Source organism: Providencia sp. Je.9.19 (assembly GCF_051129765.1).
Lineage (GTDB): Bacteria > Pseudomonadota > Gammaproteobacteria > Enterobacterales > Enterobacteriaceae > Providencia.
The window spans coordinates 1-57,671 of the sequence record NZ_JBCPSS010000001.1 but is presented as its reverse complement, the minus strand read 5'-3'; the positions used below and the strand labels follow the sequence as shown (position 1 = coordinate 57,671).

The window sequence follows — 57,671 nt, the reverse complement described above, 5'->3', positions numbered from 1 at the left end:
AACGACATCACTTTATTTTTGCATTTACTGTCATTAATGTGAAAAATGATCTTTATTTGCTATCTTATTAGCCAAATCCTCTTATACTCAATATTGCTCGTTGTAAGCACTTTGCTCTTAGTCAGTTATAGATATTAATTATTTATCACGCCGTTTGATTAGGAGGTTTTCATGAATAGAAAAGATGATGTGATCCAAACCCACCCCGTTGTTGGCTGGGACATCAGTACTGTTGATGCATACGATGCAATGATGTTACGTCTGCATTATCTCCCAGAAAAAAATGAAAATATTGAGAGTGCCATTGTTGATAAAACAATGTGGTTAACAACAGATATCGCTAAACAACTTATTAATATTCTTCAAGCAGGTATTGATAAAATTGAATCTGGCGAATATATACAGCTTAATATCAAAAAACACTAGTTGCCTAAATAGGTATTTGGCTAAAATCAAATACCTAATTCCAATCAATACAACCAAAATATTCACCATAAAAATAGTAACATGAGATATTTACTATTATTATTAATATTTAAAAATAATTAGCTAAGAATTAATTTAAAATAAAGACACTATTGATTATTTTTATTATTACTTAGTTGACTTCCATATCATTTTCAATTTATTGTAACACTCTTTCTGAACAAGGATGTTCCCTATGCGAATATTAGTTATTGATGAGTGTTATTACACCCGACTTGGTATTACTGAATATTTATCTTCTAATGAAAAATTAGAGTTTATTAGTACAGGGTGCATTGATGAAGCGATTACATTTATAAATGATATACCTCCAAGTATTGTGCTAGTTAATTTAACCTATTACTGTCATTATTCTAATTATTGTCCAACGTTAAAAAGATTATTAAATAATTCAGCAAATATTCGTTTCTATATCTATATAAATGCCACCTACCCATCAACCGATAGGCCATTGTTATTAAAAGATAATTTTTTCATTATGTCTAAAAATATTATTATTCAAACGCTCGATAAAGTCGTCAAAGATCCAGAACAAATAGAGCAAATAACCAAGCTTGCAAATAATATTGACTCATCTATATTCACAGCGAAAGAACAAAATATTATTAACAACTGGATGAATGAAACGCCCAATCATATTATCTCTCGAAAATTAGGCATTAGTAATAGTACGGTTTATTCACAAAAAAGACATATCACTTCTAAAGTTTTTGTTAAAAATAGAATTGAACTTTTTTTTATATACAATGTTTTTAAATATTTGTATTAAAAAAGCCCTTATAATAAGGGCTAAAATATAGATAAACTAAATCATTTATTATTATTTAATAAGCCATCGGATAAACGGTGGCGTGATTTATTAAAGATTTGGTTACTAACCTCACGTCCTGCACGACGAGCACGTTGTTGTTCTTCAGGCAACTTCATTTCTTCAGTGCAAGAAACACTACAACACCCTTCATATTTTTCAGCACAGCTTGGGCATTGAATAAACAATAAATGGCAACCATCATTGCTACAGTTCGTATGAGAGTCACATGGTTCACCGCATTGATGGCACTGTGCTAACATATCTTCTGTTATGCGTTCGCCCATACGGTTATCAAAAACAAAGTTTTTACCTTTGAATTTCAAGGGTAAACCTTGTTCTTTCGCTTTACGTGCGTACTCAATAATACCACCTTCAACGTGGTAAACATTTTTAAAACCATTATGTAGCATATAAGCACTGGCTTTCTCACAACGAATGCCGCCAGTACAATACATCACCACATTCTTGTCTTTTTGCTGCTGTAACATTTCAACAGCCATTGGAAGCTGTTCTCTGAAAGTATCTGATGGCACTTCAAGTGCATTTTCAAAATGGCCAACTTCATATTCGTAATGATTGCGCATATCAACGAAGACCGTGTTCGGATCATCAATCATGTCGTTGACTTGATGCGCTTTCAAATACTGCCCTGTATTGGATGGATCAAACGTCTCATCATCAATACCATCAGCAACAACACGGTCACGCACCTTCATGCGTAATACCCAAAATGATTTTCCATCATCATCAATTGCAATATTTAACCGTAAATTGTTTAAGACAGGGTCTGTACCATAAATCACTTCACGCAATGCATTCACATTGGATTCAGGTACACTGATTTGCGCATTAATCCCCTCTTTCGCAATATATACACGACCAAAAACATTCAAACCTTTAAATTGCTGATACCAATTATTACGAAATGCAGCAGGATCTTGAATATTAAAATACTTATAAAAAGAGATAGTTGTACGTGGCTCACTTTCAGCCAACATGCGTTCTTTAAGAATTTTGTTTGAGACTTGATTATGTAACACTGGCATGGTGTTCTCATTTCCTTTATAACTTGATAATATTTAACGATTTAATATCAATGCGCCCATAAATTGTCCACATTTGATCATTCCTAATATTATCGCTGTAATTATGTTAATAAAAAACCTTTTTTTTGAAAGGTTATTGTTAGCAGAAATCATCATAGATTAATTATAGGCGTGACTTATGAATCATGCCCTATCGCTGAACATGAACAAAAACTGTTTGTCATTTAATAGTGATATTTTTATACACTGATATATTTATTGCTCATCACTGTTATGTTATAACATGCTATCCCATGTGCAATTAACTAATGATAATGATTAAATTAACTTTTTTCCTTTTAATGCTTTTTTGTTTAACGTCGACAAAAACTATTGCTCATCCGCATAGTTTTATTGATATGAGAATAGCGATTGATACTCAGCAAGATAATTATTCAGGGATAACTTATATCTGGAAAATGGATCCGATGACTTCAGCCGATATTGCTTATGAACTCAAAGGGATAAAAAATGATGATCCGCGCTGGAAAAAACAAGAAGCCATCATTATGGCTAATATTTTGGTACAAAATTATTTCACGGATTTTTATTATCAAAATAAAAAAATAAAATTTAAAACAATCCCAAATAGCTATCATTTACAAAAAGATGGTTTTCAGCTGGTATTCACATTCAGTACCTCATTAGCACAACCTTTACCTATCGCTAATTCACTGGTTGAAATATTAACTTATGATCCAACGTTCTATGTCAGTATGACTTATCAAAACAAACAACAAATCGACGTTCCTTTAGAAATCGCAGCTCATTGTAATGTCATATTGAAAGAAGCAGAAATTACCGATGCTATGCGTAGTTACGCATTTTCTTTAGATACCGACCAATCTCCAGATGAAGATCTTGCGCTTGGTAAACAATTTGCTCAAAGGGTTAATATTCAATGTCCTTAACTTCTTCACAAGCAAAAAAATCAACTAAGTCTATCTATATCTATTTGATAATAATTGTTTTAATAGGTTGCAGTGCTTGGGAAATTTATCAGTATTGGGGAGTTTGGTTGCAACAAAGTGTGATTTGGCAAAAAGAACTCAATCAAGGGTTAGCAACCTTATTACAAGCCACTTCAACCGACCCTCTATACGCAGGTAGCACACTCGTTGCCGTCAGTTTTTTATATGGTTTGCTACATGCACTGGGGCCAGGTCATGGGAAATTAATCATCACCACCTATATTGCAACGCAATCCACCTACTTGAAACAAAGCGTCATTATCAGTTTGCTCGCTTCACTACTACAAGGTTTTGTTGCTATTTTGCTGGTTTCATTTGTGCTAATTATATTTCAACTTTCAACACAACATTTAAATCTTGCCAGCCGATATGCAGAGCAACTTAGCTATGCTTTTGTCATTATTTTAGGTCTTATTCTGTGTTTGACTGCGATACGTCAATGGTGGCGTGAAAGTAGAACAAAAACATACCGTTTTCATCATTTACAACCTATACCCTCTTCAAACAAGCCTATCTCACTAATCAACAGTCAAGTTTTATCAGTAAATTCAGTACAATGTGATTGTGGCCATAAACATGTTGTGCAAGAGGAAGATTTACAACAGAACCTAAAAGCAAAAATATTCATTATATTATCTATGGGACTGCGCCCCTGCTCTGGCGCCTTATTAGTCTTGCTGTTTTCTTATGTGATTGATGCTTATATCTGGGGAATTATTGCCGCTTTAGCTATGGCTGTAGGGACCGCGATCACTATTTGTGCCATTGCTATATTTGTTCATTTTATGCGCTACAGCGCCTTACGAGTTTCTCAGTCAAAAGGCATCTATTTGCATCCCTATTGGCGTATTGCACTCAGGCTAGTCGCAGGTATTATTTTTGTACTAATTGGTGTATTGATGTACCAAAGTTTGATGATGAGTGAAGTGGTTTCGCCTTTCCTTTCGCCACGAACTTTCTGATAGTAGCGAAAAAAGGGAGGGCTCCCCCTCCCCGGCACTTGCCGAATTTACGATGCGGTAGCCACATCGTATTTGCGCAATGTCAACTGCTTAAAATAAGGGCTGCAACCGTCTATGGCTATGCAGGGCAATATAGGTAACAACCCTTTACTACTTCATTACTACTAACTAATAAGCTCAATACGTGCTGGCAAACCTTGTCTAACTGAAGCACCCGATACCCAATCTAACCAAGTATTGGCGACTTCACGTGTTGGATCCGCGAAACCTAAATCATTTAAGTTGATACCAGAGCCATTTGCCTTATTCATTGGCATTGGATTACCATCTAAATAGTGCTGCTTAGCGCCCATTTCGGTATGTCCATAACCATGTTCAATTGCTAGCACACCAGGCATCACTCCATCTAATACACTGATTTGAGCTTCTCCATGACCACCTGGCGTCGTGATACGAACCCAATCACCGTGTTTAACCCCCATTTTAGCAGCATCATCTGGATGAATAGCCACTAAGTTTGTTGGTTTCACATGTCGTAAGCGCTCAATCATCGTCGTTGAGCTACTCATCACATGCGATTTAAATGACATCATTTTTAATGGCCACTCTTGCGGTGGGAACACTTTATTGACATCGTCACCGTTTGCCATACGTGGTGGGTAGTAGGTTGGACAGCCGCTGTAGCGTTCGCCAGTAATAGCATGACGGTTAATCGCGACAGTTGGATTCCAAATTTGTAGTCCTTTTTTCCATTGTGGGCCTGTTGCATCACCATCCCACGATTTCTCGTATGGTGCAAAACGACCACCACGGGTATAAATATAAGCAACGCGACGCACCTCTTCAGGTTTTAATGTACGCGTCATTTCAGGTAGAATTCGAGCTACACCACTAATTTGAATATCTTCTGTCGCCGCCTCTGGCGCAGGTTTTTCACCTAACCATGCCATATTTGCAGCAACACGCAGGTAATAGTCTTCTGCACTGTTTAATGGATATTTATTACCGTCCATGTCTTCAATTACGTCATCACCAAAACCGGGCAAATTCAGCGCTTTTGCGACTGCAATACAGAAAGTTTCCATCGAAACCGGCTGACCATCAGCAGTTTTAGCTGTGCGTGATTCAACAATTGGCCAACGTGCAGTACTGGCTTTAACCTGAACACCTGCCCAAGGTGCACTAAATCCCCAACTTTCAAAGTTATGAGTATCCGGCACAATGTAGTCCGCCAGTGCCGTCGTTTCATTCATGAAAGCATCAATACCAATAATCAATGGTAGATGTTTTGGATCTTTCAGTTTTTCTTCCATTACCTGACGAATACCTGCAATACCATATACAGGATTAGTCATATTAGTAATCCACGCTTTGAGAGAATACGGATATCCCATCAATGCTGAAGCCAATTGCTCAGTAAGCTGACCTTTAGCAAACGGATACCAAGGTGCTTTCGCCGGATATGGCTGTTCACCTGCGGCAATGCGTGCTTTAAATTCATCTGATTTTTCATAGACTTCATTACTGCGCGATAATACGACACCTTTAGGTTTCACTTTACCTTGATAGCTGGCCATTTTGTAACGAGGACCATCATTTTCCCCGTTAAATTTGCCACCACCCACTGAAACGCCACCTTTAAGGTTTAAATTGCCAATTAATGCATTGAGCATAATAACTGACCATGCTGTGTAGAAGCCGTTGCCGCCCATCATTCCACCATGTGAAATAACGGCCGCTTTTCTATCATAAGAAGTAAGTGCTTTACCCAGTGATTCAATCGTTTTCACTGGAACTTGGCAGCGTTCGCTATATTCTTCAAGAGTCATGCGATTTGCTGCTTCTTTAAGGCACTGGAAGCTGGATTTTACTGTTACTTCACTACCATCGTGTAACGTTACAGAACGCGTCACAAACAGGTCTGCATTCGTCACATCATCAGCAAGTTTTAGTTCACCTGATGCGTCTTGGACTAAAAAGGCTTTCTCATCTTCACCTTCTCCAGTCATATATGATGAAATTAATAACTTACCTGCTAATGGATGCGCGTCATCGGTAATCACTAAGTGAGTTGAGTTAGTCCAACTTTTCTCACCTGCCGCTTCCATAGTTTTTTCACTTGGTACACTCAGATATTGCGCATTGTAACGTTCATTCTCGATAATCCAACGGATCATCCCCATCACTAACGCCGCATCGGTTCCCGGTTGAACAGGCACCCAGTGCCCATGATCATTTGCCAGCGTTGTCGTTAAAGGCAATGCTGGTGCGACAACCACATAATTAAATGAATCACGCAAACGTGCAGTCGCGAGTTGGCGGCCTTGACGCTTAAACGGGTTTCCTGACTGTGCTGGCGAAGTGCCAATAAATAAGGCAAAACGGACATGATCCCAATCTGGTTTAACGTGAGCATTTTTATCCAGATCATCCATTAATGCGCCTGAGCCCGCACGATATGCAAGACCACAATAGGCACCATGAGCACCAAAATTTTTACTACCAAAACCATTTTGAGCGAAGCGACGAATAAAGCCATCGCGCCCATCGTCACCAGCATTGGTGACTAATAATTGATTCGCTTTTGGACCCAATTTAGGCTGCGTTGGATCTAATGGCGTTTCAAGGTCACGGATAGCTCTTAGTCCATCCACATGACCTTCACCAAATAGATTTCCGCCCTCAACCACTTCTTTAATCAACTGCTCAAAGCTGATACGTTCCCATTTACCTTCTCCGCGTTTACCTACGCGTTTCATCGGCTCGAGGATACGTAGTGGGCTAGTTAAACCCTCCATTAAAGTGGCGCCGCGAGCACAGGCTGTCGAACGATGTTCGAGTCCACTCTCTCCGCTCATTTTTGTAAATGCAGTTTTCAGCGGCATTCCATAAGGAAAATGTTTTTCATGGGAAAGTGGATGATAAGGATTACCCGCTATCCGCAGCACTTCGTTTTTAGCGGTATCGACACGGGCACGAATACCACATTGAGTCCAACAACCAAAGCATTGAGTCATCGCGATGACTTGTTCAGGATTTTCCTGCCAGCCATTAGCTGTCTGTCCTTCCGGGCGTAAAGAGTTACCGTTGATCCTATCAAGTGTGACTTTACCTGAAGTACCGTTAACTAAGCCATCCACTGCACGTTTGGCAACATCGCGGTAGCTCGCACCAAATAACGCGATACCACCGACAACTAAACCACCTTTAAGCCATTGACGTCTTGAGAATTTAGCCATGTTGTACTCTCCTTGCAAACCAACGAACACCTTCACGAACAATAATGATTAACGCTATCCACAAACCGAATGTCCCAATGATTGCCATCAATCCATCAGAGCCAAGCGGGAAATGATATGGGTTTGCAATAATGTTATATTTTGGTACCGCTTGAACTTCCATCAGGAAAATCCAACGTAATACCCAAGCCAATGCCATCGAAACTAGTGCAAGTACAGTAATGTAAGGTACTGAGCGAGTGGCTTTAACATTACAAACCGACATAACAAATGCCGCTGCCCATAATGCGCAAACGCCGATTAACATCCACCAGCCTGGGCTTGCAAGTGTTAATTGCTGACGTACCGCCATGCCGGAAATGGTATCGCCTGACAGCCACAACGCAAAACACACCACGAACAGAAGTAATGTAATCACTTGGAAACGCGCTAAGCGATTTTGATATTGAGGCTCACGACGTGCACCAAGGCTCACTAACGCAGGTAGCACTTGCAGCGCGCTAAGGAACATGAGAACGGGTATCCACCAGCTAAACCAAATTGGTCGTGCATTCAATACTGATGCTTCGCGTCCGGTATATAACAATAGTCCAATCGCAGAAAGTGCCGCTAATAACGCAATCCAACGGGTCGCCTTAAACTCTTTTTTCCAAACCAGTTTCACAATTAACGCGACAAAATATAATCCCATAAATGTGGTGAATAATGGCAGCAATACAGAGCCCCACCACATCCAAGACCAAAAGGTAGGATGCGCATAGAAATGCCAAACCCTGGCGGTTTGATGCAAATCTGCGGTTAATGCCAATGGTGCAGTGATCCCCATGGTGATAGCGATAAAAGCAGAAATCATTTCTAAACGGCCATTTTCACTTTTATTTTGCCAATGGAGATAACAAGCATAAAGCACCGCGCAAGACGCAATACCAATGAAGAAGAAATATTGTACTGCCCAAGGTAGCCAAAAGAATTCTTGTGGCTGAGCCATTATTTCTGAAATATAAGTCACTTGGCCATTCATCAGAACACCTCCTGCCATAATGCGGGTTGACCTTTATCTTCTAATGGCTGAACAAATGCGTCATCCAGACCGATATAAAAGACTTGTGGTAAGGTGCCACTTTCTGGTTTCAGCACTTTAATTTCAGCTTCATGCTCAGTGAGCATTTTACGGATAGTGCTATTAGGGTCTTTAAGATCACCGATAATACGTGCACCGCCCACACAAGATTCAACGCAAGCAGGCAATAATCCGACCTCTAAGCGATGGGCGCAAAATGTGCATTTATCTGCAGTTTGTGTTGAATGGTTGATAAAACGGGCATCGTAAGGGCAGGCTTGTACGCAATAGGCACAACCCACACAGCGTTCGTTATCAACGACAACAATGCCATCTTCACGCTGAAAGGTTGCTTGTACTGGGCAAACCGGTACACAAGGTGGATTATCACAATGATTACAAAGGCGCGGTAGCAGAACGTTAGTCAACCCTTCTTCGCCTTTCACTGCAACTTGATACTGGTTAACTGTCGTTCTAAATTGTCCTTGAGGTGTCTGGTTTTCAACTGAACAGCTCACGGTACAAGATTGGCAGCCAATGCAACGACGTAAGTCGATGAGCATTCCATAACGTTTATCTGGATTACCTTCTCGACGCGTTGGGGAAAGGCTAAAACCAGCTTCTGCAATCGGAATTAACGATGCACCAGCGGTTACGGCCCCTATTTGTTGTAGAAATTTTCGTTTACTCAGATCCATAATCGGCTCCAGTATTGACATTGCTAATGCAAAAATAAAAGTTAATTATCAATATGTTATTGGTTTTAAAAGTTTTATTGGCTATTGATGTAGCCTATTTTAGATAACCGTCGAAATTCTTATTTCTCTTTAAAGTCGGTGTGCTATCTTTGTTTCTCATAAACCCCAAATTATTCAAGATGCTTACTACCTGTGCAGCTTGAAGTATGATGGGAATGGCTTCATTGTAGGGAGAGACGAACGCCCCCCCTATTGTGGTTTACCACATACCTATCGCTAAATTGATCTAACGCAACGAATAACCTAAATATGTTAAAAAAATCATCTATGCCGTTGTATCACATACTAATAATAGTGCTGCTAATGTGGTCAATACCGACTATGGCTGCTCAATGGACAATTGGCGTGCTCGCCTTGCGTGGCCCAAGTTCAACCCAATTACATTGGCAGTCATTAATTGATACGCTGAATGAATCCATTCCTGGTGAACGCTTCACGTTGCAACCGCTCAATCTTGATGAAATGAAAGACGCTATTTCTCATCAAAAAATTGATTTTTTACTGACGAATCCCGCACAATTTATTCAATTAGATAGTCGATATCATCTGCGTTGGTTACTTTCGTTGCGTTCAGATGTCGAGCCGAATAGCACTACTCGCAATGTGATTGGTAGCCTGATATTAGTGCGAGCAGATAGCGATATTAAAGATGTGAACCACTTGATAGGAAAAAAGGTCGGTGCAATTTCACCAGATGCTTTTGGTGGTTACTTGTTAGGTTACAAGGTATTACGCGATATGGGATATGATGCTGAGAAAGATTTCCGAATGCAATTTCTCGGTTTTCCTGCGGATGCTTTACTGTATGCGTTACGCGATAATTCACTGTCAGCCGCCATCGTTCCTGTTTGTTTGTTGGAGAACATGGATAGCGAAGGATTGATTGATAAACAGCAATTTCGCCCATTAATTCAACATTCAAGTTCACTCTCTTGCCTCACCAGCACAGAGTTATATCCTAATTGGTCCTTTGCGGCATTAAGTGGAGTCCCTGATAATCTGGTCGATAAGGTGACGAAAACGTTACTTTCCACAGATAATACGACAATGCGTTGGGGAGCTCCTGCTTCAGTGACTCAAGTCGAAACCTTATTGCGTGATGTTAATCAACATCCACAGCAACGCCAAGTTTGGCAAGATATTGTCAGTTGGACGATACAACACCAAATCACTATTAGTATTATTGCGTTATTTTTTATTTTGTTAGGGATCAATCATGTCTGGATTGCTTTTCTAGTCAGGCGTCGCAGTCGCCAACTCGAAGTTGCCCACAACCGCCTGCGTCAGCAGGAAGCTAATTTACAAAAAGCTCAGCGTTTGAATATCTTAGGTGAAATGGCATCCGGCTTTGCCCATGAACTAAATCAGCCATTATCTGCCATTCGAAATTACGCTCAGGGCTGTATTTTACGTCTGAAAAAAGAATCTGATGACCACCCGCTTATTGGCGCGCTCACTAAAATTGATCATCAGGCGCAGCGTGGTGCGGATATTATTCGTAACTTACGCCTTTGGGCAGGAAAGCCAAGTCATGATTCAAGCCAACAACTCAATCAGCAGTCAGTCAAACAAACCATCAACCATATTTGGCAACTATTGCAAGTTGAACAATATGGCTCAGGTACACAATTATTATTGCCTGATACTGATGATGTTATGCTTAAATTACCCGAGACATTGCTCGACCAGTTACTTTCCAATTTAATTAGCAATAGCCTACAAGCTGGTGCTAACACCTTAAGTTTTGAGTTCCATTTTGCTCAAGACCGCTTTTTATTAGTATTGCAAGATGATGCTGGTGGGATGCAATCTGAGCAATTAGAACAAGGCATTACCCCTTTTGCGACAACAAAAAAGGAAGGTTTAGGACTTGGGCTAGTTATTTGCCAGAGACTTATCCAAAGTCAAGGCGGTGACATTCGGATTGAAAATAATATCACTGATGACTGCCTTAATGGCTTAAGGGTGACGTTAATTTTCAGCTATCCTTAATTTTTCCGTCAATAGCGCATGTTTTGCCACACAATTGATAACATTCACCTTGGTGATGTGTGACAATCATAAGCTGAATATTTTCAATAATATGTGAAACCACACAATAATCGATAACATGACTCTGTGAGGTAATAATCAATGCCCGTTATTCATCTGGTGGATGACGACACCGATGTCACCGATGCCTGCCAATTTTTACTCGAAACACTTGGTTATTCGGTTACTGTTTGGAATGATAGCGAACAATTTATTCAGCAAGCATCACTTCATCAAGAAGGTATTGTCTTACTTGATATGAGAATGCCTAAACTTGATGGACGGCAAATTCATCATCTACTTAAAGAGCAACAAAGTACGCTTGCAGTTATTTTTCTTTCCGGTCATGGGGATATTCCTATGGCTGTCGAACAAGTCAAACTCGGGGCGATTGATTTTCTGCAAAAACCTATTGATAGCCAACAACTGGCTAAAACACTTGAACATGCACATTTGCAGACTGCCAAAGCCACCGAGCGTTACCTAATTAAACAGCGCTATGAAACCCTGACGCCAAGAGAAAAAGATATCTGTAAATATGTTCTGCAAGGCTTAATCAATCGTGAAATTGCAGATGTCGCTTGTGTCTCTGTTCGTACCGTTGAAGTACATCGTTCACGAGTTATGGACAAAATGGCAGTACGAAATTTAGCTGAATTAATGATCACCTTACAAACTGCTCATATTTTAAATGAATAATTTGTTATAATTACCACATTATCGATAACCTGCTATTGCTTTGATAGCAAACAACTCTATATCGGAATCTAATGATACAGGCACCAACGTTTAAACTCAGTTTTCTACACCCTCGTTACTGGCTCACTTGGTTTGGTACAGGTGTACTTTATGTCCTCGTGTTACTGCCTTACCCAGTTATTTACTGGATAGGGACACGTTTAGGTCGCCTATCCAAACATTTTCTAAAAAAACGTGCCTTAATTGCTAACCGTAATTTGCAGTTGTGTTTTCCAGACATGAGCGAAGAAGAACGTCGCCAAATGGTCGATAAAAATTTTGAATCTGTCGGTATGGGTGTATTTGAAACGGGCATGGCTTGGTTTTGGCCTGACTGGCGTGCACGCCGCTGGTGCAAAATAGACGGCCTACAGAATATGAAGGAAGCGCAAAAAACCGGGCGCGGCATTATCGTTGTAGGCATCCATTTCTTGACCCTCGAACTTGGTGGGCGAATGTTTGGTATGCATAACCCGGGAAATGGCGTTTACCGCCCGAATGATAATCCCGTCTACGACTGGCTTCAAACCAGAGGCCGCAGGCGTTCTAACGATGTCATGATTGACCGCAAAGATCCTAAAAGTATGGTGCGCATTTTACGACAAGGTAAAATTCTATGGTATGCCCCTGACCATGATTATGGACCGCGTAACAGTGTTTTTGTACCGTTTTTTGCCGTCAAAGATACTGCCACAACAACCGGTACATCAATATTAGTCCGAATGGCTAACCCGTTAATGATCCCTTTTACACTGCGTCGTATGCCTGCTGGTAAAGGTTATGAACTACTTATCCAGCCTGCTGTTGATGGTTTTCCTAAAGATGATGAAGTCACAACCGCAGCCATGATGAATAAGCTCATTGAAAAAGAAATTTTAAGAGCACCTGAACAATATATGTGGCTACATCGTCGCTTCAAAACACGACCGGAAGGAGAGCCCTCCTTATATGGTGATTTGCATCATTAAATCGATGAAGCGGCCGTTAGTCATATAACCGCCGTTTCGTTCTTAAGGAATAAGTTAGGAGTCTATGCTTAACAGGAATACTTACTGGAAACGTAATTTGTATGTCGTATGGTTCGGTTGTTTTTTAACTGGCGCGGCATTTAGCCTGATCATGCCTTTTCTCCCCTTATATATTGAAGAACTCGGCGTAACTAACCACGCCTCATTAAGCCTATGGACTGGTGCAGTTTTTAGTATCACGTTTCTATTCTCTGCAATTGCAGCCCCATTTTGGGGGCGATTATCTGACCGAAAAGGTCGAAAACTCATGTTATTGCGCTCAGCCCTTGGTATGGCTATCGTCATGGTGCTCATCGGTTTTGCGCAAAATATCTGGCAACTACTCATCCTCAGAGCCATTTTAGGTCTTCTAGGGGGCTTTGTTCCCAATGCCAATGCGTTGATAGCAACTCAAATACCGATTAAAAAAAGCGGCTGGGCAATGGGCGTACTTGCCACAGGTGCAGTGAGTGGCGCATTGATAGGTCCATTGATTGGTGGCTTACTCGCTGACCAATATGGTCTGCGCCCGGTATTTTTCATCACCGCCAGCGTATTATTCATTTGCTTTTTTGTGACATTATTTTATGTTCGCGAACGTTTTACACCCGTTTCTCGTAAAGATGCCTTAACTGGCAAACAGGTTTTTGCTTCTTTACGTAATAAAAACTTAGTCATTAGTTTATTTTTTACCACCATGATTATTCAAGCAGCAATGGGATCAGTAAATCCGGTAGTCACCCTCTATGTTCGAGAACTCTCTGATTCCATCGAAAACTTGGCGTTTATCAGTGGTATGATAGCTTCCATTCCTGGTGTTGCAGCACTGATAGCAGCCCCTATGCTAGGTAAGCTTAGCGATAGAATAGGACCTGAAAAGGTCTTGTTGGCAGTATTAGGCGCATCAATATTTGTCCTTTTCCCGATGGGACTCGTCAGTAATTATTGGGAACTTGGTGCTTTACGCTTTTTACTCGGTGCTTTAAATGCTGCACTGTTACCCGCGGTACAAACTTTAATTTTGTACAATATTTCCCATCAAGTTACTGGACGGATATTTAGCTATAACCAAGCACTACGAGACGTCGGTAATGTTACCGGACCGTTAATGGGATCTTTGGTCGCCGCGACTTATGGGTTTAGAGCTGTATTCTTTTTTAGTGCAATATTGGTACTCATTAATCTCATTTACTCATGGTCGGTTATCAGAAAACAATCTGATGGCCTTCGTGCTGAGCCCAGTGAATAATCGTTAATTGAACAATAAATGAACTGATATTCTTTGCGTAAAACCCTAGCTATTTATAGGTATTACAGCATTTTATGCATAAGTCTATCTTTTATCTCTCTAGTGCATTGTTTTTATTATACTTAATCGATTCAAAATTCTTACTTTTATTGTCAACTAAAATCCTGTATTGTCCCCTACCTTATAGTGAGAAATGAGAGTTACATCGAACTTTCACCTTAAAACTACATATATTGCAATAAATTTATTCTGCTTATAGATGATTCTATAATAATGTATGTTAAAAATATGTTTACACTCTGAAAGTTAACATATCTATATATTGACACCTAAGCACTTAGCTTGGTGTTTTTTATCAGACACACATCTCAAGAGATAATTTATCGGAGTTCTCAGATGAATAATTCTGCGACTAAAACAAAAACATTTTTCGGGCATCCGTACCCACTAAGTTCACTTTTCCTCACTGAAATGTGGGAAAGATTTTCTTTCTATGGCGTTCGTCCACTACTCATTCTGTTTATGAGTGCCGCATTACTTCAAGGCGGTATGGAACTGCCTATTGAACAAGCCTCAGCGATTGTGGGTATCTTTGCAGGTGGCGTCTACATTACGTCATTACCGGGCGGCTGGTTAGCCGATAACTGGTTAGGTCAACGTAGAGCCGTTTGGTACGGTTCTCTCATCATTGCACTTGGTCACTTGTCTATTGCCATGTCTGCAATTTTAACCAACACCTTCTTCTTTGTGGGCCTTTTACTGATTGTGTTAGGTACAGGACTGTTTAAAACCTGTATCACCGTAATGGTTGGTACTTTGTATAAAAAAGAAGATACTCGCCGTGACGGTGGTTTCTCACTATTTTATATGGGTATTAATATGGGGTCATTTATTGCCCCCCTCATTATTGGCCCTTTGCATGAAAAATATGGCTGGCACATTGGCTTTGGTCTTGGTGGCCTAGGCATGTTAATTGCGCTGTTAGTCTTCCGTTTTTATGCAATCCCACAAATGCGCCGTTATGACAAAGAAGTTGGATTAGATTCAACGTGGAACCGCCCTACTGTACAACGTAAAAATGTCGGTAAATGGGTCTCTTTGGTGATGGTACTGCTCGCTGCATTAGTTATTTTAATCGACAATGGTACGATCCCATTTAATGCCTCAATGATAGCGAAGAGTTCGGCTTACATTATCTCAACATGTGTCGGTATCTATTTCTTATTTATGTTCTTCTTTGCAGGTTTAAATAGCAGTGAGCGCTCGCGTTTATTGGCCTGTTTAATTCTGTTAGTTGCCGCAGCATTCTTCTGGTCAGCATTCGAACAAAAACCGACTTCATTTAATATTTTTGCTCGCGATTATACTGATAGGCAGATGGGTGATTTCGAAATCCCAACGATCTGGTTCCAAGCGATTAATGCGCTGTTCATTATTATATTAGCTCCACTGTTCAGTTGGTTCTGGCCATCATTGGCTAAACGCAACATGAACCCGAGCAGTATGTCAAAATTTGTAGTCGGTATTTTATTTGCGGCGGGTGGCTTTGCGGTGATGATGGTGGCAGCAAACCACGTTCTCGCAACACAAACGGGCGTATCGCCATTTTGGTTAGTGGGTAGTATTTTATTACTGACTCTTGGTGAGTTGTGCCTTAGCCCGATTGGTTTGGCTACAATGACCTTATTAGCGCCACATAAAATGCGTGGACAAGTTATGGGGTTATGGTTCTGTGCCAGTGCGTTAGGTAATCTAGCGGCGGGGATCATGGGTGGAAATATCCGTAAAGATCAACTGGATTCAATGCCTGAGCTGTTCTCCCATGTCTCAATCGCATTAGTCATCTGTGCGATTGTTTTGGCTATATTGATAATACCAGTTAGAAATATGCTTAAAAATGCGGATAAAAACGAAGCGAAAGCGAGCTAATCCACGTTAATATTCACTGCTCGATAACCTGTACTGGGCTATTGAGCAGTGTAATTCTATATTTATCATTTATATCTACGCTATAATCTTCCAATACATCAATGATGCCCAACCTCAAAGGATAGATTGTATGAGCGTATTTTCGCTTCCTGTTTACTATGTTGACGCCTTCACTGATACCCTATTTCAAGGTAATCCAGCAGCCGTTGTTTTACTCGAAAAGTGGCTACCTGATGAACAACTTATTTCTATTGCGGCTGAAATCAACTTATCTGAAACCGCATTTTTAGTGGGCGTTCACATACGTTGGTTCACGCCAATTATGGAGGTCAAACTTTGTGGTCACGCTACTTTAGCTGCATCTTTTGTACTCACTAAGATTATGCACCATCCTGATAATCCAATTATTTTTCAATCAATTTCAGGTGAATTAACCGTCTCGGAAACTGAAAATACCTTTACTCTCGATTTTCCTATTCTTGAGTGTAAACTTGCAGATAATGCGCAATACCCTCAATTAACTAAAATTTTAGGTGTCGAAATTGAACAATTATGGTTGGCTAAAGACCGCTATATTTGTTTTTTATCTACCGTAGAACACGTTAAAAACTGCCAACCTGACATGCTGAAACTGTCACAACTTCCTTTACCAGGCTTAACAATTACCGCAAAAAATGACAATAACAAAGTCGATTTTGTTTCGCGTTATTTTGCACCTGCAAAAGGCGTTAATGAAGATCCTGTCACAGGAACTTCCCATTGTGCAATTGCCCCACTTTGGGCTAAAAGGTTAAATAAAAACAGCTTAGTTGGCCATCAAATATCTGCTCGTGGTGGATTAGTCAAATGTGATATCGAAAATGAACGCGTAAAGCTAACAGGCAAAGCGACTTTATTTTTAAGTGGAACGATTCATATTTGATTAATTGCTGAATTTATTTGTGATGAGTATTACACTGACTCATCAATGTGAATAATCTATATAATACATAAAATAATTTTAAGGTTTAAACATGTCTCCAGATGTTGAAGATACAATCGCACAAAAAATTGAACAATCTATCACCTGCGTATCGAAAGTTATTTTTCCAACGACAACCAATCATCATAGTACCCTCTTTGGAGGCACAGCTTTAGCTTGGATGGATGAAGTTTCTTTTATCACTGCCACTCGTTTTTCTCGCAAGCGCCTAGTGACCGTTTCTACAGAAAAAATTAATTTTACCCATCCAATTCCTTCTGGCACCATCGTGGAATTGATCGGCAAAGTCAGCCGAGTGGGTAGAACCAGCCTTGCAGTCAATGTCTCCATTTTTCTAGAAGATATGTATTCTGAGGGGCGCGAAGAGGTGATCCATGGCCAATTTAACTTTGTAGCGGTTGATGATAATGGTAAACCAACACCATTGTTTGAATGATATATAAAAATGCAAAAAGTGTGTGCTAAATTAACTTGCACACACTTTTTTTGTTTTACGCTATCACGATAAATTCTCTTACATCATCAACGGTTAAGCGAAGGCCAAGAATGGTGAGATACATAATAAAATCCCAGTAAAAATAATTAGATATAAAGAGGCGCCTTTATACTTATGCAACATTGGGACTTTATAAACTAAATACGCTGGAATTAAACAACCGACCATCCCAAAAATTGGGCTACAGATTGAAGTAAAGCTCAGTACCGGTGCATTAAGAATAATCGCTCCCCATGCAAGTAGCACTGCAAATACCATAATACCATTTTTAACCCACTCATCTTTAATGCGTTCAACTGGCATCATTCGTTGTAAAATATTCATCACAATACCTTGGGTCGCCTCACGGAATCCGAGATAAACACCAAAGAATGCGGTCATTACAGCGAAAATATTCAGCATGACACTCACAACGGTGACCCACCCACCCGGAAAGAATTTAGCGGCAATGGCTAAAGCAGAAATATTTTGTTCGTAAGCTTTAACTGCCTCTTCATGCCCCATAGCTAAAGTAAAAGAAACCGCGTAGAAAAATACCGTGCAAAACAGGATACCAAATGCAATATTCATCGCACGCAGCGCTTTATAGCGCGCCACTTCTCTATTCGTATTTTGGCTGCGAAATGAAATAACCATTGGACTCAATGTTTGAATAAACAATATTGAAGTCAGTGTAAACGGTAACGTAATAACCGCTTCTTTTAATAAACGCCCTACTGGTGGTAAAGAACCAGCATTATATAGATGCCACATTCCTATCATTGAAACACCCAAGGCGGCGACAACAAATAATTTAGTCAATACCATAAAACTTGATAGCTTAAAGAGTAACTTTTCACCTCGAGATGAAATCGCCACTAAAATGCAGATTAGAACCAAACCATACCACGATGTTTCTGATAATAATCCTTCGGTCACACCAAAAGTCTGTAAATATGACGCACTGTCATTTGTAATCGCCGTAGAATAAACAAACATCCAAATAACGAGCATCACAAAATAAAGTGCGCCTAAAAGCATTCCCCAGTTTTTACCTAAATAACCACTAATCACACTTGGATAATCTTTACACTCAGGTGACTCAGCGAGTGTGTTAATAAATAAACGTTGAAACAAATACATTGCAGGATAGCCGACAACAGATGAAAGCAAAAACACCCATAACCCCATTAATCCGACTTGCACAGGTAGAAATACGATCCCTGCCCCAATTGCCATACCAATACTCATGATGACCCAACCTGCGTCAGTACCATCAAATTTAATCGCTTTGCGCCATTGTTCTTGAGTCATACCTGCTCGAGATGCCGCTGTAGAGCCATTTTTTCTTTCATTGTTATCTATCGTTGGGATCGTTGCCATAATTTTTCACTCAATATTTAAGTTTGTGATGAAAAGCTTTTTTTGATTTTAAAATACGGTTTAATAGTTATTTATATTAATAACCTTAGTTATTCGCAGGCTTTTATCATGTTCAAATCATAAAGGATATGTAGGAGAAAAAACGACTCTTTATTAGCCTGCAAAATGGGCTATTTATAGAAAATTTTTCTCTATTAAGTGAATTAAGACAAAAATATCTCTATCTAGAAGAGGAAATAAAACTTGTTCACCAAACCGTAACCCAACAAAAACTAACTTATTGTTTTTAAACATTTAATTGATATTAACTGGAGTTTTCACTTATTAACAATTTCAACAATCATAAATTTAATACGTGCTAAATATCACAGTATTATATGATAACTAATATTAAGTATCGCAATAACTCTGTACTTTGTAACAATTATGTGATTTTTTAGAATAAATCACTATATGGGTATTTTACATATAATTTATACTTTAATTGTTCCTATATGAATGCGCTAAAGCTTTTTTTCATTGTGACTAAGTTAATTTACTACTCATTTTTGAATTATTTTAGAAATTGACTTCAATAATTAATTCAGCATTGTAGCTCAGCTCATTTAAAAACTCTCATAATGTGTATCTATTATTACATATTGATATTTATCAAATATCGTCGTAAAGTATTGGATAATAAATTGATCGCCGTAACTTGCTATTAACCTCCCTAAATTATTAAAATGGGCGTTTAATTCAATAAGATATCCATCATCTAATCTTATTAATTTTTATTCGCATTTTAAACTAAGGCTGATTAATAAAAAGCAGTAAACAATACGTTAAAAATCAATTAACAATTAGATTTTAACGGTCATTGCTTATTAAAAACACTTATCACCAACAGAAGACATTAAAAATATCATGTTCAGAATTTTTTCATTAATTTTACTGTTTATTTTCTCTATTAATCTTAGTTTTGCTGCGGTTCCTAAAGAAACATTAAAACTAATAGAACAAGAAGCTCAAAAAGGTGATGTTAAAGCACAAGTGATGCTTGGAATTGGCTATTATTTAGGAACAGAAATCAAACAAGATTATCCTAAAGCAAAAAAATGGCTAACCATGGCCTCTAACAAGGGAAACTCAGACGCACAACTTTTCCTTGGCGATATGTATTTAAATGGTAATGGTGTTGAAGTTAGCCTTGAAACAGCGATGGGATGGTTTGAAAAATCCGCAAATAAAGGTAATGCCGAAGCGCTAAACTATATGGGTCAGTTTTACTACCAAGGTATTGGAGTCAAACAAAATTATATTACGGCATTTGAATGGTTTAAAAAGTCGGCCGATAAAAAATTTCCACCTGCACAATACCAAGTTGGGAAAATGCTTCAAGATGGTGAAGGAACCGAAATTAACGAAAAATCAGCATCAGAATATTTAGCATTAGCCTGTAAAGCGGGTCTCAAAGAGGCATGCACTAAGCCGTAACACAAAATAAATAATCCAATTGATACTAACAATATAAACTATTTTTCATCTTTATAGGCAATACGCTTACCCATGCGTTTTGCCTACTCAAAAATAAATACTTCAAATTTCACACTAAAATAGTAAATAACATACACTTGATCACACCTTTCATTCTAAAATTTATTATTATTAATTTATTAACAATTATTATCATAATTCATGATATTGTTCTAAACTTATAATATAAAAGAAAAAAGGAGAAATTATGTACAATACTATTTTAGTTCCGATTGATGTTACCGAAGATTCGCTCACTAATATGCTCATTCCCCATGTAAATTCATTGCAAAAGCTGAATAATTCGACAGTTCATTTCCTTGCAGTAACCGCTCCTATCTCAAATTATTTACGCTATGGCGGAACTATTTTACCCGGCGATTTTCCAGATGATGCAAAGCAAGTAGAAATTATTCTCAAAGAATTAAATGAAAAAGTTAAGCTGTTTTCTATTCCTGAAGATAAAGTGCAAGTAAAAGCAACAATTGGCTCAGTTAAAGATGAAATTTTAGCAACAGCAGAAGATATTAATGCCGATATCATTCTACTCGGCTCCCGTAGACCAAGCATGTCGACCTATTTATTGGGTTCGAATGCCGCCTCAGTAGTTCGTTATGCTAAGATTAGTGTTCTTGTCGTTCGATAAGATGAATTAAATCAAATAAAACGCTTTAAGGTCTTAAAAAACACAGGTCATGTAAGTTCTTAATAATTGTTACACAAAACAATAAACCCATACAATAAATATGACTATTATATGTTTATTTAGGGTAAATTAAAGACTCATAAACATTTTCGTGATTTTCACGCCCTGCTCATTTTGCAGGGTTTTTTCTTGGTTAAAATTATCGATTTGTTAATCGATAGCGCTTAAATGGAATACCATCAAAATCCACCAATGCCTCTTCTACAAAACCATAGCTAAGTATTGGCGCAAGTTTATTACGTGATAATGGCAAATGAATGGTCACAGAGAGGATCCCTAAAGTATCAAATGCATTCTGTATCATTTTCTTGATAATTAGTGGTCCATAGCCCCAAAATGTTGGATGTAGTACTAAGGCTAAATCAGCATCATCAGCCTCATTTTGCAAACCTCCCCACCCAGCAAAATCACCATCAATAACAATAGCCCACACGCCATAACCATATTGTTGCCAATGCTGCTCTTTACCTGCAATCCATCCACAGCAATATTCATCATCAAATAGAGTATCGCCAAGAGGCATGTGTTTTAGAACTAAAGGATGTGTATTTAATGCAATAATCTTTTCACTACTGATTTGCGATAAACGTTCAAATTGAATAGTCATTATTTATTATATAACCACATTGATTAAACTTATGACGATAGCATGTAAAAAACTAACCTACTTGTCAAAAAAATAGCCACCCCTAATGACTAAGGCTAGCTATTATTATATGAGGTAATCAATAAATATTAATTACTGTTGTAATGCTGATTTCATGACTTTTTGGAAATCATCCCAAGAACAGTAACCGCTTTTATCAATTGGGCAATCTTTGAGTTCTAATGTGACATGTTTAGGGGGTGTTTTTAACGATAAATAAGCGTTATCTCTAAGTTGGTCTGAGGTTTGATATACATACTCAACTTTCATAAAATCCTTTTTAGCTTGCTTATCGTGCCAACGTTGAAATACCAACTTACCGCCAATCGGCGTATGTTCATATTGTTGTGGTAATTGATAAGGCTTAAAATCCATCGCTGACATCACTGAAGCAATATTAGAGTCATGTCCGACTAAAAAAATAAATTTAGCAGTTTCTCCTTTATCTACAGAAACAAAACCATTGTTGATATAATTCAGTATTGGATGAGCCACATTTTTAGCGATCAATTTAGGTGAAAATAATGTTTCCTGATAACCATTTTTCAGGGTATTCAGTTTAACCCACTTTTCATCTGAATTAACCAATCCCCAAGCGACATCTTTTAATGGGAAACCTTCATAATATTGTAAATCTATCGCATCCGCAGCCGAATTAGCTATTTTTAATGGGCCACTAACACCTGGCTCTTTATCCGCCTCTGCAATAAAGGTATTCTTTTGCGTCGCTAAATCACAAAATTTATCCGTCTTACATTTTTGAGAATCTTTTATATTAAGCAGGTTATTTAATTCATCATAACCCGGTTTAAGATTAAGACCTTTTAAATGTTCTTCCATTGCTAATATCGCTTTTTGTTTAAATTCAGGTGTCGCATTGGTAATAATAGGATTGAATACAGGGTCCATTGTACCAATTTCAGGCTGGTGATGAATATTCACTTTACAGCCGGGGAAAGCACCAGTCGCGAAAAATTGCGCCGTGGCAATGGTTCTTTGTAAACTATTGGTATAAATATAAACATCTTCACTACTTGTCGGGCAAAGTTCATCGGCCAACAATTTATTTTGATCTATCCATTCCCTAAAATAGTGCCCCATATAAACCTCAAGAGCACCGCCTTTCGTGGTTAAATAGCCACTTTTCGCATCCCATTCTGGCCATTTTTTATCTGTAATTTCTGTCAGAATACCCGTATTAACAATTGGCGTTCGTAAATTATGGCGGCTAAGAACTAAAACTTGGTCGAGCACCATATCACTTGCGTTATCGGTATTTGCTAAAACAGGGGCGATAGGGGTGAATAAAGCAGCAGATAAACACAATGTTAGCAGTTTATATTTCATCTAAATACTCCTACAATTTTATCAAAATATGAAAATGCAAAAAATACATAACGTTGTAATTATGTTAGAAAATAAAAAATTAACCTGTCCATTTAAATATATTCCAATAATGAAGGATTTACCTTTTTTTTCTGAGACTAACCTCCCAAAACTACCGCTTAACTTAAATTAAACGGTTATTTATCAGCGTGTTTATTTTTAATAAAATAATTAATGAATTATTAAAAAACAGATATTAATCAGCTTTATTCTGACTAATTTATTGACACAATTTTTAGTCTGTTTAAGATTGGCATCTTAAATATTAGGAATATAGAAATGATAATTAAACCTGCTATTGCTAGTAATTACGACGAGATTATTCAGGTATGGGAATCATCCGTTAGGGCAACACATGACTTCATAACCGAGCAAAACATCCAAGATTTAAAAATCGCTATTAAAGAGCAATATTTGCCTAACTTAGCCGTTTTTGTCGCTGTTGATGAAACTCAAAAAATTATTGGTTTTATTGGAACCGACGAAAATCGCCTTGAAATGCTATTCATTGCTCCCAATAATCGGGGCAAAGGAACCGGAAAAAAACTCCTTCAATATGACATAGATCAACTAGGCATTACTGAAGTCGATGTCAACGAACAAAATCCACAAGCGGTTGGGTTTTATCAACATATGGGATTTATACAATATGCTCGTTCGGAAATAGATGGGGAAGGCAACCCATTCCCTATTTTACACATGAAACTCAGTACGATTGAATGATAAATAAATACGTTTTTCGGCAGGTTTGCTAGCTTAAATAATCCAATAAAATATAAAGATAATGATTCCCTAGACACTATTGACGTGGTTACGGCTAGCTCCATAACCATTTGTTCAGTAAATTTTTATTCTGGAAGAAAGGGTAGCGCGTGTTCTTCTCCCCATGTTTTCAACATGAGCAATATTGATTGCAACGACTCCCCCCGTTCCGTTAGGCTGTATTCTACTTTTGGAGGAACTTCAGCAAATACCTTTCTCGCAACTAATCCACAGGACTCTAACTCACGTAATTGTTTAGTTAACATCCGCGGCGTAATAAATCGCAATAATCGCTTTAGCTCATTAAATCGTAGCGTACCATTGGTCATCAGATGGTAAAGGATCATGCCTTTCCCTTTCCCCCCAATAAGCTCTAAAGTTGCCTCAACGGGACAAGCTTCATAAATATACGTTTCATAACGCGGTTTTTTAACAGTATCCATTATGTACCTATGTATCAAAAATGTACGTACTTGTTTAATTAATAGTATATACGTTATCATAAATTTAAATAGTAACGAGTTTATTTTAAAGGGAAGATTTATGACTATTACAGATATTGCAATGAAACGTTATTCAACTAAATTATTTAATCCAACTAAAAAAATCAGCGCTGAAATATTTGATAAATTAACAACGCTATTACGTTACAGCCCATCAAGCGTCAATATTCAACCGTGGCACTTTATTATTGCCGAAAGTGAAAATGCAAAATCGCGTATAGCAAAATCAACACAAGGCGATTATCACTTCAATACAGTCAAAATTACTGATGCATCACATGTCGTCGTCTTTTGTGCAAAAATTGACGTCAATGACCAGTACCTATCGGATATTCTGCAACAAGAAGATACCGATGGCCGCTTTGCGCTTCCAGAACATAAAGAGATGATGGCAGGGGCAAGAAACTATTTTCTTAATATTCATAAAAACGATCTGCACGATTTGCCTCACTGGCTCGAAAAACAGGTTTTTATCAATTTAGGTGGTTTTTTACTCGGTGCAGCCGCATTGGGCGTTGATTCAGTACCGATGGAAGGTATTGATTTTGATATCCTTGATAACGAATTTAACCTCAGTGCACAAGGCCTCAAACCTATCGCTGTCGTTGCACTAGGTTACCGCGCTGAAGACGATTTCAATGCTAAACTGACTAAATCTCGCTTAACTGAAGACAAAATTATCACGCTAATTTAATTTGATAATAAAATTGCGATTTAATAAATCAAACTGTCATTTTTAATAAAAAAGCCACTGTAATCAGTACGTTTGTACTTACAGTGGCTTGATTATTTTTAACTCGATATGAGTTTATTTATGCTTTTCTTCGGTTTTAGCTTCTGCTTTCGCTTCTTCAGCTTCCACTTCACGATACCAACGTGGGTGATGCTTTCTAGCCCAGCGGCGGCTAACTTTACCTTCAACCATCCCACCAATCGAGCCTTTCACCCAAAATGCCATATACATATGGATCAAAATAGCATGGATAAGCACAATGGCTGCAACCGCATGAATAAGCAGGCTCCAACGGATCATCCACATAGGGAATAAGTCCGCAAAGTAAGGACGCCAGATGATAATTCCGGTGATCAAGAGCACAAAAATCAAACTCATGATGCTCCAGAACATCATTTTCTGGCCTGCATTATATTTCCCTACATCAGCAACATTGTGTTCGTTACCTTTAAGTACCTCGATAATATTTTTAAACCAAGGTAGATCTTGTCTGTCTGGAATATTATGTTTAACAAAACGGAAAAACATAAACATCAGTACGACAAAGATTAATACACCAAAGAATGGGTGAAGAATACGCCCCATTTGTGGTGTACCAAAAGTTTCCGTCAACCATTTTAACGTTGGGAAAAATAGTGCGATACCAGACAAAGCAACCAAGAAAAAGCTGATGACAACAGTCCAGTGACATGCGCGGTCAACAAATTTTGTCCGAACAATCATTTTGCTCTTTTTACTCATGGTCATCTTTCTCCTCTTCATCATCCACTTCTTTATTCGGCCCAATTCCCACATAGTGGAAAATCAGTCCGGCAAAGGTGGCTATAAAGCCCACAACAGACAGTGGTTTCAAGACGCCCTGCCACAGATTGATTGGTGTATCAATTTGCGGGTCTTTCGGTAGTCCATGATACAACTGCGGTTTATCTGCATGATGAAGTACATACACGACGTGTGTACCGCCTACGCCCTCAGGATCGTAAATCCCAGCCTCTGCAAAACCGCGTTTTTGCAATTTAGCAACACGCTCAGCGCCATATTCCAACATTTCTTTTTTCGTACCAAAACGAATAGCACCGGTTGGACACGTTTTCACACAAGCTGGTTCCTGACCTACGCTGACTCTATCAACACATAAAGTACATTTGTACACACGATTATCTTTTGGATTTAATCGTGGAATGTTGAAAGGACAACCCGCGATACAGTAGCCACAACCAATACACTGCTCTGATTGGAAATCCACAATACCATTAGCGTACTGAATAATTGCACCCGCTGATGGACAGGCTTTTAAGCAGCCAGGGTCAGTACAATGCATACAGCCATCTTTTCGGATCAACCACTCTAACTTGCCGCTTTCGCTAGTTTCGCTAAAACGCATTACCGTCCAAGATTTTGCACTTAAATCGGTTGGGTTATCATATACCCCAACACAATGACCAACTTCGTCACGGATATCATTCCACTCAGAACAGGCCACCTGACAGGCTTTACAGCCTATACAGGAGGTCACATCAATTAACTTACAGACTTCAAACTTATCGTCGCGCGCGTGGGGTGGAGGCGTAATACTATTGGTCGCGGAACGTTTAATGATGTCTTGAGATTGCATGGACATAGTTCCCTCCCTTACGCCTTCTCAATGTTAACTAAAAATGCTTTATACTCAGGTGTCTGAGAGTTAGCATCGCCCACGGATGGCGTTAACGTGTTAGAAATAAAGCCTTTTTGCGTTACACCTTCAAAGCCCCAGTGAATTGGTATCCCAACAGTTTCAATCGGTTTTCCATCAACCATCAACGTTTGCAGTCGCGGTGTTACTACAGCAACAGCCTTAATAAAACCACGCTTACTGCTGACTTTGACTTGATCGCCTAACGCAATACCTTTGGCTTTCGCTAACGTTTCACTAATTTCAACAAACTGTTCAGGCTGAGCAATTGCGTTTAAACGTGCATGCTTAGTCCAAGTATGGAAATGCTCAGTTAAACGATAAGTGGTTCCCACATAAGGGAATTCTTTATGGTCGCCAAGTCGTTTCTTATCTTCGTCAAAAATTCGAGCCGCAGGATTAGAAATAACATTTGGATGTAATGGGTTAGTTCCTAATGGCGTTTCAAATGGTTCATAATGCTCAGGGAAAGGTCCTTCTGCCATTTTATCAATCGCAAATAAACGACCTAAACCTTCAGGCTGCATAATAAAAGGGCCCGTGCCCACTTCAGGTGCTGAACCATTAAAATCAGGCACGTCATTACCGACCCATTTTTTGCCATCCCATTCAATAAGCACACAATCTTTATTCCATGGCTTACCTTTGGTATCACAAGATGCACGGTTATAAATAACACGTCGGTTAAGCGGCCATGCCCAAGCCCAACCTAATGTATTACCGATTCCAGATGGGTCACTGTTATCACGGTTCGCCATTTGATTACCTTTTTGCGTCCAGCTACCCGTATAAATCCAACAAGATGATGCTGTTGAACCATCACTACGTAGCAGTGCAAAAGAGCTTAGTAATTCACCTTTTTTCGCTTGCAAGTTACCGTCAGCATCATAGAGATCAACTAATGCAACACCATTGTTCTCTTTTGCCACTTCTTCTGACTCAGGATGGAATTGACGTTTATAATCCCAACGCATTTGCATCAGAGGATCAACACCATTACCACCCTCTTGTGCATACAACTCACGGATTTTATATAAAATACCGGTCAGAATTTGCCCGTCATTACGTGCTTCACCTGGGGCGTCTGCTGCTTTCCAGTGCCATTGTAACCAGCGGCCTGAGTTAGCAATTGAACCATCTTCTTCAGCAAAACAAGTTGAAGGTAAACGGAATACCTCCGTTTGAATCGACGCGGAATCGACATCATTCATTTCACCGTGGTTTTGCCAGAAATTCGCGGTTTCGGTCACAAGAGGGTCAACAATAATTAAGTATTTAAGTTTACTTAAGCAGCTAACAACTTTGTTTTTATCTGGGAACGAGGCAACAGGGTTAAAGCCTTGGCAAATGTAACCTGTCACTTGATCTTTGCTCATCATGTCAAAATATTTCATAACATCATAAGCTTGGTCCCATTTCGGCAGCCAATCAAAGCCCCATTGGTTCTCTTGTTGCGCTGCATCACCATAGAAAGACTTCATTAAACTGACGAAAAATTTCGGGTAATTACTCCAATAATTCACCTGGTTAGGTAAGGTGGCTTTTGGTGTATTCGCCGTCAAATAATTTTCAACTGTCAGATGTTTTTCAGATGGTAATGTGAGATAACCCGGCAAACTGGTTGATAACAGACCTAAGTCTGTCAGGCCTTGGATATTTGAGTGACCACGTAAAGCGTTGACTCCACCACCCGCCATACCCATATTACCAAGTAGCAATTGGATCATTGCCATTGTACGAATATTTTGAGCACCAACAGTATGTTGAGTCCAACCCAATGCATAAAGGAATGTACCGGCTTTATCCGCAGCACTCGTCGTTGCCAAAATTTCACAAACTTTTAAGAAGTCAGCTTTTGGCGTACCACAAATATTTTCAACAACATCTGGCGTATAACGAGAGACGTGTTGACGAAGTTGATTCCAGACGCAACGTGGGTCTTGTAACGAGTCATCGCGTAATGCATGACCATTTTCGTCAAATTTATAGTTCCAGCTTGTCTTGTCATAACTGCGTTTTTCTGCGTCATAACCGCTAAATAAGCCATCGTTAAATTCAAAATCATCCCTAACAAGTAAAGCCGCATTAGTATAATTTTGAACGTATTCAGCATTAATTTTGTTATTTTCAATCAGGTAAAGTAAAACACCTGATAAAAATGTAATATCCGTACCTGAGCGAATAGGCACATAGTGATCTGCCACTGATGCGGTACGCGTAAAACGCGGATCGACAACAATCAGTGTTGCATCATTATTATTTTTCGCTTCCATTGCCCAGCGGAACCCGACAGGATGCGCTTCCGCAGCATTGCCGCCCATGACAACAATAACGTTGGCATTTTTGATATCAACCCAGTGGTTGGTCATCGCACCGCGACCAAATGTTGGAGCAAGACTTGCTACCGTTGGTCCGTGTCAGACACGCGCTTGGTTATCGACCGCGAGCATACCGAGCGATCGTGCAAATTTTTGGGTTAGCATTCCAGTTTCGTTACTTGCCGCCGATGCACACAGCATTCCAGTTGATAACCAACGATTTACTGTTGTGCCTGCCGCATTTTTCTCAACAAAATTGGCATCGCGGTCATCTTTCATCAAACGCGCAATACGCGTGAATGCATCATCCCAACTAATGCGCTCCCATTTATCTGAGCCTGGCGCTCGATATTCAGGGTAACGTAAACGATTTTCGCTGTGAATATAATCCAGTAGTCCTGCCCCTTTCGGACAAAGTGCACCACGGTTTACAGGGTGGTCAGAATCACCCTCAACATGAAATATAGCGGATTTAGCATTCATGGCGCCATCGCCCATGCTATACATTAATAACCCACAACCGACAGAACAGTAGGTACAAGTATTACGAGTCTCTTTCGACCGAAGTAATTTATTTTCACGTACATTAGCTATTGCCATTCCAGGCATAAAACCTAACGCAGCTACAGTTGTACCTGCCATCCCGCCAGCGCAGATTTTAAAAAACTTTCTGCGACTAACGTTCATTACTAACCTCTTTATCTTTTTTGTATAAAACGATGAGAGAATAGCAGCCTAATATGATGAGTTATTGCCTAAAATCAATTAATGTGAAAATAAATGTTTAATTAATATTAACTGAGTAGTTAACCAACAATTAAATTTACTACTAATAGAGTATTTTTTGTTAAATTGATTTGGATCAAGTGTTACATTTTGAAAAATAGTTAAACATTAGCATACTAAAATAGTGAAATTTTAGATAAGTTTAATTTCGGGTATTTAAAACATGAGATAAAACTAAAATAAAATAAAATAAAATATCGTTTAATTATTTATAAAAGCTCATATATTAATTAATCATCTCACAGAAAACTTAATTAATAATTTAAAGCGCAAAATAAAAATCCTGCGCCGATATATTTAAACAAACTATTTCCAGCCACTAATAATAATACCAGCTCCCAATAGTACCACTAAAGCGCCAACCCAATCAGTAGCAGTAAGAGAGACTCCATCGACCACACGCAACCATATCAATGCCGTGACAATGTAAATTCCCCCATAAGTTGCATAAATTCTACCACTCGCCTCAGGGTGTAAGGTTAATAACCATACAAACAACACTAAACTTAAAGCGGCTGGTAGTAACAACCATGGGCCACCTTGCTTTTTCATCCACAAATAGGGAAAGTAACACCCCGCAATTTCAGCAAGCGCAGTGATAAAGAATAAAACTATCATTTTAAATGGCATAAAATCTCTTTTAATATATTGATTATAAATATTTTATTTATTCATATTACACTACCCTAGACAAAAATTTAAATACTATTTGAGTCATCAATTAATTCATCAACAGGTAAAAGCTTAATTATTAAATTAAATAATTAAGCTAATGCAAAAACTAGTGCCATCCATGGTTAAATAGATGGCATAAAATTTATGTTGATTTAACTAACAATAGAGAGAATCGCCTTGCTATTGGCAGTACAAATAACACAGTAGGAAAAGCAATCATCCACGATAGCCCCCAAGAAGTTACCCAAGGTGATAAGATTTCAGAGGTAAAGCCTAGTGCTCTGATGACACTAATAAGCGAAACAATGCCGCTCATTACTAATGATAAGAAAAAAGGTACGAGGAAAATCATTGCTCTAGCTGGAAGTTTAGGAAAACCTAAAACATAATTTTTGTCTTGAAATGACATAAAGACTCCAAATTAAACGGTACACAACAGCACATAACTGTTAGTACAACAAAGTTATATGCGTTGATTTACGTAAACGCTTACGAGTCTTTAAGACCAATAACGTACATTCTATAATTTGTATTAATTTTGTCAATCTAAGCTAAACAATATATTCCATCGCGTTAATCTTAATATACATTAGTATTCAAAACCCCTAAATCCAATCGAGTAAGAACAAAAATTTTACCTCTTGAAATTCATCATCTTTCATTTATTATACGCCGTATAATTATTAATATTATAGGCTGAAAATGATCACAGGACATGTATTTATAGCAACAAGCGTAGATGGTTTTATTGCTCGTGAGAATGGAAATATTGATTGGTTACATGAAATAGATACCAAAAATGAAGATCATGGCTATGTGCAATTTATGCAAAATATTGATGCCATCATTATGGGACGAGGAACGTTTGAAACACTCAGTGCTATTAAGCCTTGGGTTTATGATATACCTGTGCTTGTGCTTTCTAAAACACTGGCAGACCAATCAACTCCTACTGATCTTATCGGTAAAGTGCGTTTTGTGAATAAAACACCAAAAGAAGCAATGGCTTTACTCGAAAACGAAGGATGTCGGCGTGTTTATGTCGACGGAGGGCGTGTCGTTCAATCTTTCATTTATGATGCCCTAATCACTGACCTGATCATTACTCAAATTCCTCTTTTACTTGGCAATGGTCGTCGATTATTTGGCGATATTCCTAATGATATATTTCTGCAACATCAAAAAACAAAAACATTCCCATCAGGATTTGTGCAATCAAAATATATTATAAAACGATAAATACACTAAAAATAAACATAACAAAACAAGAATTGAGATATCAATATGACTCAACGCAGCCGCGGTAGACCTAAAGCAAGTGAACCACAAATTTCTCCAGAGGATATTATTACTCATGCATTATTGATTATCGACCGTGATGGCTTTGATAACTTAACCATGCGTGCGCTTGCGAAGGAAATGAATATCAATCCAATGACGATTTATCATCATTTTCAAGACCGTAGTGGCTTAATAAAAGCTATCGCAAACTCTCTATACGCTAATATTATTCCTACTTTAAAAGGGACGAATAGTGAACAAATTGAGGCTATTTTATTGGCCTATAGAACACAAGTTACACGTTACCCTGCACTCACTCTGGCGATATTTAATCTCCCCAATGCATTTCCTGAACAAGCTAAAAAAATAACAGAGAAACTAGTTTTCTTATTAGAACAACGAGGACTCCATTCTACAGAAGCATTGCAATGGACACATATATTAGTGGATTATACCCATGGAGAATCTCTTTCAGTCACTAAACAACCAACGATAAGCACGCCTAATTCAATCGAAGATAACCCTGAATTAACTCGTTACCGTAGTGCTATAAATATGCTTATTAATAACCTTAAGCATGGATTATAATCATTATTCATGCCGCTAAAACTTATTGCTCTAGCGGCATTTTTAAATCAAGGTACCTTTTGATTAAATTTATTATTATTTGCGTAAGGGATTTTTCCGTCGCATTGCTCAAAACTAAAACTTTCTCGGTCAACAAAACCCACAATATTATCTGAATCAAATAACTTTAATGCAAATTCAGCTAATTCATCACTCGTATGATAAGTGCCAAAAGATGCATCATAATCATAATGTTCAATTCGATTAGCAACTTGGCCAAACTCTGTTTTTGTCGCTGCGGGTGCTAATACCTTAGCACTCAATTTAGCATCGGAAGCGAGTAGTTCCTTCGCTAATCCTTCGGTAAATACATTAACAAAAAATTTGGATGCGCAATAAGTAATAGCTGTTGGCACAATAGTATACCCACCAGCCGAACTAATATTAATTAATTGGCTATTATCAATATGATGGTAATCTCTCACGAATAATGAGGAGAGGATCGTTAAAGAATTTATATTTAAATTTAACAAGTGATTAAGCTCATCAATAGGTTGTTCTGATACCTCCCCATAATAACCAATGCCTGCGTTGTTTATCCAAACTTGAATATCAATTTCTGCCAGTGAGTTATAAAGTAAAATGGCATTTTCAGGTACAGATAGATCAGCTGATTTTATAATAACGTCAATTTTTGAATTTACCTCCACAATTTCATCTTTTAGTTGCTGTAATAAACTCACTCGCCTAGCAACAACCACAACATTAAATCCTCTACCCGCGAATGCTTTTGCCATTGAGCGCCCAATACCCGAACTTGCACCTGTAATAACAACATATTTCTTATTTTTCATAACGCCTCCTTTGACAACATGGACTAAAGGGTAAAAGATAGAGCTAACTCTAAGTCAAGGCATTTAGGAAAATAGATGAATTACTCAATTAGTGAATTTGCAAATTTAACGGGATTTAGCACCTATACGCTGCGCTATTATGAAAAGGAACAGATACTAAAGCCTGCGAGACAAAACAATAATCACCGTTTTTATTCAGATAGAGATGTTGAGTGGATTAAATTTATTGCTCGTTTAAAAGAAACTGGCATGCCATTAAAAAATATAAAAAAATATGCCCAGCTCAGAGAAGAAGGCAACACTACGGTACAACAGAGAATGACACTGCTCATTGAACATAATGATAATCTAGAGGCACAGCTAACCGTACTTAGTGAACATTTAGTCAGCTTAAAACAAAAAATTAATCATTATGAACAATTAATAAAATAATAAAAATCATCCCACTTGGTACTCAGGAGTCTGTATGACAACCTATATTCAACTCACCATCAAAAACGATCTCAGCGTTCTAACGTATCAATCAGATGACATAACACTGCCTATTGGACTGACAAATATAAATGGATATCGTTTGCAACACTCGCCAATAACGCCTTATGAAGCTGAAATGGCTATTGAGCATATTGAAAACACTATTATTCCTGCTAGAAAACTATTTCCTACCGGAAAAATTAGCCTTTCGTGCACCAATGAAGAATTAAAACAAATACCTATAGATACTATTGACCTAAAGCAATTGATATCGACCTCACAAATAGAAAGAGCATTTAATGAATTAGTGAATGTCATTAATGGTGGCCCATCAAACTCAACAACCTTGCCATTAGATAAGTCATTTAGTGCATTTTTACTGATCATCAGAGAAATAACACATCATTGGGGACTAGAAGGCATTACGATTACAAAGTAATAGATACGCTTGCAGTACCTAAATTTCAATTTATATCAATAATTCAATACCTGTTTAACTTTCACATCTAGTTTAAGTTAATCAGGTTTTCTCTAGCTCTTTCAATAAACTCATACTGTTACAACACAAAGTAAAACACAAAAAATAGGCAATAGATTAAATTAATTTTTGTTTAGTCTTTTTCTTATTAATTTAAAATCTAATTTAATTTTATTAAATATACTTTTATTTTTACTAAAATGACCATTTAATAACTAAAGCACTAGCTTATGAGTACATAAAATTATTTATTATAGTTCCTAAAAACATTATAAATAATATGAAAAAAAGCCTTAATTAATATATTAATAATAAATTAATATATATTTATCAATAGATTAATTCATGGTGTGATCTTGGTCTCATTATCATATAAACAACTATTGATAAAACACCCTTTATACCCACAAAAAGCAATGGAAATAGATCAATACACCAAAAAAACAACACTATAAATAAAATTTAATTCCAATTTAATGCAACATAACCAGCATATTATTTTATGAGTTAGAGTAATGATCTAGATCAATTCAATCAGTGTAAGTGAATATGTTAAAGTGTATCCAAGTTAAAGAAACAGATTTTATAAATTTATAAATATTGATTTAGATTAAAGAGAGCACTCCATGAAAAACATTAATTTAATTACTGCATTAGTATTAACCGTAATTTCTACAGGTGTTATAGCCGCAGATGGTAAAATTACTTTTAAAGGTGAAGTTGTCACACAAAGCTGCGTTGTTGAAGCGGCAGATCAAAGTAAAACAGTTACGTTACCAAAAATAAGTTCTGTATCATTAACACACCCGGGCGACACTACAGGTACAACACCATTTTCCATTGGATTAACTCATTGCGATTCATCCGATACAATTAAAGATGTTGGATTAAGCTTTGTTGGTCCAAATATTGACTTAGAGACAAATACGCTAAAAACAGACGGTGTTGGTGCAACAACAGCTAAAAACATTAATATTGCACTATATAATCAAGATGACTCTAAAATTATGCTAGGTGGCGATACAACAACTCAAAATACTAGCTATACTAAAATCAGTAATGATAAAGCACAGTTAAATTACTTTGCTAAATATTACTCTACAGGAATAGTCGAACCAGGCTTAGTAGAAACAACTGTTGATTTCGAAATTATTTATAAATAACTCTCTATTAAAAAACTAATTGGAAATAAGTTGATTAGTTTGCTCTAATCAACTTATTCCTATTTGTATTCCTTACTAAAGAGCATCTAAATTTACTATGATCAAAAAAACGCTCCTAATCCTCCTGTCTTTAATAACCATTCCCGCTTATTCAAGTATTGTGGTTACAGGCACTCGATTTGTATACTCCTCAGATGAAAAAGAGATATCAGTTAATATTGAAAATACAGGCAATAAAGTAGCATTAAGCCAAGTTTGGCTTACTAATGGATTTTCAGAGAAAAGAACAGATAAGCAAACGACTAAAGCTGATATTGATGATGCACCTTTTGTTATTTTACCGCCTTTATTTAAACTTAAACCAAATAATGCACAAACTGTCCGTATCCTTTATACCGGAGAGCCATTAGCAACGGATAGAGAAACTATTTTTACATTGAATGTTTTAGATATTCCGCCTAAAAATAAAGAAATTGCAAATAGTCTTCAGATTTCTGTTCTATCAAAATTCAAGTTATTCTATCGACCAGTACAAATAGCCAGTGAATATGATTCATCTATCGATAATCTAGAATGGAAAATAATCAAGCAAGCAGATGGTATTTACCTCACAGCCAATAATAGTAGTGGCTTTTATATTACCCTTAATAAAGCAAAGGTTATTATTAATAAAACCGAGTATGAAACTCAATCTGACTTCAATATGATGGCACCATTTGGTGGAACAACAAAAACAAAAATAAATAAACTATCCTCGCTTCCTAATCAGCCTATAGAAATAAAATTCAGCTATATCAATGACTCAGGTGGAAGCTCAGATTTAACAAAAATAATTAATTAACCTTATTTGGTTTAGTCTATGAGAAGCTATATATCACAGCCATTATTATTACTGGTATTATTTTCTATGTCTATCATCAGCGTCCATGCTGCAGTTGATGATGATGATATGGAATTTAACCCTGCATTTATTAAAAACTATGCCGTAAGTAGTGACGCCTCTCTCGACAACTTCATCAGTAACAATGATGATACTCCGGGCCTATATAGCTTAGATATTGATGTAAACGAGCAATTTGTAGATAGATTACTCGTTAAGCTTGAAAAATCAGATGATATATTACAAATTTGCTTAACTGAAAAACTTATAAATTCCCTTGGCATCATCGATTTACTAATGGAAAGTTATAATAAAAAAATCGAAAGTAATGGTAATGACACCTGTGTATTTCTTTCGGCATTGATTCCTGAATCTTCTTTTAATTTTAACTTTAGCAAACAACAACTTTCAATTACTATTCCACAAAGAGATTTGATAAAAAATATCGCTCCTGAAAATAATCCTGCTAATTGGAATGAAGGTAATGCTGTAATCTTTAGTAATTATTCTTTCAACCGCTATACTACCCGAGCAGAAGGCTACTCCAAAACAACTAATTCACTCAGTTTAAACTCAGGTATTAACCTTTTTAAATGGCGATTACGTCATGACAGTCAAATTTATGATGATCAGTACACCGCTATAAATACTTACCTAGAAAGAGATGTAGACCTAATTAAAAGTAAACTTACCTTTGGTGATTTTTATTCAGGTTCTATTTTTTCCAATGGGAGCTCATTACGAGGCGTTCGCTTGCGTAATGATAATAGTATGTTATCAAATAGGGAAACTGGCTTCGCGCCCTCTATTCAGGGTATAGCAAAATCGCAAGCACAAATTAAAGTTTACTTACCGAACTCAAATACAGAAATTTATAGTACCGTAGTTCCTGCTGGACCATTTGAAATTAATGATTTATTACCCATTTACTACTCTGGTGACTTACTTGTTGAAATCATAGAATCTAATGGGGAAATTCAAAAAATGTTAATCCCTATCCAAAGTGGCTTATCTTTTACACGACCAGGTAAAATAGATTTTGATATAGGCGCCGGTAAATTACGTTATAAAGATAGTGTCTTTGGTGACCCCATTTTTGATGCATCAATGCGTTACGGTGTGAATAACTATCTTTCAACTTCTCTAGGGACAATTGCTAGCCAAGATTATTTATCTAATGCATTAGGTGTTACTGTTAATACCAATCTGGGTGCTTTCAATGCTGAAATGCTCCATTCAAAAGCTAAACTAAAAAATAGTAATAAAAATTTAGAAGGTAATGCCTATAAACTAAGCTACAGTAAATCTTTTGCTGAAACTAAAACCTATATTAATTTATCTTCAATTCAGTACGATTCGAAAAACTATACTAATGCCTATACTGCAATGCAGATGAACCAAAATGATTCCGACTATAATAATCAACAACAAAACAATAGATATAAATTAAAAACACAGTATACCTTATCAATGAGCCAACGCCTTCCTTATCAGTTAGGTAATTTGAACCTCAGCGGATCGCTTGCCGACTATTGGAATGGTAGCAGTCAAAATAAACAATACACTGTATCTTATAATACAAATATTCGTGATATTGGACTCACTACCTCTTTACAGAAAATTAATAATCAATTTAATAATGATACTTTATTTTCTATGTCAGTCAGTATTCCACTCTACTCTAATGAGAATACGATGAACCTAACTAGCAGCTATTTATCCGCGAATAAAACTCAAAATCTTGGTATCGGTGTGAATGGTGCAATAGGAGAATCTGTTGATTATTTCGTAAACGTCGGACAAGATAAATATGATAACGAACAAAGTCATTATGGTTCAGCCAGCGTAAATTATAAATCTTCATTTGCTAATTTATCAACAGACTATAGTCAATATCAAGATGCAAAAACGCTTAATCTAAGTACAAATGGCGCAATCGTCGGGCACTCCGGCGGAGTTTTATTTTCGAACACACTAGGTAACTCCTTTGCTATTATCAAAGCTGAAGGAGTAGAAAATGCCCATGTATTAGGTGCTGATACAACAACAAATCGTTGGGGATATGCCATACAGCCGAACTTAGTTCCTTATCGTAAAAATTTAGTTGGTATTGATACTAAAGACTTAAGCCAACAATACACCATTGAAGAATCTAAACAAATGGTTATTCCACGCTCGGGTAGCGCAGTATTCGTTGATTTAAAAACAAAAATTGGCGCGCCTATTGTCTTAAGAATTACCGATAAAAATAATAACCCATTACCATTAGGGGCTACAGTTTATGATGATCAAGACCAATCGCTAACTTTTGTAGGACAAGGCGGAAAAATATTTTTAAATTTAAACGCACAGTTACATCATATTTATATCCATACTAATGCAGGCGAACAAGATATTTGCAAGGTTGATCTAGAGGATATCATTGCAAAGAACCTTCATAATGAAAAAATCACAACCCTTAATTTGACTTGTACAAAAGAGCAATAATGAAAATACCACTGATAGCCAAAATCATATTACTAATTAGTACATTTATGGTCAGTACAACAGGGCTTACCTACAGCATAATTGATGATACTTCAGGACATGTCCCACCGAGATGGCGAGGCTCCAATATTAAAGCTACTTTGGGTACGGTATTATCTGGCACCTATAATTTTGGTGACATTATTATAGATATTAAAAATAAGCCTATCGAATTATTGTATGTGACTCACTTTCATATGTCATATGCAAAGCCTAGATTTAACTGTAATAAAGGTCAATATTATCGAGCAGCTATTACCGCCGATAGTATAGGTGTTGTTCTTGGAGAAAAGGATGGCTATGCCATTCTTCAATCAAATATACCAGGTATAGGTTATCGATTAGATATTGGTGGTGCAATTTCAGGAACTTATATAGATCCAGTAGTTTCCCGCTACAGCAAAGTCAGTGCAACAGGCGCTAATGATATTGAAATGTATTGCCAATCTACCGCTCAATTTGCAATGGCTATCAAGGTAACTTTAGTTCGCACTAATGAGTTACTCAATGATAACGCTTCTAAAGTATTTATCCCTGTTAATGTTACTCCGTTGTATCCAAGAACAGTCCAACTATTTGATAGTTCGGGTAATCTAGTTCTTAGTGGCACATGGACAATTCCTTTAAAAAATGCCAGTAATGCTTCAATTAACTATATTAAAGAATCATGTCGCTACCAATTCTCAAATAGTGAACAAATATTAAATTTAGGCAAAGTCAGTAGCCAGCAATTTACAGGTCCTGGCAGTACGGCTTATGGTGAAAATGGCCAACAAAAAATTGATATATTAGTTAATTGTTCAGGGACAAACTCAATTCGTCATATTCGTGCTTCTATTTTTGAAGGAATTTCAGGAAATGAAGCGGATCAAGCTTTGCGTCGTCAGGGTGTATTGCTAAATAATCTAACTGGTCCCAATGCAGCAAAAGGTATTGGCGTTCAATTATTAATTAATAATGATATCAAGCCATTAGGATCTGACACACAAGATTATGTTAATGATGGCACTCAGTGGGATGTCATCGCTGGAAATCAAGCTCTTACTGGTGTATATAATTTTGCGCTTAGTGGTCGTTATTTCCAAATTGATCCTAAAATTCATGAAGGAAAGTTACAAACAACGGCAGGTTTCACCTTAATTTATCGCTGACCTTTAATAGGGTTTGATTAAAGTAACTAACATAATTTATTTATTACATTGTAATACTGAACATTTATCTGATACATAATAAGGCCACAATAAATAGTCATGTGGCCTTATTTGATACCTAATGGCTACGGGTATCTGTAATAGGTTGACGTACTAAAAAAATATAAGCAAATGCGCCTAACAACGTTACACAACTACAAATAATTAACGCTAAATTGAATGAATTAGTTTTATCTAAAATAAACCCTGTCACTATCGGAGCAAAAGATGCACAGATAAAACTCGCAAAATTCTGAATACTGCCAACAGAAGCAGTCATCCTTGAAGCTACTGAAACATGAATAAGCCCCCATGCAGAAGTACCCGCAAAGTGAATACAAAATAGCGCCATACCAATCAGTAAAACTGCAGACATTGATGTCGTAGCCTGTGGCACAATAAAAGTAAATATTGCAGAACAAACCATACCAACAACAATGCTTATTTTACGACTTTTTAAAGGAGCCATCCCTTTTTTTACCAACCAATCTGTCGCATATCCATTTAGTAACATTCCTGCTGCGCCAAATAAAAATGGAATTGCAGCCATCATCCCTGTGCTTTTTAAATCCAAATTATATGCAGTCTGCAAATAGCCTGGTAACCAAGCTAAATAGAGCCAAGCCGTATAATTGATACCGCTAAAGCCCAACATCATTCCCCACATTGTACGGTTACGAAATAAGCCTCTCCATTCAGAAAAACTTAATGGATCGCGTTTAACATTAACACTTCCCGCATTTAAATAGTCTTGTTCATCACTATTTAAGACAACTTCCTCTCTATTGCGATATAACATATACCAGCCTATAGCGAGAAACATTCCCAGTACACCAATGGTGATAAACATACCCCGCCAACCAATAACTAGCATCATTGCAGCTAGTAATGGTGGGCTTATTGCCATCGCAATAGTTGACGCTGCATTAAAATATCCCATTGGGCGACCGCGCTCTTTAATATTGAACCAGTCATTAATTACTTTTACTCCACATGGGTTCATCGGAGCTTCCCCAATTCCCATTCCGATCCGAGCTAATACAAATTGGGTAAATGAATGCACTAGCCCTGACAGGGCTTGAAATAATGACCAAAAAAACATACCAATACCAAGCATTAACCGCGGCCCTTTTCTATCTAGTAGTGGGCCACAGGGTAATTGTGCAATACCATAAGCTAATGAAAAAACTGATAACAATATGCCAATTTCAGTTGCACTTAAACCTAACTCTTCACGAATAGTTAAATTCGCGACAGAGAGCGAACTTCTATCAAGATAATTTATAATGGCAGCTAAGAATAAAAGGATCATTGCTGTCATTTGTATCCGCTTCAAACGTTTACTTTTTTCAGGTATTGGAATTGTAATATTCAAATCTTTAGTTTTCTTATCATCACTTAAATTATTTTGATGATTGATAATGCTATCTGTTTTATCCACATTAACTCCCTATCTTCCCAGAATTATATTCAGATTAGTTAACTAAAATCCTAATTAATTGATTGTTATTTATTTTTTACTTTACTTTAGATCTAAACGTCATTTTCATATTTTTGTTCAACCTGAGAATATGTGGGAAGACATATTTATAACTTATAATTTCATCAATTCGTGCGCTTGATAGTAATTTACTGCTTTTTATCGGTACTTAATTATTAAATTAAATTATTTCCCTGCTTTTTATTAATTAAAAACATATTTAATACTGTTTTGTGCGTATTACATCACAAATCAAATGGGTATTATTATTATTTTCTCCTTTTTAGCTGAAATTAGCAGGAATACAAAATAAGGAGAGCATTATGTCAATAATAAATACATTAGTTTGCCAAGAACCTAAAAAATTAATTTGGGAAAAACGTTCTATTTCAGAACCTAATTCAAATGAAGCTAAAATTAAAATTAAAACAGTGGGAATATGTGGAACCGATATTCACGCTTGGGGAGGGAATCAACCTTTTTTTAGCTACCCTCGTGTATTAGGGCATGAAATTTGTGGCGAAATTGTTCAGCTAGGCTCCAACAAATCAGCGTTTAATGTTGGACAACAAGTTGCCGTTATTCCCTACGTCGCATGCCAAAAATGTCCTTCTTGTTTAAGTGGTCGCACAAACTGCTGTGAAAATATTTCTGTTATTGGTGTCCACCAAGATGGCGGGTTTGCAGACTACTTAAATGTTCCGGTTACAAATTTATTACCTGCTGAAGGAATTACCCCAGAAGCCGCAGCACTAATAGAACCTTTTGCTATTAGTGCGCATGCAGTCCGCCGCGCTGCTGTACAAGCAGATGAAGCAATATTAGTTGTTGGTGCAGGACCTATTGGTTTAGGTGTTGCCGCCATTGCTCATGCTGACGGTGCTCAGGTTGTTGTAGCAGACACTAGTGAAGCAAGACGCAATCATGTGGATAAATATTTATCACTGCCAACAGTTGACCCTTCTGCTGATAATTTTGAAGCGCAATTAAAACAATTATTTGCAGGAGCTTTACCTTTAAAAGTTATTGATGCAACGGGTAATCAACATGCCATGAATAATACAGTTAACCTAATCCGACACGGCGGAACCATTGTGTTTGTAGGATTATTTAAAGGTAATTTACAAATTTCCGATCCTGATTTTCATAAAAAAGAAACAACAATGATGGGAAGCCGTAATGCAACGCCAGAAGACTTTGAAAAAGTAGGTCGCTTAATGGCTAATAACCAATTAAATGCCGAAATGATGTTAACGCACCACTATCAATTTACCTCTCTAGCTGAAATATACGAACAAGAAGTTATTAATAATAGAGAGTTAATTAAAGGCGTTATCCATTTTTAATATTTGGAGCATGAGAATGAAAACATTAAATCGTCAAGATTTTTTAGGGAAGAATTATCCAACTCGTATTATTCAATTTGGTGAAGGCAATTTTTTACGTGCCTTTATAGGTTGGAGTATTGATATTTTAAATGAAAAAACTAACTTTGATGCAGGTATTACTATTATTCGCCCTATTAATACGGATTTTCCACCATCATTAAATACCCAAGATGGTCTTTACACTACCATTATTCGTGGTTTAAATGAAAATGGTGATAAAATAAGTCAGTCTAGGCTGATCCGTTGCGTCAATAATGAAATAAATCCTTATAAAAATTATGATGAATACTTAGCTCTCGCTCAAGATAAAAATATCCGTTTTGTCTTTTCAAATACGACGGAAGCCGGTATTAGTTATTATGAAAGTGATAAAGTGAATGATAAACCACCAGTCAGTTTTCCAGCTAAACTTACCAGACTTCTGTTAGAGCGATTTAATCATTTTAACGGTGCAGCAGATAAAGGCTGGGTTATCATACCTTGTGAGTTAATTGATTATAATGGGGATGCCTTAAAAGCATTAATTTTACGTTATGCGCAAGAATGGCAGCTACCCACCGAATTTATTCAATGGATAAACACTGCAAATACCTTTTGTTCTACACTCGTTGACCGCATTGTCACCGGCTATCCAAAAGATGAGGCTCAACAATTAGAACAAGAGCTGGGTTATCATGATGCTTTTTTAGATACCGCCGAATACTTTTATCTATTTGTTATCCAAGGTCCTGAATGGTTAGAACAAGAATTACACCTTGATAAATACCCAATGAATATTCAAATAGTTGATGACATCAAACCTTATAAAGAACGAAAAGTAGCCATTCTAAATGGTGCTCATACCACAATGGTACCTATTGCTTGGCTATGTGGGTTAAATACGGTTGGCGAGGCCATGCAGGATGATGATGTTAGGGAATTTATTGAGAAGTTATTAAGTGAAGATATTATTCCTGTTTTAGATTTACCTGAAAACCAATTACGCGCTTTTGCTGAAGCAGTTACAAGTCGTTTTCAAAATCCGTATATTCAACACCAGCTCCTTTCTATTGCATTAAATAGTATGACAAAATTCCGAACTCGTATATTACCTCAGCTTATTTCGAGTATGAATAAAGGTTATATTTCAGAACGTTTAAGTTTTGCTCTTGCAGCACTACTGGTCTTTTATCGAGGACAGCGTTTTGATGAGTTTTATCCCTTACAAGATGATGATATATGGTTAACACGTTTTACTGAGTTATGGCCACGTGTTGGTAATACACTTGATTCAAAAGAATTTGTTCGTATTATTCTTTCTGATGAAAATCATTGGGAACAAAATTTAAGTAAAAATGACAAACTGGTTGATAAAGTTGCCCTACACCTTGATGCTATTTTGCAACAAGGCATGAGAGAATCAATCAAATCATTAAAATAATCACCTATTCTACACGCGACTTTAACTGTAACTTAAATAGCGTGTAGATATCTTTTGTTACTATAGATCTTTATGATTTAGCGATAAGAAAATATAAAATTACTCGCTCGCAAACTGGAATTTTAAATATTGTCATGGCAAGAACGCAAAATTTACGACATAAAGTCATTAATCAATTTATTGATGCAATTCGTCATCAGTATATTTGTTCGCCGCTACCTTCCCAATCAGTACTTGCAGAAATGTATAATGTAAGTCGCACGACAGTTCGCCATGTATTAACCTATCTCACTCGGCAAAAAATATTAGAAAATATTGGCAATGATTACGTCATTATTAGAAAACCTAACGATGAAGACCTACTTGATACCATTGTTGATCTACCTGATATACAACTCAATGAATTTGAATCCTTTTTTTACAAGTTAATCCAACAAAAAGAACTTAAGCCTGGAGATAACTTTACTGAATTGCAACTTGCTCATCGAGCCAACGTTAGCCCTGTCGTTGTCAGGGAATTTTTACTGCAATTTTCTCAATATAATCTCATTGAAAACTTGCGTCGTGGGCTCTGGAGCCTTAAAACTTTTGAACAGGATCACGCAGAAAAATTATTTGAATTACGTGAACTACTCGAAACCTATGCACTCACGCGTTTTATGAATTTACCCGCTAATGATAAACGTTGGGTACAAGCTAAAGAATTATTATTTCAACATAGAGAATTAAGAGAAACTATTGTTGATAATTATCGTGCTTTTTCTGATTTAGACCGTAAATTCCACACCTTGCTTCTCTCTGCTGCGGAAAATCCATTTTTTGACCAATCATTAAATATGGTTACCATTATATTCCATTTTCATTATCAATGGGACGATAGCGATCTACGTGAACGTAACGCTTTAGCCATTGAAGAACATATGACAATTTTAAGTGCCATCGTCAGTCACAATGACTTACAAGCTATGAACGAGCTACGCAATCATTTATATACGGCAAAACAATCAATGAAGCGCTCCCTTCAAACATCAATAGCTCAACCCTCTAAATAGTGGGATTCAGATAAATTATTCACTATTCCTCCAATTTTATTTTTAAATTGAATAATTGATATACATCAATAAAAAAACAATTTCTTCTCAAATTTAATTTAAAAGGTACATAATAAATATCAGTTAGGGCTAAGTAGGTAGCTATACTATTTTGTCCGGTGATTGTGTAAAACTTATCTATACTTAATATTAGCTATACTTAATATTAGATAGATAAACGAGCATCACAAACTAATCCAAACATATTTAGGAGTGAATAATGAGCAAAGCTAAAGAATTGCAAATCCGCCCACTCAAAACACCAACTGACCTCTCACCTGAAGCGACTAAAGATATTAGTGCCGCTATGAATGCGATATTGGCTGATATTTTTGCTATTTATCTTAAAACCAAAAATTTCCATTGGCACATGAGTGGACCGCATTTCCGTGATTATCATCTCCTATTGGATGAGCAGGGAGAACAATTGTACGCAATGACAGATCCTATTGCTGAACGTGTACGTAAAATTGGTGGCGTGACGCTACACTCCATAAGCCAGATATCTAAAATGCAAAGAATAAGCGATAACAACGCTGAATATGTTGAACCTTTGGATATGTTAGCTGAGCTATGTGAAGATAATAAACTGCTTGCTGCTGAATTTAGAGAAGCCCATGAGGTCTGTTCACAGTATGGTGATTATTCAACTACTAGCTTAATTGAAAACTGGATTGATGAAACCGAGCGCCGTGTTTGGTTCTTATTCGAAGCTTGTCGCGAAGCAAAAACTTCTGGTCATTAATTCTATTACCTTTTTAAGCCACTTTACTTGTATGTAAAGTGGCTTTTCTCTTAGGCGTCAAATTACTATTTGCAATATCAACCGATAATATCAGTTAATCTCTTGTCATTTAAACTTAAGGATTGTGGTCATCGTCATCGTGATTATGATCTTTATGACTATGCAGTTCTAATTCGGTTTCACGTCTTTGACATTCAGTTAAATACTGTATTGAGTCTGCTTTTCCCGTTGCCGGATCAACATAATAAAAACCTACTGTATTTTGCTCAGGTGAAAATACCTCAATGGCACGCCCATCATCATAATAAAGATCGCCTTTACTAATCATTACCTTAAAATCTTTAATACTTTCAACCTGCCTTTGCTGTTCATTTTTCGTCATCGTATAGCCAGTATAATCACCACCATCAAATTTCATGATATGTAGTGTATTATCAATTAAATAAACTCTTGCTGTCGTCGCAGCAGTAGGGAAAGTAAATAAGCCATTTCTCTCCCGAGATATCTCATTAAACGATTGATCAATAGAACAATCAAAAGCACGTTCTGAACGAATAAGATTACAACCAGACAGCAGAAGCGTTGAAACCAATAACATCCCTATTCTTTTCATATATTCCCTTATTTATTCAATCGCTTATTTGACAGTTAACTATACTAGCTAATTTGATTTAGCATTAAAGATACCACCCATAAGCTAAACTTTCATCCAAAAATGAAAATCAATCTAAGATAAACTGTTAATAAAAGTAAAATATATGTCACTGAACCACCTTAAGCATTTAAATACTTAAGGTGATTTTATCAAAAATAATTAAAAATTAGCTTCTATACCAAATCTAAACGTTCTGCCTGGAATTGGCATATAAATTACCGTACCAGGGTCAAAAGCATACCGATTAGTCAAATTATCAATATTGAAATTTAAATTAATATTTTTTTGAAGATAGTATTTACCAAAAACATCCATAGTTGTTGATGAGTAAACTTTTTCTACTGGTGCTGCTGCCGTACCCGCTAGCCATTTTTGAGGATAATCTTTTCCTGAGTTATAACGTACTCTTAAGCCTGTTTGTAATTTTTGATCGAACATTTTGACACCAACAATTCCCGAAACAATCTTTTTCGGTGGTATTCTAGACGGCGATAATCCCCAAGAAAAACCCACTGAATTACACGCTGATGGTAATCTTCCGAGTTCCATTTCATCTGCCGAACACAACTCAGAGTTATTATAAAATGTCGCATCTAATGAACCAAAAGCGTAATTAGAATCATATTTCAGCTCAACTTCATAACCAGAAAGTTTGAAACTATCATAATTTTTAGTCACCACATAAGGTGAGGACCAATCATCTAATTTAGGATTCACCCCCTGAGATAAATAACCCTTTATATTATTGTCGAAATACGCAACACGTAATGACGTAGTATCTTCATCCAAAATAATATTTTTTTTCTCTACATTAATACCCAACTCAAATGATTTAGCGTGCTCAGGTCTTAATGGTACATTCGGGCTATAAGAGTATGTTTGCCCTGAAACGGTACTTTCAAATAAACTTGGCTCTCGATAACTATCTGAATACTTTGTATAGACATCAAGCTCATTGGTTATATGAAAACGAACTTCACCCATTAAATCATTCTTAGGTCCGTAGCTGCGACTTTTCCCTTCAATATGGTCATCAACTTCAAATGAATGTATTCGCCAACCGGCAAGTGTTGTGAACCAATCATTTCTATATTCGATATTCGTAAATGCCGACGTATTTGTTCCTTTTGCATCTCGCGTGACGGATGGTAGCTCTTCACCTTGTAAAGTCCCATTAGGTGTCCAAATTGGCTGATATCGCTTACTTAGTGGTTTAGACTTTTGAACCATATATTCCACACCATAAGTAATATCAATCGGATAGTTAGCAACCTGAGAGGTATTCTCTAGATTAAATCCTATTCTTTCATCTGAATATCTGTGTTGGTATTGGTCGCCATAATGAGCGGTCACATCCTCAGTTAAGCCATTTCGCTGATTGAATGTTCCTTTCGTCCACCATAAACCTAAATTCATATCCACCAAAATTGAGTCTGGCTTATATGAATAGTTCATAGACGCCGTATCAACTTCAGCGCTTCCAAGCGACCATTGCGGCATTCTTCCATCACTTTGATACCAATAAGCAGCTAAAACCTCTCCGGCTTTTTGTTCATGTCGACGATAATTCAGTTCCAAACTAGCGTCTGGATTAAAATAGATATTTGTTTTTAATAAAGTCGATTTACTTTCATAACTGGTATTAACGACCTCTTGCCCTGGTAATATAGGGGCATTGGTATTTTTATATTTTGAATAACCGTGTTTACCTGCAAAGAAATTACCCTGAGTTCTATCACTATAGGCAATTAAAAAATCAAATTTTTCATTTCTAAATGCAGCTCCCGCAGTATAAGAACCATTATTAAAATGAGTACTTTGCAGATTTTGTGAAGGCCTATAGTTGCCTTGAAGGCGGTTATCTGAACTGATTGTTGGTCTTACATTATTATTATATATATTACCTTTAAATAAGAAACCGAACTGGTCGCCTTGAGGAATAATACTATTGGCAGAGAGTGTTTTTAATTTCACCGTACCACCAATTGCGCCCCCTGAGAATTTGCTCATGGAAGCCCCTTTTTCTATATCAATAGTATCGACTAAATCCATATCAATATAAGTTCGGTCTGAGCTTCCTTGGTAACCACGCCATGTATTGGTTGATTGTAAGCTACCATCGATAACAATCGGTACTCGCCCATTACCTTGTAGCCCTCTGATCCCTATATCGAGTGCCCCAGCCTCATTTCGAGCGTTATTTATTTGTAATGATGATTCATTTGCAAATACATCAGAGTTAGTTGTTCCTCTTATTGTACTAATATCCCCAGTATTAATATGTTTACTGTCAGATTTTATTTTACTTGCCGTCACTGTAATTTTATCTTTTACTGATGATGATGTATTTTCATTTGCATATACTGAAGCCGATGTGTACAAAATAGCCAAACCAACTATATTTCGTTTAGTATTAAATCTCATTTAAGTAATGCCTTTCATTAATCAATTACCATTTATTTGGTGTAATTGAATATTTGCCAATAGATTAAATTTAAGTTCTTAGTGTTATAACCACACAATTTAAGCGTGGTTAAATTTCCAATTTATTATTCTTAATTAAGCTAATTTGAGATATGTTCTAGATATAACGAGTACTTTATAATTCAAGCGAACAATATACCTATTTGATAATAATTATCAATATGATAATGAATACCATTAGCATTAAAGTTCCTGTTGTTTATTAAATAGGCATTTGTGATATGAAAATTTGTTAGATAAGAATTTATTTAATAATTACACTTAATATTCAAAAAATAACAACGTAATAATTAAGGGAATTGAAATAGCTCACCTAATTGCTCAGTGAATTAGCTTGAACTTAACCCTAAAGTCGCACTCTAATTTTCTTTTGTGATTAAAGTGAATAAGTGATGAGTTTAAATGCATAAGGGTCTGTTATTAAAAGTAGTGAGGAGTGATATTGCGGTTTCTATAATCCTTGCAATTTATCTTGGTTTTTTCTTAAATTATTCTGTTTATATTTCAAGATTTCATTCACAGATTTTACTCAATGAAAACAATGGATACCTATACTTAATAGCTGAAATTATCGTCAATATCTTGTTTTCATTTTTTCTGTTTAGGCTGATTGCACTACTTGGAATATTTAGCTTTAAGCTCTTATCCACATTAATTATATTAATCAGTATTGCTATCAGTTATTACATTACATTTTATGATGTTGTGATTGGTTATGGCATTTTAATCTCAACCCTCACAACGGATATTGATTTGTCTCAGGAAGTCGTTGACAATAATTTCTTCATTTGGACTATTTTACTCTCTATTCCGCCCATCATACTCATTTGGTTTGCCCAAAAAACAGTACTGAACAAAAAACGAAGCCGATTATTAACGTTATTTACCTTTATCCTTATTCCGCTACTTATTTTTAGCTATATCAAGCTCGTCGATTCTTATCAAAAAGAAAGTGAGCGTGAAAAGAACATTGATATATCAAGCTATGGCGGTGGTATTGGTTACTCTTATTTGCCGACAAATTGGATGATCCCATTAGTTCAATATGGCATCGTCAAATATGATGACAATTTCAATGAAACTAATCTATTAGACCCTTTTGAAAAATTCACTTATACCGCAAACGAAAAAAATAAAGATGTTTATGTGGTATTTGTGATCGGTGAAACCGCGCGTTGGGATCATATGCAATTATTAGGCTATCAAAGAGAAACTACCCCAAAGCTCGCGAGTGAAAAAAATGTAGTGGCATTCAAAGGAACCTCATGTGATACCTCAACCAAATTATCACTAAGATGTATGTTTGTACGTGAAGGTGGCGTAAAAGATAACGAACAACGTACTGTCACCGAAAATAATGTTTTTTCTGTCATGAAGCAACTCGGGTTTTCATCCAATTTATTTTCGATGCAAAGTGAAATATGGTTTTATAATAAACTTGATGTGGATAACTATCTTATTCGTGAAATGATCACATCAAAAAATAGCTCACGTGGTCAGGAAATTCATGATGAATTATTATTGGATGAGGTTAATAATGTCATTCAAGATAAAATAAGTGGTATGAATTTGATCATCCTCCATACCAAAGGTTCGCATTATCTTTATTCGAAACGTTACCCTGCTGAATTTAAGAAATTCCTGCCTGAATGTATCGACAACGCTGCCACATGTTCAAAAGAGCAGTTAATTAATTCATATGATAATTCAATTCTCTATACGGACGCGGTAATCGCTGATCTTATTGCTAGATTAAAAGATAAAAATGCCATTGTTTTTTATACGTCTGATCATGGGGAATCTATCGATGAAAATAAAGGGCTACACGGTACGCCGCGTAATATTGCCCCTATTGAACAATTTAGAGTGCCACTGATTGTTTGGATGTCGGATACCTATATTGCAAACAATCAAAGCTTGTATAACAACCTAAAACTCAATAGCCAATCTCGCACATTCTTTCATCACGAAATTTTCGACAGTCTCTTAGGCTGTTTGGGTTATACCTCCGAAGATGGCGGTATTAATAATAAAAATAATCTGTGTTTTGATGGTTAGGTTTGTGGTGATCATATCCATCATACTGATTTCAGCTAACTCAGGTGCTCATTGCTCCACTTATGAGTAAAAAGGAAGTTGAATATGTAATAGAGAGATTTATATTTTCACTCATTAATTTATTCAAAAAATCGCTACTCTGAACGGTATATAACTATTACAGCTCAGTCAGATAATATCAGCCAATCTACTAAAATATAAATTAAAGTATTTGCGGTGAGGCTCAAAGAGATAAGTGGGCCATCAATCGATAACGCACTTATCGATATAACAAAGGAAACAATTTTATTAATAAAATATGATGCTTAACACAACGTTTCCATTTTTCACCCCTGATGTCGAGGCCCCTAGAGCCGACACATTCAAACTCACCGAGGATGGAACCCCTGCTAGCACTGTCCCTGTTATTTCAGTTTTATCGAGTGAAGAGTTAATGCTCAAACCACTTGTCAATTCAAGTGACTGAGCATTATCGAATGAACTCTGTAAAACCGATACAGTGAAAGACGTCGTTTGGTCACATTGTAGTAAACCCGTCGAGGAGCCTTGCACCCCAGTAGTAATGAGCTCATCTATACCTACTACACCAAGGTCTATGGGAGTGAACCCCCCAACTTCACAATTAACCGGAATTGGGATGATACCGTCTATGTCGCCGCAGACTACAAATTTTTTCGTATCTGATCTGGCGACCACGGTGTTTGATTGTTTACTACTCAGGTCACCGCGCACATATAGCCGATAACATATCCTCGGGAGAGATTGCCCGGGTCCTTCATGTATCTTACTTCCTATAGGCTGCATTTTTATGGGATTAGAATACAGCAAATCCCCGAGCTGTCCGTAGTCTTCATATATTTCAGTATAAGGAAAAGCCACAAATTGAGGATTGCGGTTGGGCATCCTCTCATACCAACAATAAACCCAGCCGGTTGTTATGTTTTCCGAAATGCGCTTGTTTTGCTTTAGCATCCCCAAGGGACCTAAAACATTAGACGGATCAGAACAAGTATTTCCATGACCAGCAATAATTGGGTTATTACCCGGCTCAGCTATTCCGGTCCAGAATGAGCCGGTTTCCCAAGCAGCTTCCATTCGCCAATCGACTTTGTATTCATCGGTTTCGTCCAAGCCTGTTAGCGATAATCCCACAGGTTCGAAATGTAGGTCGTTTTGTACCACAGGCCACACGACCAAACGAGCTTGAATGCCATCAGCAAGCGCGTCACCTGGGGAAACACAGGTGGTGCCACTGGAGATCGACGGCTTACAAGTTCGTGTTATTTCGCCGTATATCGAGCCCACTAAAGCCCCATCAAAATTGATTGAAGGCGAACAGAATCCCGGAAAACAGGTCAGTAGAGTAGATAAAAGTATAGGAATACGCACGGGTCACCACCATTTGTTAATTTGTGTAATTGGCCAGTATTTCTTTTGTTCTACTAAACCAAATATTATCCGCTAGCATGTATAGCAATTAAAATGTCTAACTATACATTTGCCCATAAAGCCGCAAGCGTTTTTCTTTTTCAATTTGTCGTTCTTTCGCACGTGCTAATGAACGTGGTGAACGTGTTATTTCTGTTGACGTAAACCATTACCCTAACCAATCAAACCCTTTCCCAATTCGACCCATTTGAGTCTTATAGGGATGACAGATAAAGCCGTCTCGCGCCAAAAAATGTTGTAATACTGCAATTGCACGTTTTAAGGGCCAGCGCGTGAGCGATAATAATAAGAAATCATCCATACACCTTTCATAAAAAATTCCTCGACATTCACTTAGCGTCTCATCCATAGAAAATAAATAACTACCTCCTATTAATGGACTCAATGCATAGCCACTGATAAGCTATGTCGCCATACTTCACCCATAACTCACTGATACATTAAGGTATATGTCAGCGTAGCGCTAAACCAACCTGGTTTAATGGTTTTATTTTCCATTGCATCTTGGTCCGCTTTTAAATAAGCACGTAGCTTAATCACCATATCGCCATCTTTAATCGGATATACCGGCTCAACTTGTGCATTATTAATGGGTAATGCCGCCCCGCTCATGGTTTCTAAACCAATCACGACACCCGAAGCTTCACTATCCGGATTAAATTTCAATAAACCATCTGCCGTAGCATTACCGCTAAACTTAGCGGAGATGGTATTGCCCAAAGAGGTATCGCAATCATCTAAATAGAATTCAAACTCTTGGTCACTATAGGCACCACGTTGCCCTGTATAGAGGTCTTTAGAGTTAATATTCTCACCAAAATACACATATCCACTTTCAGAGCCTGGGTTTACCGTGCAAGGCAATGCGATTAATTTACCGCTATATTGAATTGTATTACTGCTATCAGCCCAGCTAACAGAAGGTAATACGACCACTAAGGCTAAAATAAAGCCGCTCATTAAATAATGCTTTTTCATTATGATCTCCTTAGGGGTACAGCATTTGCACTGTCGCGGTAGCCGTAAAATCACCTTCGCGCAAAATAGCGGCTGGGTCACGAACAGGCACAGCATATAAAGGCAAGGTCGCTGTTCCGTTACTCGACATGGTCATCTTTGTCCCCGTATTAGGTCCGATGACGACACCGTTGTGGTAAAGACGAATCCCTAATCCATTGATATTCGTTCTCAGTGCTTTTGCATCATAAGAGGCAACAAATGGGCTCATATACTGAAGATATAAGGCAACTGCATTACCCAAGTCAGGGCCACACTTCAAAGTTAAGGTAAAATCTTGTTGATAATTAACACCATCAACTTTAGTAATACCAATTTCACCAAACTGCACTTTAATTGGCTGATTAGCTCCATCAGGCCCAGCAACATCACAAGGTGGGTTTTCAATTAAGTTGCCTGAAAAATTTACCTCAACCGCCTTTGATTGGTTGTAACTCAATAATGCTGCGCTACCGATAAGACCTAGCGCCAAACCTCTATATTTATTTGTCATCGACATTATTGATACTCCACACTCAAAGTGCCTGATGCGGTAAACTCACCACCGCGTATCCCGCCGACATCGCTCGGTACAGCAACCGCCGTTAATGTAGGCTTACTGGCATATCTAAAGGGAAACCAATTATTAAGTTTTAGCTGCTGACCGTTAGCATTGATTTTAATCGCTAAGTTATTGTCAGTCGTTTTTAGTTTACCGGCCACTTTAAAGGTACTATTAGGAACAGACATGGCATCTACTCCTGTAAACTGAATTTTAATCGCTGGGTTATCCGCCGAATCTTCACAATTAATATTGTAATTAATTGGGGTTTCTCCATATGCCCCCCCATCGATTTGATTAATAATCAAATCAGGGAATACAACAGAAACCGGTGCGCCTGGCGCTGGGCCATAAATATCACAGGTTTTTTCCACTACCGTCACTTTGACTTGGATAGCAAAAACCTCAGCAAAACTTTGCCCACTTACCAGTAATAAACTACTGGCAATCAGGGTTGAAACCATTCGCCGAGTTGGGCTTTTCGCTATAATTGGTTTGATTAACGGCTTCATCTTCTGCCCCTTATTACTCGTAAATCATTTCAAAAGCGATGAGTGCAGAATAAGCACCCGGCTCCAATGGGCCAGAAGTTCTTACCGGAGTCACATAATAGGTCAGCTTATCTTGTCCTGATGCTAACAATACTGGGTTACTCTCTTCCCCGAGTGGTAGTGGTTGCCCTTGGCTATTACTCAATGCCAAACCAATTCCTGCGGCGCCATTAACCTTTGCGTAATTAGGCATGAAAGGCACTGTTGGTGCTAAAAAGCGCACTTTTACCGCAGGCTGCGTCGAGCTCCAAGCGGTTTGCCCTGTTCGAATATTTTCTAATGACGTGGATGCTTCTAAACAATCCAACAATTCAATTTGAAACCGAATTGGACGTCCTTCTCCACCTGTGCGGCTTAACTCTGCTGTTTCTGTATTGCCTAATAACACCGATTGGTAACTAGAGGTCATTGCCAATCGGCATGGACTTTCAGTTAATGAACCCGATACATTCAACACACCGTGTTGGCCATCAACATTCCAGTTATCGCTAGGACGGTACAAAGCACGATTGTCATCTTGTGTGAATGCCGATGCGCTACTCATCCCTGCAAGCAAGCAAACTAAAAAGCTATTGCGTAGCTGCTGGGTTAGTTTTTGTTGAGTCATGGTTCTCTCCTTTCCATTCATGCCGACAGGCTTAAGATAATTTATTATTTGGTTTTAGGAACAACCTGACAGCTCGATGCCTGACAACGGAAATTTAGCTCTGGGCGCCCGCCATAATCATTGATATAAGTGATTACTGGTGAATTACCCAACTTGCTCGCACTCACTCCCAAGTTTTCACTCGCAAACGGCGCAACCATTATTGGATTGAATTCTTTGGCATCCGCTTTTGCTGTCGCGCCTGCATTAATAATGGTGACATAGTATGGCGTCGGGTTTTTTAACATCACGGTTTCGCCCTGCTTTTCCAGCGTTAATTTATCTTGTGCTGGAGCCGTATTCTTTTCAGGAATAATGGCTTTGGGGCGATAAAATAATTTCACTCGCGTTTGCAATGCAATCTGCAATGTATTTGGCTTGTCACTTTTTGGTGGAATTTCACGCAAATTAAAGTAGAACAGACTTTCACGGTCGTTCGGTAACATATTGGCAGCCGGTAGTGCTTCAATTTTGACTTGGCTTGATTTGCCCGGCTCTAAACGTTGAACAGGTGGCAGCACAACTAAGGGTGAATTAATTTTTTCACCTTCGGCGTTTTCCATCCAACCCTGTGCTAAATAAGGCAGTTGCTTGTTATTATTTGAAATATTAAGCGAGATGGATTTTTGTCCACCTTCAAAAACGACACGTGTACGGTCCATAGAAACCGCAGCTTGTGCAGCATAAGAGTACAGAATTAGGCTAGTTAGCCCTGCAACAATACTGCGTTGAGTTATCTTTTTCATGCTGTCGTAACCTATTTAGTGACCTATTTAGTAACCTGTTGTGGTTGCTCGGCACTGCATCCGAGCAACCTCTTTATATTCAAAATAATTTGTTAATATTGCTTAACGTTGAGTAATCTGTTGTGCCTGCGAGCTCACACTTATTACTGGAATACACGGAAGCAATAACGCTTGTTCAAGAGAGCCTAACTGTGCTGGGAAGGTCACTTTACATGCCTTGTTTTCTCCCCATGTCACCGTCATTACATCCCCTGGGTTAATACCGCTGATGTAGGCACTACCTGCATCACCGACAATTCCCGTATTTTGATCTTTGGCATTTTTCACTTGCGCGCCAAACGGAGGATACGAACCATCCGTTAAACTCAACACTGTCATGGCTTTTTGTCCCGACACCACTTCGAAACGACGGAAGCCCACGGCACCTTCAGTCATCGTGGCTTGTACCACTGACTGCTGCGCATCTACATCATCTGGCAACGCGTTCAAATCAATCTGCGCCTTACTGCGGTAATAACTATTCACATCACCAACAATCGCTTTACCGAACATGTTCGAACGAACTGGCGCCCCAAATCCTTTAATTGGTACATCTGCTACACCATCCGTGTCTACCACCATACGGGTTCCCCCCATTTGATTAACACGATGGAATCCGCCGCCTTCTGGTGTCATGGTAAAACCACCCGATGCAGACAGTCCAAATGCACTGTATTGACCATGTTGATAGCTGGCATTCGCACTGACTCGTGCACTGTCTGCTTGATGGCTAACAAATGCACTGGTTGAGGCTCCGTAGCGGCTGCTACCTGCACTCACCTGATAGGAGGTTCGGTCATCAATGCGGTCATAATAAGTGGCGCGGTTGGTAGTATCATTGCGGTTCGCATTTAATGAATAGCCTACGCTGCCGCTATTTCCCCAAGGGAATGACAGCGATAAATAGGCACTGTCATCATTGACGCCGTTGTACACACTGCGATTTGCCGACAGGTTCACACTGACATTTTTAATCGAACCAATATCCATATATTTCGAGATCATGATGCTGTAATAGTCATTACTTGGACGATCCCAATAGGTCTGGTGGTTGTAATTCGCATATAATGAAATACC

Annotated in this window: 53 protein-coding genes; 28 read left to right on the top strand and 25 right to left on the bottom strand. The window is 37.6% G+C overall.

What is annotated here, in order from left to right:
- Window positions 1–171: 171 nt before the first annotated feature.
- Window positions 172–426 carry a biofilm formation regulator BssS gene (gene bssS / locus AAZR93_RS00265; RefSeq protein ID WP_294107233.1) on the top strand — a complete coding sequence of 85 codons (255 nt, stop codon included), beginning with the start codon at window positions 172–174 and terminating at the stop codon, window positions 424–426.
- A gap of 235 nt (window positions 427–661) precedes the next feature.
- Window positions 662–1,255, top strand: a complete 594-nt coding sequence (locus AAZR93_RS00260) for a LuxR C-terminal-related transcriptional regulator (RefSeq protein ID WP_434718645.1) — start codon at window positions 662–664, stop codon at window positions 1,253–1,255.
- A gap of 41 nt (window positions 1,256–1,296) precedes the next feature.
- Here the strand turns inward: AAZR93_RS00260 and AAZR93_RS00255 are convergent, their stop codons facing one another.
- Window positions 1,297–2,343: a rhodanese-related sulfurtransferase gene (locus tag AAZR93_RS00255; protein ID WP_336430795.1), complete on the bottom strand. Its 1,047-nt coding sequence runs from the start codon at window positions 2,341–2,343 to the stop codon at window positions 1,297–1,299.
- 308 nt (window positions 2,344–2,651) lie between these two features.
- Between AAZR93_RS00255 and AAZR93_RS00250 the strand changes: the two genes are divergently transcribed.
- Window positions 2,652–3,293, top strand: coding sequence for a DUF1007 family protein (locus AAZR93_RS00250; RefSeq protein WP_434718644.1), 642 nt, complete (start codon window positions 2,652–2,654; stop codon window positions 3,291–3,293).
- On the top strand, window positions 3,284–4,315 hold the full coding sequence (locus tag AAZR93_RS00245) for a nickel/cobalt transporter (protein WP_434718643.1): 1,032 nt from the start codon (window positions 3,284–3,286) through the stop codon (window positions 4,313–4,315). Before AAZR93_RS00250 ends, AAZR93_RS00245 begins: the two co-directional genes overlap by 10 nt.
- 164 nt (window positions 4,316–4,479) lie before the next feature.
- Here AAZR93_RS00245 and ttrA read toward each other — a convergent pair whose 3' ends face one another.
- From ttrA to ttrB, 3 genes are read right to left on the bottom strand one after another with little or no spacing between them, the layout of a single operon-like run.
- A complete protein-coding gene (ttrA, locus tag AAZR93_RS00240) occupies window positions 4,480–7,554 on the bottom strand; it encodes a tetrathionate reductase subunit TtrA (protein ID WP_434718642.1) in 3,075 nt (1,024 codons plus the stop codon).
- On the bottom strand, window positions 7,547–8,593 hold the full coding sequence (gene ttrC / locus AAZR93_RS00235; protein WP_434718641.1) for a tetrathionate reductase subunit TtrC: 1,047 nt from the start codon (window positions 8,591–8,593) through the stop codon (window positions 7,547–7,549). Before ttrC ends, ttrA begins: the two co-directional genes overlap by 8 nt.
- Window positions 8,575–9,312 carry a tetrathionate reductase subunit TtrB gene (gene ttrB, locus AAZR93_RS00230; RefSeq protein WP_336430797.1) on the bottom strand — a complete coding sequence of 246 codons (738 nt, stop codon included), beginning with the start codon at window positions 9,310–9,312 and terminating at the stop codon, window positions 8,575–8,577. Before ttrB ends, ttrC begins: the two co-directional genes overlap by 19 nt.
- A gap of 327 nt (window positions 9,313–9,639) precedes the next feature.
- Between ttrB and ttrS the strand changes: the two genes are divergently transcribed.
- From ttrS to AAZR93_RS00195, 7 genes are all read left to right on the top strand, one after another.
- Window positions 9,640–11,364, top strand: coding sequence for a tetrathionate respiration histidine kinase TtrS (ttrS, locus tag AAZR93_RS00225; protein WP_434719607.1), 1,725 nt, complete (start codon window positions 9,640–9,642; stop codon window positions 11,362–11,364).
- A gap of 141 nt (window positions 11,365–11,505) precedes the next feature.
- Window positions 11,506–12,102 carry a tetrathionate respiration response regulator TtrR gene (gene ttrR, locus AAZR93_RS00220; RefSeq protein ID WP_434718640.1) on the top strand — a complete coding sequence of 199 codons (597 nt, stop codon included), beginning with the start codon at window positions 11,506–11,508 and terminating at the stop codon, window positions 12,100–12,102.
- 71 nt (window positions 12,103–12,173) lie between these two features.
- Window positions 12,174–13,109 carry a Kdo(2)-lipid IV(A) acyltransferase gene (locus AAZR93_RS00215; protein ID WP_434718639.1) on the top strand — a complete coding sequence of 312 codons (936 nt, stop codon included), beginning with the start codon at window positions 12,174–12,176 and terminating at the stop codon, window positions 13,107–13,109.
- A gap of 64 nt (window positions 13,110–13,173) precedes the next feature.
- Window positions 13,174–14,397 carry a multidrug efflux MFS transporter MdtG gene (gene mdtG / locus AAZR93_RS00210; protein WP_434718638.1) on the top strand — a complete coding sequence of 408 codons (1,224 nt, stop codon included), beginning with the start codon at window positions 13,174–13,176 and terminating at the stop codon, window positions 14,395–14,397.
- Between the two features lie 396 nt (window positions 14,398–14,793).
- The gene (locus tag AAZR93_RS00205; protein ID WP_434718637.1) at window positions 14,794–16,326 is read left to right on the top strand and encodes a peptide MFS transporter; all 1,533 of its coding nucleotides are present in this window, start codon (window positions 14,794–14,796) and stop codon (window positions 16,324–16,326) included.
- Between the two features lie 130 nt (window positions 16,327–16,456).
- On the top strand, window positions 16,457–17,248 hold the full coding sequence (locus AAZR93_RS00200; protein ID WP_434718636.1) for a PhzF family phenazine biosynthesis protein: 792 nt from the start codon (window positions 16,457–16,459) through the stop codon (window positions 17,246–17,248).
- A gap of 91 nt (window positions 17,249–17,339) precedes the next feature.
- Entirely contained in the window at window positions 17,340–17,744 is a 405-nt protein-coding gene (locus AAZR93_RS00195; protein ID WP_336430799.1) for an acyl-CoA thioesterase, read from the top strand.
- 93 nt (window positions 17,745–17,837) lie between these two features.
- Here AAZR93_RS00195 and AAZR93_RS00190 read toward each other — a convergent pair whose 3' ends face one another.
- On the bottom strand, window positions 17,838–19,166 hold the full coding sequence (locus AAZR93_RS00190) for a hypothetical protein (protein ID WP_434718635.1): 1,329 nt from the start codon (window positions 19,164–19,166) through the stop codon (window positions 17,838–17,840).
- A gap of 906 nt (window positions 19,167–20,072) precedes the next feature.
- Here AAZR93_RS00190 and AAZR93_RS00185 point away from each other — a divergent pair.
- The gene (locus AAZR93_RS00185; RefSeq protein WP_294107245.1) at window positions 20,073–20,642 is read left to right on the top strand and encodes a tetratricopeptide repeat protein; all 570 of its coding nucleotides are present in this window, start codon (window positions 20,073–20,075) and stop codon (window positions 20,640–20,642) included.
- Window positions 20,643–20,889: 247 nt separating this feature from the next.
- Window positions 20,890–21,327, top strand: a complete 438-nt coding sequence (locus AAZR93_RS00180; protein WP_294107246.1) for a universal stress protein — start codon at window positions 20,890–20,892, stop codon at window positions 21,325–21,327.
- 199 nt (window positions 21,328–21,526) lie between these two features.
- Here the strand turns inward: AAZR93_RS00180 and AAZR93_RS00175 are convergent, their stop codons facing one another.
- Both AAZR93_RS00175 and agp read right to left on the bottom strand, forming a co-directional pair.
- Window positions 21,527–21,994, bottom strand: coding sequence for a GNAT family N-acetyltransferase (locus AAZR93_RS00175; protein ID WP_434718634.1), 468 nt, complete (start codon window positions 21,992–21,994; stop codon window positions 21,527–21,529).
- A 132-nt stretch (window positions 21,995–22,126) separates the two neighbouring features.
- Window positions 22,127–23,380 carry a bifunctional glucose-1-phosphatase/inositol phosphatase gene (gene agp, locus AAZR93_RS00170; protein WP_434718633.1) on the bottom strand — a complete coding sequence of 418 codons (1,254 nt, stop codon included), beginning with the start codon at window positions 23,378–23,380 and terminating at the stop codon, window positions 22,127–22,129.
- A gap of 318 nt (window positions 23,381–23,698) precedes the next feature.
- On the opposite strand from agp, the gene AAZR93_RS00165 reads away from it, so the two are divergent.
- The gene (locus tag AAZR93_RS00165; RefSeq protein WP_434718632.1) at window positions 23,699–24,142 is read left to right on the top strand and encodes a GNAT family N-acetyltransferase; all 444 of its coding nucleotides are present in this window, start codon (window positions 23,699–23,701) and stop codon (window positions 24,140–24,142) included.
- 125 nt (window positions 24,143–24,267) lie between these two features.
- Here AAZR93_RS00165 and AAZR93_RS00160 read toward each other — a convergent pair whose 3' ends face one another.
- Window positions 24,268–24,624, bottom strand: a complete 357-nt coding sequence (locus tag AAZR93_RS00160; protein ID WP_294107248.1) for a winged helix-turn-helix transcriptional regulator — start codon at window positions 24,622–24,624, stop codon at window positions 24,268–24,270.
- A gap of 100 nt (window positions 24,625–24,724) precedes the next feature.
- Here AAZR93_RS00160 and nfsB point away from each other — a divergent pair, with 100 nt between their 5' ends.
- The gene (nfsB, locus tag AAZR93_RS00155) at window positions 24,725–25,378 is read left to right on the top strand and encodes an oxygen-insensitive NAD(P)H nitroreductase (RefSeq protein WP_434718631.1); all 654 of its coding nucleotides are present in this window, start codon (window positions 24,725–24,727) and stop codon (window positions 25,376–25,378) included.
- Between the two features lie 114 nt (window positions 25,379–25,492).
- On the opposite strand, the gene fdnI is transcribed toward nfsB, so the two are convergent.
- The 5 genes from fdnI to AAZR93_RS00130 form a co-directional block, all read right to left on the bottom strand.
- Window positions 25,493–26,158 carry a formate dehydrogenase-N subunit gamma gene (gene fdnI, locus AAZR93_RS00150; RefSeq protein ID WP_434718630.1) on the bottom strand — a complete coding sequence of 222 codons (666 nt, stop codon included), beginning with the start codon at window positions 26,156–26,158 and terminating at the stop codon, window positions 25,493–25,495.
- On the bottom strand, window positions 26,151–27,038 hold the full coding sequence (gene fdxH, locus AAZR93_RS00145; protein ID WP_434718629.1) for a formate dehydrogenase subunit beta: 888 nt from the start codon (window positions 27,036–27,038) through the stop codon (window positions 26,151–26,153). The genes fdnI and fdxH overlap by 8 nt, the downstream gene beginning before the upstream one ends.
- Before the next feature lie 11 nt (window positions 27,039–27,049).
- Window positions 27,050–30,097, bottom strand: a complete 3,048-nt coding sequence (gene fdnG / locus AAZR93_RS00140; RefSeq protein WP_434718628.1) for a formate dehydrogenase-N subunit alpha — start codon at window positions 30,095–30,097, stop codon at window positions 27,050–27,052.
- Window positions 30,098–30,502: 405 nt separating this feature from the next.
- Window positions 30,503–30,826: a YnfA family protein gene (locus AAZR93_RS00135; RefSeq protein ID WP_434718627.1), complete on the bottom strand. Its 324-nt coding sequence runs from the start codon at window positions 30,824–30,826 to the stop codon at window positions 30,503–30,505.
- Between the two features lie 187 nt (window positions 30,827–31,013).
- Window positions 31,014–31,280: a DUF2798 domain-containing protein gene (locus tag AAZR93_RS00130; protein ID WP_434718626.1), complete on the bottom strand. Its 267-nt coding sequence runs from the start codon at window positions 31,278–31,280 to the stop codon at window positions 31,014–31,016.
- A gap of 293 nt (window positions 31,281–31,573) precedes the next feature.
- Here AAZR93_RS00130 and AAZR93_RS00125 point away from each other — a divergent pair, with 293 nt between their 5' ends.
- Window positions 31,574–32,110, top strand: coding sequence for a dihydrofolate reductase family protein (locus tag AAZR93_RS00125; RefSeq protein WP_434718625.1), 537 nt, complete (start codon window positions 31,574–31,576; stop codon window positions 32,108–32,110).
- A 45-nt stretch (window positions 32,111–32,155) separates the two neighbouring features.
- Window positions 32,156–32,740, top strand: coding sequence for a TetR/AcrR family transcriptional regulator (locus AAZR93_RS00120; RefSeq protein ID WP_294107257.1), 585 nt, complete (start codon window positions 32,156–32,158; stop codon window positions 32,738–32,740).
- 47 nt (window positions 32,741–32,787) lie between these two features.
- Here AAZR93_RS00120 and AAZR93_RS00115 read toward each other — a convergent pair whose 3' ends face one another.
- The gene (locus AAZR93_RS00115) at window positions 32,788–33,573 is read right to left on the bottom strand and encodes an SDR family NAD(P)-dependent oxidoreductase (protein WP_434718624.1); all 786 of its coding nucleotides are present in this window, start codon (window positions 33,571–33,573) and stop codon (window positions 32,788–32,790) included.
- A 75-nt stretch (window positions 33,574–33,648) separates the two neighbouring features.
- Between AAZR93_RS00115 and AAZR93_RS00110 the strand changes: the two genes are divergently transcribed.
- The 6 genes from AAZR93_RS00110 (at window position 33,649) to AAZR93_RS00085 (ending at window position 40,245) form a co-directional block, all read left to right on the top strand.
- On the top strand, window positions 33,649–34,005 hold the full coding sequence (locus tag AAZR93_RS00110; protein WP_434718623.1) for a MerR family transcriptional regulator: 357 nt from the start codon (window positions 33,649–33,651) through the stop codon (window positions 34,003–34,005).
- Window positions 34,006–34,039: 34 nt separating this feature from the next.
- Window positions 34,040–34,486, top strand: coding sequence for a hypothetical protein (locus tag AAZR93_RS00105; RefSeq protein ID WP_434718622.1), 447 nt, complete (start codon window positions 34,040–34,042; stop codon window positions 34,484–34,486).
- A gap of 665 nt (window positions 34,487–35,151) precedes the next feature.
- The gene (locus tag AAZR93_RS00100; RefSeq protein ID WP_294107261.1) at window positions 35,152–35,688 is read left to right on the top strand and encodes a fimbrial protein; all 537 of its coding nucleotides are present in this window, start codon (window positions 35,152–35,154) and stop codon (window positions 35,686–35,688) included.
- 97 nt (window positions 35,689–35,785) lie between these two features.
- Complete coding sequence (locus tag AAZR93_RS00095) at window positions 35,786–36,529, top strand: fimbrial biogenesis chaperone (protein WP_434718621.1); 744 nt, start codon at window positions 35,786–35,788, stop codon at window positions 36,527–36,529.
- A gap of 18 nt (window positions 36,530–36,547) precedes the next feature.
- Complete coding sequence (locus AAZR93_RS00090; RefSeq protein ID WP_434718620.1) at window positions 36,548–39,055, top strand: fimbria/pilus outer membrane usher protein; 2,508 nt, start codon at window positions 36,548–36,550, stop codon at window positions 39,053–39,055.
- Window positions 39,055–40,245 (top strand): fimbrial protein, encoded by a 1,191-nt coding sequence (locus AAZR93_RS00085; protein WP_434718619.1) that lies wholly within the window; start codon window positions 39,055–39,057, stop codon window positions 40,243–40,245. The genes AAZR93_RS00090 and AAZR93_RS00085 overlap by 1 nt, the downstream gene beginning before the upstream one ends.
- Before the next feature lie 118 nt (window positions 40,246–40,363).
- Here the strand turns inward: AAZR93_RS00085 and AAZR93_RS00080 are convergent, their stop codons facing one another.
- Window positions 40,364–41,659 carry an MFS transporter gene (locus AAZR93_RS00080; RefSeq protein ID WP_434719606.1) on the bottom strand — a complete coding sequence of 432 codons (1,296 nt, stop codon included), beginning with the start codon at window positions 41,657–41,659 and terminating at the stop codon, window positions 40,364–40,366.
- A 428-nt stretch (window positions 41,660–42,087) separates the two neighbouring features.
- On the opposite strand from AAZR93_RS00080, the gene AAZR93_RS00075 reads away from it, so the two are divergent.
- From AAZR93_RS00075 to AAZR93_RS00060, 4 genes are all read left to right on the top strand, one after another.
- Window positions 42,088–43,110 carry a zinc-binding alcohol dehydrogenase family protein gene (locus tag AAZR93_RS00075; protein WP_434718618.1) on the top strand — a complete coding sequence of 341 codons (1,023 nt, stop codon included), beginning with the start codon at window positions 42,088–42,090 and terminating at the stop codon, window positions 43,108–43,110.
- Window positions 43,111–43,126: 16 nt separating this feature from the next.
- Complete coding sequence (locus tag AAZR93_RS00070; protein ID WP_434718617.1) at window positions 43,127–44,572, top strand: tagaturonate reductase; 1,446 nt, start codon at window positions 43,127–43,129, stop codon at window positions 44,570–44,572.
- 134 nt (window positions 44,573–44,706) lie between these two features.
- A complete protein-coding gene (locus AAZR93_RS00065) occupies window positions 44,707–45,624 on the top strand; it encodes a GntR family transcriptional regulator (RefSeq protein WP_294107267.1) in 918 nt (305 codons plus the stop codon).
- A gap of 259 nt (window positions 45,625–45,883) precedes the next feature.
- The gene (locus tag AAZR93_RS00060; protein ID WP_294107268.1) at window positions 45,884–46,408 is read left to right on the top strand and encodes a Dps family protein; all 525 of its coding nucleotides are present in this window, start codon (window positions 45,884–45,886) and stop codon (window positions 46,406–46,408) included.
- A 115-nt stretch (window positions 46,409–46,523) separates the two neighbouring features.
- Here the strand turns inward: AAZR93_RS00060 and AAZR93_RS00055 are convergent, their stop codons facing one another.
- Together AAZR93_RS00055 and AAZR93_RS00050 are read right to left on the bottom strand one after the other, a co-directional pair.
- Complete coding sequence (locus tag AAZR93_RS00055) at window positions 46,524–47,021, bottom strand: hypothetical protein (protein ID WP_434718616.1); 498 nt, start codon at window positions 47,019–47,021, stop codon at window positions 46,524–46,526.
- 201 nt (window positions 47,022–47,222) lie between these two features.
- Window positions 47,223–49,487, bottom strand: coding sequence for a TonB-dependent receptor domain-containing protein (locus AAZR93_RS00050; protein WP_434718615.1), 2,265 nt, complete (start codon window positions 49,485–49,487; stop codon window positions 47,223–47,225).
- Window positions 49,488–49,949: 462 nt separating this feature from the next.
- Between AAZR93_RS00050 and eptB the strand changes: the two genes are divergently transcribed.
- Entirely contained in the window at window positions 49,950–51,605 is a 1,656-nt protein-coding gene (eptB, locus tag AAZR93_RS00045) for a kdo(2)-lipid A phosphoethanolamine 7''-transferase (protein WP_434718614.1), read from the top strand.
- A gap of 288 nt (window positions 51,606–51,893) precedes the next feature.
- Here eptB and AAZR93_RS00040 read toward each other — a convergent pair whose 3' ends face one another.
- From AAZR93_RS00040 to AAZR93_RS00005, 8 genes are all read right to left on the bottom strand, one after another.
- The gene (locus AAZR93_RS00040) at window positions 51,894–52,994 is read right to left on the bottom strand and encodes a hypothetical protein (protein ID WP_434718613.1); all 1,101 of its coding nucleotides are present in this window, start codon (window positions 52,992–52,994) and stop codon (window positions 51,894–51,896) included.
- 208 nt (window positions 52,995–53,202) lie between these two features.
- Window positions 53,203–53,439, bottom strand: coding sequence for a hypothetical protein (locus AAZR93_RS00035; RefSeq protein WP_434718612.1), 237 nt, complete (start codon window positions 53,437–53,439; stop codon window positions 53,203–53,205).
- A 44-nt stretch (window positions 53,440–53,483) separates the two neighbouring features.
- Complete coding sequence (locus AAZR93_RS00030; RefSeq protein WP_434718611.1) at window positions 53,484–54,032, bottom strand: fimbrial protein; 549 nt, start codon at window positions 54,030–54,032, stop codon at window positions 53,484–53,486.
- Between the two features lie 10 nt (window positions 54,033–54,042).
- Window positions 54,043–54,570, bottom strand: coding sequence for a fimbrial protein (locus AAZR93_RS00025; protein ID WP_434718610.1), 528 nt, complete (start codon window positions 54,568–54,570; stop codon window positions 54,043–54,045).
- On the bottom strand, window positions 54,570–55,124 hold the full coding sequence (locus tag AAZR93_RS00020) for a fimbrial protein (protein ID WP_434718609.1): 555 nt from the start codon (window positions 55,122–55,124) through the stop codon (window positions 54,570–54,572). Before AAZR93_RS00020 ends, AAZR93_RS00025 begins: the two co-directional genes overlap by 1 nt.
- A 13-nt stretch (window positions 55,125–55,137) precedes the next feature.
- Window positions 55,138–55,770, bottom strand: a complete 633-nt coding sequence (locus AAZR93_RS00015; protein WP_434718608.1) for a fimbrial protein — start codon at window positions 55,768–55,770, stop codon at window positions 55,138–55,140.
- Window positions 55,771–55,814: 44 nt separating this feature from the next.
- Window positions 55,815–56,555, bottom strand: a complete 741-nt coding sequence (locus AAZR93_RS00010) for a fimbria/pilus periplasmic chaperone (protein WP_434718607.1) — start codon at window positions 56,553–56,555, stop codon at window positions 55,815–55,817.
- 102 nt (window positions 56,556–56,657) lie between these two features.
- A partial coding sequence (locus AAZR93_RS00005; RefSeq protein WP_434718606.1) for a fimbria/pilus outer membrane usher protein occupies window positions 56,658–57,671 on the bottom strand: 1,014 nt, incomplete at its 5' end.

What these genes read in the sequence shown, in the direction of transcription:
- AAZR93_RS00070 (WP_434718617.1), top strand. Translation starts at nt 43,127, where the DNA reads ATGAAAACATTAAATCGTCAAGATTTTTTAGGGAAGAATTATCCAACT.
- AAZR93_RS00255 (WP_336430795.1), bottom strand. Translation starts at nt 2,343, where the DNA reads ATGCCAGTGTTACATAATCAAGTCTCAAACAAAATTCTTAAAGAACGC.
- fdnI (WP_434718630.1), bottom strand. Translation starts at nt 26,158, where the DNA reads ATGAGTAAAAAGAGCAAAATGATTGTTCGGACAAAATTTGTTGACCGC.
- AAZR93_RS00205 (WP_434718637.1), top strand. Translation starts at nt 14,794, where the DNA reads ATGAATAATTCTGCGACTAAAACAAAAACATTTTTCGGGCATCCGTAC.
- nfsB (WP_434718631.1), top strand. Translation starts at nt 24,725, where the DNA reads ATGACTATTACAGATATTGCAATGAAACGTTATTCAACTAAATTATTT.
- eptB (WP_434718614.1), top strand. Translation starts at nt 49,950, where the DNA reads ATGCATAAGGGTCTGTTATTAAAAGTAGTGAGGAGTGATATTGCGGTT.
- AAZR93_RS00025 (WP_434718610.1), bottom strand. Translation starts at nt 54,570, where the DNA reads ATGTCGATGACAAATAAATATAGAGGTTTGGCGCTAGGTCTTATCGGT.
- fdxH (WP_434718629.1), bottom strand. Translation starts at nt 27,038, where the DNA reads ATGTCCATGCAATCTCAAGACATCATTAAACGTTCCGCGACCAATAGT.
- AAZR93_RS00125 (WP_434718625.1), top strand. Translation starts at nt 31,574, where the DNA reads ATGATCACAGGACATGTATTTATAGCAACAAGCGTAGATGGTTTTATT.
- agp (WP_434718633.1), bottom strand. Translation starts at nt 23,380, where the DNA reads ATGAAATATAAACTGCTAACATTGTGTTTATCTGCTGCTTTATTCACC.
- AAZR93_RS00100 (WP_294107261.1), top strand. Translation starts at nt 35,152, where the DNA reads ATGAAAAACATTAATTTAATTACTGCATTAGTATTAACCGTAATTTCT.
- AAZR93_RS00090 (WP_434718620.1), top strand. Translation starts at nt 36,548, where the DNA reads ATGAGAAGCTATATATCACAGCCATTATTATTACTGGTATTATTTTCT.
- ttrR (WP_434718640.1), top strand. Translation starts at nt 11,506, where the DNA reads ATGCCCGTTATTCATCTGGTGGATGACGACACCGATGTCACCGATGCC.
- AAZR93_RS00075 (WP_434718618.1), top strand. Translation starts at nt 42,088, where the DNA reads ATGTCAATAATAAATACATTAGTTTGCCAAGAACCTAAAAAATTAATT.
- mdtG (WP_434718638.1), top strand. Translation starts at nt 13,174, where the DNA reads ATGCTTAACAGGAATACTTACTGGAAACGTAATTTGTATGTCGTATGG.
- AAZR93_RS00110 (WP_434718623.1), top strand. Translation starts at nt 33,649, where the DNA reads ATGAATTACTCAATTAGTGAATTTGCAAATTTAACGGGATTTAGCACC.
- AAZR93_RS00060 (WP_294107268.1), top strand. Translation starts at nt 45,884, where the DNA reads ATGAGCAAAGCTAAAGAATTGCAAATCCGCCCACTCAAAACACCAACT.
- AAZR93_RS00065 (WP_294107267.1), top strand. Translation starts at nt 44,707, where the DNA reads ATGGCAAGAACGCAAAATTTACGACATAAAGTCATTAATCAATTTATT.
- AAZR93_RS00120 (WP_294107257.1), top strand. Translation starts at nt 32,156, where the DNA reads ATGACTCAACGCAGCCGCGGTAGACCTAAAGCAAGTGAACCACAAATT.
- AAZR93_RS00200 (WP_434718636.1), top strand. Translation starts at nt 16,457, where the DNA reads ATGAGCGTATTTTCGCTTCCTGTTTACTATGTTGACGCCTTCACTGAT.
- AAZR93_RS00260 (WP_434718645.1), top strand. Translation starts at nt 662, where the DNA reads ATGCGAATATTAGTTATTGATGAGTGTTATTACACCCGACTTGGTATT.
- AAZR93_RS00010 (WP_434718607.1), bottom strand. Translation starts at nt 56,555, where the DNA reads ATGAAAAAGATAACTCAACGCAGTATTGTTGCAGGGCTAACTAGCCTA.
- AAZR93_RS00015 (WP_434718608.1), bottom strand. Translation starts at nt 55,770, where the DNA reads ATGACTCAACAAAAACTAACCCAGCAGCTACGCAATAGCTTTTTAGTT.
- AAZR93_RS00250 (WP_434718644.1), top strand. Translation starts at nt 2,652, where the DNA reads ATGATAATGATTAAATTAACTTTTTTCCTTTTAATGCTTTTTTGTTTA.
- AAZR93_RS00055 (WP_434718616.1), bottom strand. Translation starts at nt 47,021, where the DNA reads ATGAAAAGAATAGGGATGTTATTGGTTTCAACGCTTCTGCTGTCTGGT.
- AAZR93_RS00030 (WP_434718611.1), bottom strand. Translation starts at nt 54,032, where the DNA reads ATGAAAAAGCATTATTTAATGAGCGGCTTTATTTTAGCCTTAGTGGTC.
- AAZR93_RS00020 (WP_434718609.1), bottom strand. Translation starts at nt 55,124, where the DNA reads ATGAAGCCGTTAATCAAACCAATTATAGCGAAAAGCCCAACTCGGCGA.
- AAZR93_RS00245 (WP_434718643.1), top strand. Translation starts at nt 3,284, where the DNA reads ATGTCCTTAACTTCTTCACAAGCAAAAAAATCAACTAAGTCTATCTAT.
- AAZR93_RS00190 (WP_434718635.1), bottom strand. Translation starts at nt 19,166, where the DNA reads ATGGCAACGATCCCAACGATAGATAACAATGAAAGAAAAAATGGCTCT.
- AAZR93_RS00085 (WP_434718619.1), top strand. Translation starts at nt 39,055, where the DNA reads ATGAAAATACCACTGATAGCCAAAATCATATTACTAATTAGTACATTT.
- AAZR93_RS00215 (WP_434718639.1), top strand. Translation starts at nt 12,174, where the DNA reads ATGATACAGGCACCAACGTTTAAACTCAGTTTTCTACACCCTCGTTAC.
- AAZR93_RS00195 (WP_336430799.1), top strand. Translation starts at nt 17,340, where the DNA reads ATGTCTCCAGATGTTGAAGATACAATCGCACAAAAAATTGAACAATCT.
- AAZR93_RS00115 (WP_434718624.1), bottom strand. Translation starts at nt 33,573, where the DNA reads ATGAAAAATAAGAAATATGTTGTTATTACAGGTGCAAGTTCGGGTATT.
- bssS (WP_294107233.1), top strand. Translation starts at nt 172, where the DNA reads ATGAATAGAAAAGATGATGTGATCCAAACCCACCCCGTTGTTGGCTGG.
- AAZR93_RS00130 (WP_434718626.1), bottom strand. Translation starts at nt 31,280, where the DNA reads ATGTCATTTCAAGACAAAAATTATGTTTTAGGTTTTCCTAAACTTCCA.
- AAZR93_RS00160 (WP_294107248.1), bottom strand. Translation starts at nt 24,624, where the DNA reads ATGGATACTGTTAAAAAACCGCGTTATGAAACGTATATTTATGAAGCT.
- ttrS (WP_434719607.1), top strand. Translation starts at nt 9,640, where the DNA reads ATGCCGTTGTATCACATACTAATAATAGTGCTGCTAATGTGGTCAATA.
- ttrC (WP_434718641.1), bottom strand. Translation starts at nt 8,593, where the DNA reads ATGGCAGGAGGTGTTCTGATGAATGGCCAAGTGACTTATATTTCAGAA.
- AAZR93_RS00165 (WP_434718632.1), top strand. Translation starts at nt 23,699, where the DNA reads ATGATAATTAAACCTGCTATTGCTAGTAATTACGACGAGATTATTCAG.
- AAZR93_RS00135 (WP_434718627.1), bottom strand. Translation starts at nt 30,826, where the DNA reads ATGCCATTTAAAATGATAGTTTTATTCTTTATCACTGCGCTTGCTGAA.
- ttrA (WP_434718642.1), bottom strand. Translation starts at nt 7,554, where the DNA reads ATGGCTAAATTCTCAAGACGTCAATGGCTTAAAGGTGGTTTAGTTGTC.
- AAZR93_RS00180 (WP_294107246.1), top strand. Translation starts at nt 20,890, where the DNA reads ATGTACAATACTATTTTAGTTCCGATTGATGTTACCGAAGATTCGCTC.
- AAZR93_RS00095 (WP_434718621.1), top strand. Translation starts at nt 35,786, where the DNA reads ATGATCAAAAAAACGCTCCTAATCCTCCTGTCTTTAATAACCATTCCC.
- AAZR93_RS00185 (WP_294107245.1), top strand. Translation starts at nt 20,073, where the DNA reads ATGTTCAGAATTTTTTCATTAATTTTACTGTTTATTTTCTCTATTAAT.
- ttrB (WP_336430797.1), bottom strand. Translation starts at nt 9,312, where the DNA reads ATGGATCTGAGTAAACGAAAATTTCTACAACAAATAGGGGCCGTAACC.
- AAZR93_RS00175 (WP_434718634.1), bottom strand. Translation starts at nt 21,994, where the DNA reads ATGACTATTCAATTTGAACGTTTATCGCAAATCAGTAGTGAAAAGATT.
- AAZR93_RS00105 (WP_434718622.1), top strand. Translation starts at nt 34,040, where the DNA reads ATGACAACCTATATTCAACTCACCATCAAAAACGATCTCAGCGTTCTA.
- AAZR93_RS00050 (WP_434718615.1), bottom strand. Translation starts at nt 49,487, where the DNA reads ATGAGATTTAATACTAAACGAAATATAGTTGGTTTGGCTATTTTGTAC.